A 57,377-nucleotide genomic window follows, 5' to 3' on the forward strand; every position below is an offset into this window, starting at 1 on the left:
TGAGATCCGTCGCGCAACCAGACCATCCGTCGGCGTGCATCAGTAAGAAGCTTTCCGAGCTTCGCCAACGTCGGCTTCCCTCCGGTACGTTGCTGGTGGACCGCCTCGTTCCAGATGAATCGGCAACGGTGCCACTCGGTTTCGAGTACACGCACGGCACTCGCGCCTGGGCGCAGCCGGTATGTGTAGCGCATCGTCTCGACCACACGTTCGAACATAGCATTCCGCTATCTCAGGCGTCACCGTGGACGTGGGCCTCTACGACGGCAATGCTGTCGGCGGGGTCGTCGAGTGCTGTGCCGAGTTCCTACGTGGCCCGGGCCCTGCATGCCGCACCCGGGTCACACCTGACGACGAAGAATTCTGCGGAGTCGATTCGATGAAGATTTTGATGGTGTCGTGGGAGTACCCGCCGGTCGTAGTCGGCGGGCTCGGCCGGCACGTCCATCACCTGGCCGTCGAGCTGGCCGCGGCCGGTCACGAGGTCGTGGTGCTGGCGCGCAGGCCGACGGGCACCGACTCGATCACCCATCCCACGCACTCCTACATCGCCGACGGCGTGCTCGTCGTCGCGGTGGCCGAGGACCCGCCGTGTTTCGACTTCGGCGAGGACATGCTCGCCTGGACCCTGGCGATGGGGCACGCGATGGTCCGCGCCGGTGTGGCGCTCGGCAAGCCCGGCGTCGGCGAGGGCTGGACACCGGATGTGGTGCACGCGCACGACTGGCTCGTCGCGCACCCGTCGATCGCTCTGGCCGAGTACTACGACGTGCCGCTCGTCGCCACCATCCACGCCACCGAGGCCGGCCGCCACAGCGGCTGGGTATCGGGGCGGGTCAACAAGCAGGTGCACTCGGTCGAGTGGTGGCTGACCAACGAGGCCGATCAGCTCATCACCTGCTCGACGTCCATGCAGGACGAGGTGGAGCGGCTCTACGGGCCCGAGCTCTCGCCGATCTCGGTGATCCGCAACGGCATCGACGTCGGCGCGTGGACCTTCCGTCCGCGCGCACCGCGCTCCGGCCCGCCGAAGCTGCTGTATGTGGGCAGGCTCGAATACGAGAAGGGCGTGCAGGACGCGATCGCGGCGCTCCCCCGCATCCGCCGCGCGCACCCCGGCACCACCTTGACCGTCGCCGGTGTCGGCACCCAGTTCGACTGGCTGCGTGAACGCGCCCGCGTGCATCGCGTCGCGCGGGCCGTGCATTTCGTCGGTAGCCTCGGACACGAGGAACTGCTCGGCTGGCTGCACGGCGCGGACGCGATCGTGCTGCCGAGCCGGTACGAGCCGTTCGGCATCGTGGCCCTGGAAGCCGCCGCCGCCGGTGTCCCGCTGATCGCCTCCACCGCGGGCGGGCTCGGCGAGGCCGTCATCGACGGTGTCACCGGCGCCTCCTTCGAACCGGCCGACGTGGACGGCATCGTCGACGCGGCCCGCGCCGTCCTCGACGACCCGGCGACCGCCCAGGACCGCGCCTACAACGCCCGCGAACGCCTCACCGCCGACTTCGCCTGGGACGTGGTCGCCGCGGAGACCGCCCAGGTCTACTCGGCCGCCAAACGTCGCGTGCGTACCTCGCTCGGCCGCCCCGACATCGTGGAACGGCCGCTGCCGGAGCGCGATCCGAAGTAGTGGACGCCTCTCGACGCGCGACCTCCGACAGGTCGCGCGCCGAGCTCGACTTCACCCACAACGCATGACGCCGAGGCGACCACCCGGCTCTACTGTCGCCCCATGCCCTTGCAGCAGATCCCCCACCTGCCCGCCGCGACCATCGGCCTGCGCGCCTCCGGAACCGTCACCGCCGAGGACTACACCACGGTCCTCGACCCGGCGATCGACGCGGCCCTCGAACACCAGCAGCCGGTCAACCTCGTCTACGTCCTCGGCCCCGACTTCGACCGCTATTCCCTCGACGCGATGTGGCAGGACCTGAAACTCGTCCGCGTCCCCCGCAGCGCCTGGGGCCGCTTCGCCCTGGTCACCGACCACAAGGCACTGGGCGAAGCGGTCCACCTGTTCGGCTTCCTCATCCCCGCGGAGGTGCGCGTCTTCCCCGTCGCGAACGAGAGCGACGCCATCGCCTGGGTGGCGTGATAGCACCTGGCGCCGGCGCCGCGGGTAGAGCACTTGTCGAGGGGCTGAGGGATTTCAACCCTAGGGACGATGGATAGCTACGGATGCTGCGAGCAGAATTTTGGGTGTCGATCCTGCGGGAACCATCGACTCGAGCGGGTTCCCGGCCCTGTGCACCGAAGGAACTGCTGCCATGAACAAGAACAGAATTCGCGCAGCCGCAGCGGCTGCGGCGCTCACACCGATTTTCGTCCTTGGTACCGGCTTCGCCGCCGCGACTCCCGCCGACTCGGTCATCCCGGTCGCACCCGAGCCCGATCAAGTCGAGCCCACAGCCCTGAATCGTCTGGGCGACCCCCTGTGCATATTTCTAGGCACTCTCCCGGGCATCGGGGGGTTCGCCGCGTTCGTTTGCGCCGTGTGATCGGTTCCTGACCCGGCAGCGACGGGTGAGGTCGTGGCAGCACCGGTGACACCATCGCGTGGGTACGCTGAGCCCGCGTCAGGTGGTGGGTTTCTTCAGGCGGGGTGGATGCCGCCGCTGTGGTAGCGGGTCGCGGCGTTCCAGAGGAAGAAGCTGTCGATGCCCGCGTCTCGGGTGGCGTCGATCTGGGCGCGCAACTCGGCGTCGCCGTAGGTCACACCGAGGCTGAAGTCCTGGAGCCACGGGATCACTGTGGCGCCGGTGCCCGTCGTGCTCTTCTGGAAGTCCTGCAGCGAGCGAAGGATGATGTCGTAGGGCTGGGCGTTGGGGTTGGCGACGCCGTACTCGCCGGAGTTCCAGTGGGAGGGGTAGAGCATGGGGGCGACGAAGTCGACGTTGCGGGCCATGCGGGGGATGTCCTGGGCGATCTCGTCCGGGCGAGTGGAGGCGATGCCGTAGACGGCGGCGCTCAGGTGGGCGCCGGCGAGGTGGACCGGGTAGCGGCTCTCGGCGAGGAATCCGGCGACCGCGTCGGTGGGGGTGCCGGTAAGTCCGGCGAAATGCATGCTGGTCAGGCTGCCGTCGGGGCGGCGGACGTAGTCGTACATGATGCCGTCGAAGCCGAGCTGGGCGGCCTCCACCGCGAGGTCGATGTTGTATCGGCGCACGTCGGGATGGGCGACATTGGTGAAGGCGATCGGGCCGTAGTGACTGGAATAGGGCTGCCCGGACGGATTCTGGACAACCCAATCGGGTCGGCCGTTGTGCCAGGCCCAGGCGGCCACGGTCGGATCGCGGAACGCGACAATGCGGCCGACCACCTGCAGGCCGAGGTCGTGCAATTGCCGCAGGGCGGCGGGCGCATCGTAAATCGAAGCGACAGCACCGGATTCGCGGGCGAGGGCAACCTGGGAGTCGTAGCCGACGACGCCGTCCTCGTCCTTGATGTCGAGCTGCACGGTATCGATGCGGCCTTCGCGAGCGAGATCGAGCACGGCTTCGCGCAGGCCCTCGTGCGACCAGGCGTGCGCGGTGACGTGCACCGCCCGCATCCGCGGCAGCGTGCGCGCCGTGACGACGGTGCTGCTGCTCTGATTGCCCGCGGCGTCCGCCGCCACGACCTCGACGGCGGGAGCCCACGGCACGGAGATCTCGAAGGCCCCGTCCGGACCGGGAGTCACCGATTCCTCGCCGATGGACACGCGCACGGCGTCGATGGCGTTGCCGCGCAGCACGACCGGCGCGCGATAGGAGCGCACCGGATCGGGTGGTGTCACCTGCAGGGTCGGCGCGACGGTGTCCGCGGCCGCAAGTCCCGCGGATCTGCTCAACGCGAATCCGGCCAGCAGCGCGACTACCACCAACGCGAGGACAGCAACTGCGGCGATCATCGCCAAACGCCGCCGATCAATCGACTGGATCCACAATCCCAACGCCCACACCACCTTCCGCTACCGTTGTCAGGCCCACTATTTCGCAGGTCCGATGCAAACTGCCGGGGTATCGAAAGAACACGGGAAAAGCTTTGCCGCCGCGTTACATTATCGCGATGGGAGGCAGATCGAACCCGGTATTCCACCGCGTGTCCACGCTCTTGCTGGCCGCGGCACTCACCGCCTGCACGGCAGAGGGCGCACCGGCTCCGGCCGGACAACCGGCCGGGCCCGCGACGACAGCGGAATCGTCACCGCCGAATCCGGCCGAGATCGCCGCCAACGAACTGGGATTCGTCCCGGTCCTGATGTATCACCAGCTCGCAGCGAACCCGGCCGGCGAATACGACCAGACCCCGGCGGAGTTCCGGGACGAACTGGAACGTCTTTACCGCGAGGGCTACCGCCCGGTGACCGCCGCGCAGTACATCGCCGGCGACCTCGACCTGCCGGCGGGCACCCATCCGGTGGTACTCACCTTCGACGATTCCACCGGGAGCCAGCTCGCCTTCACCGACGCCGGCGCCGTGGCCCCGGACAGCGCAGCGGGCATCCTCGCCGAGTTCGGCGCCCGCTACCCCGATTTCCGGCCGGTGGCCACCTTCTACGTCAACAACGAGCCCTTCGGGAACGACCCTCGCGCGCTGCCCTGGCTGGCGGCCAACGGCCACGAGGTCGGTGCGCACACCGCCGATCACGCGAATCTCGCGAGCCTGGACGCCGACGGCGTGCAACGGGAACTGGTGCAGAACGTGCGTGCGGTGACAACGGCCGCGCCGGGAATCACCGTGCGCACCATGGCATTGCCGCTGGGCGTCTATCCCCGCGATCGCAGCCTGGCCGCGACCGGCAGCTGGGACGGCACCGCCTACCGCTTCGACGCTGTGATGCTGGTTGGCTCGAATCCCGCCCCCGCACCGTACGGCGCGATCGACCCCGGTGGCGTGCCGCGCATCAGGTCCGGGCGCGGCGCGGTCCCGTTCGACTCCGGCTACTGGCTGGACTGGCTGGCCGCCCACCCGGACCAGCGCTACACCGCCGACGGCGACCCGGCGCGCATCGCCTTCCCCCGGCAACGCGCCGCGGAGGTCGACGCGCGCTGGGCGGACCGGGCCAACCCGTACTGACGCCCGGTCAGGCGTCGGGGGTGAAGGCGAAGATCTCGCCGAGGCGGGTGGCGACGACGACTTCACCTTCCGGCCCGACGGAGGTGCCGGTGGTGGTGCCGGTGGCGGCGGGCAGGACGTCGGAGTCGACGGTGTTGCCCGTGGTGGTGTCGAAGGTGATCAGGCTCAGGCCCGCGCCGATGGCGGCGACGGTGTAGCCGATGCCGCCCGCGGTCTGGGCGGGGGTGCCGCGCAGGGCGAGGTCTTTGCGTTCCCAGGCGAGCTCGGCGCGGTCACCGCGGTCGTGCAGGGCCATCAGGTAGCCGTCGTCGCCCGCGGGGATGATCAGGTCGTCGACCAGGGAGATGCCGCGGCTGGGGGTCCAGCCGAGGGCGTGGGTCCAGCGGGTGCTGCCGTCCTCGGCGTTCACGGCGATCAGGCGGCCGCTGTTGTCGCCGACGTACACGGTGGCGCCGTCGCCGGACAGGGTCGGGCTGGTGGCGCTGCCGCCGGTCAGCATGTCGGCGCTCCACTCCTGGGCGACCTTGCCGTCGGCGTAGCGCATCCCGCGCAACGAGGCGACGGACTTGCCGGGCTCCCACACGGTGACGAAGAACCGGCCCGATTCGGGGTCGACGGCGGTGGTGTTGGCGACCGCGCAGCGCGGGCCGCCGATCCGGCAGTCGTCGAGACCGTCGCCGGAGGCCGGGCGGGTCAGGCCGGGCAGTTTCAGGAAGTCGGGCTCGCCGAGCAGCTGCAGCGTCGGCACCTCGCGACCGCCGGTCTGCCGGCTCAGGACGTCGACCTGGCCGGACTGGGTCACCGTGAGCAGTTTGCCGTCAGCGGTGAACTGGATCGCCACCGGCACGCCCGCCACCGGCGTGCGCCAGCGCGGCTGACCGAGGTAGTTGAAGGAGTTCACCGCGCCGTCGTCACCGACGTAGACGTTGCTGACGCTGTCGACCACGGTCGGCGACTCGATCGTCGACGGGCCGAGCGGGTTGCAGAAGCGCTTGCGTCCGGTGCGCATCTGGTAGGAGAAGATCGCGCAGTTGCCCGTGCTCGTCGTCACGAACATCTGGCCCTCGGAGCCGATCGTCAACGGCTGGGCGATCGGGCCGCCCACCGGGCGCGACCAGCTCAGCGACATCGACTCCGCGCCGGTCACCGGGCTCGCACCACCGTTGCGTCCGTCGTGATGGGCTGCGGGCCAACCCTTTCCGCTGCCGACCGTGATGTCGTCCACGTCGGTGCCGCAGCCTGCCAACGCCACCACACCGGCGGCAGCGAGCGAGGCCGCGACGCGAGTCCGAGTTCGCACCTGCTGATCTCCCTGTTTTATCGAGCCGATGATCGGGGTACCGCACGGTATACGTGCGCTCCGAAAGTACTCTGTGTTATCGATGACCGAATCCCCGGGGCTGGCCCGGTGCGATCACGACGGGAGAGTAGTTCGTGACGAGCATGTGGGGCGCGCCGCTGAGCGCGCGCTGGCGTGGTTCACGCCGCCGCGATCCGCAGCAGGCGCGTTTTCTGACCAGGGACTCGCTGCGCTGGGTGCTCGCCAACCGCGCCTACACCCCCTGGTACCTGGTGCGGTACTACCGGCTGGCCAAGTTCCGGCTGGCCAACCCGCACATCGTGCTGCGTGGCATGGTGTTCCTCGGCCGCAATGTGGAGATCCACGCGACCCCGGAATTCGCCCGCATGGAGATCGGCCGCTGGGTGCACATCGGTGACGGCAACGCCATCCGCTGCCACGAGGGCTCGCTGCGCATCGGCGACAAGGTGGTCTTCGGCAAGGACAACGTCGTCAACACCTACCTCGACATCGAGATCGGCGAATCCACGCTGGTCGCCGACTGGTGCTACATCTGCGACTTCGACCACAAGATGGACGACATCACCCTGCCCATCAAGGACCAGGGCATCGTGAAGAGCCCCGTCCGGATCGGCCCCGACACCTGGATCGCCGCCAAGGTGACCGTGCTGCGCGACACCCGCGTCGGGCGTGGGTGTGTGCTGGGCGCGCACGCGGTGGTGCGTGGGGACATCCCCGACTACAGCATCGCCGTCGGCGCGCCGGCCAAGGTCGTCAAGAACCGCAAGGTCGCCTGGGACGCCACCGCCGAGGAGCGGGCCGCCTACATGGCCGCGCTGGCCGATATCGAGCGGAAGAAGAACGCCGCGGCAAAGGCGTAATCGCCGAGCGGCTGCGCAGCCGAGGGCTGAGGGATTTCAACCCCGGGGATGATGGTTTTCCACTTGTACCACTAGAACAATTATTGGTGTCGATCTTGCGGGATCCTCCGTTCGCGTGGTTCCCGTATTCCTCACCGAAGGAACCATCATGACCAAGAATAGAATTCGCGCAGCCGCAGCAGCTGTGGCGCTCACACCGATGATTGCCCTCGGGTCAGGTATTGCTACTGCGGCCCCCTCCGAATCCCCTACCCCTGTCGCGGTCTCCGAGCTGGCCCCTGTGCAGGTCGAGCCTGCCGTGCTACTGGCGCCATTTACACTCGGGCTCAGCCTACTCGCGTTCCCGATCTGCTTTGTGCCGCCGATCCTGCCCCTGCTTACAGCCCCCTGCGTCTTCGCTGTATGACCCGCTGAACAAGTCCCGCCCCGCAGCAGCCGACCCGTTCTCGACCGGTATGGAGGGCTGTCGGGTGGTCGGTACTGGCTGCGCGGTCGAGGGATGAGGGATTTCAACCCCGGGGGTGAGTGGTTTCAGCCCCGGGGATGATGGTTTTCCACTCGTGCGACGAGAACAATTGTCGGTGTCGATCTTGCGGGATTCTCCGCTTCGTGCGGATTCCCGACATTTTCCCACTGAAGGAACCATCATGACCAAGAACACAATTCGCGCAGCCGCAGCAGCTGCGGCCCTCGCACCGATGATCGCGCTGGGTTCCGGATTCGCCACCGCGGCGCCTGCCGATTCCGTCGCTCCGGTCCAGGCACCGACGCCCGTCCAAGTCGAGCCCGCATCGTTTTGGGACCCTGGCTGGCCTTTCGCCTGCATGGGTATGGCGCCCGTCTGGCCATTGGTGATTTGTCTTGTGTAAATCACGAACGAGCACGCCGATCTGATGCTGTTCGACGCCTGCCGCGGTCGGGTGGTTGTTGCGGCTATCCCGAGCCGTTCTGGACGGCAGGCTGCGCGCGCTATGGTCGGGGAAGATCTCTCGACTTGCCCGCTGCATTACCAGCCCAGATAGCGTGGGATCACCCGGCGGCACCGGGGCAGATCGGTGCGGGAGTTCGGCTCGGTTCCCGGTCCATGCGATGTCACAATGGTTGACCTCCGTCCAAGATAGAGCCCGCCCTGACCCGCTCGCTCCACATGCCAGGGGGCTGACGGCCTCGCCCGCCATGGCGGGTTGTCCGGGGTGATCGGTACGGTCGCACCGTGGACAGTTATGCGGCGCTGCTGCGCGGGATCATGCCGACCAACCCGAACATGCGCAACGAGAAGTTGCGTGGGGTGTTCGAAGGTCTGGGCTTCGACAAGGTCGCCTCGGTACTGACCAGCGGCAATGTCGTCTTTCGCACCGCCGATGACCGGGCCGACCTGGAAGAGCGCATCCAGCAGGCCCTGGCCACCGAGCTGGGCATCCCCGGCGGGACCATCATCCGGAGTCACTCCGAACTGCGTGAACTACTGGACCGCGACCCCTTCGAAGGCCTCCCCCACGAACGTGGTTCCTACCTCACTGTCACATTCTTCAAAGACGCGATGCGCGAAGCGGACACGAAGGCCTTCGACGACGACCCCCTCACGCGCGTCATCGGTTATGACCGCGAGGCCCGTGCCTTCCTCACCGTCATCGACAACAGCACCGGCAAAACCCCCGACTTCATGGCCCGCCTGGACAAGACCTACGGCAAGGACATCACCACCCGCACCTGGCTCACGATTCAGCGGGTGGTGAAGAAGATGGAAAGTTAGCTACTGGTACAGGCTCTCACCGTGCTGGGTGTCGAAGTACTCGCGTACCTCGGAGATCTTGCCGTCGGTGACGACGAAGTTCGCGATGTAGGCGTTGTCGTACTCGTGGCCCGAGGTCGTGGTCGCCCTCGATCGCCACTCGACGACGGCGTTCGAGTCGCCGATGGTCAGGCTGAGCAGGTCCGTGGTGAACGAGCCCGGCCGCATCCGGCCCATCGCGATCGGGAAGAACTCGTCGACGATAGCGTCCGGTCCGTGCCAGGTTCCCGAGTTGGGCAGCCGACCTGGTGCGATCCAGCGCGCGTCATCGGTGAAGCACTCCTTCAACAGCGCCGGGGTGCCGGACTGGAGTGCGGCGAAGTAGCGATGGATGGCGGCCTCGGCGGGGTTCTCGTTGGTCACCGGCACAGCATAGCCGCCGAGGGGAACATGTGTTCGATCGCGGCGTCGCAGCAGCCTTACCCGGCCGCCTGGGCCGTGCACAGGAAAACCGTTGCGTTGCGGCCGATTCGGGTGATCACCAAGGTGTAGGGCTGGGTGCCGCGCTGCTTGAGCTTCTTGCGGAGGGCGTCCGGGTCGATGTCGACGCCTCGGATGAGGATCTCCAGCGGGCCGCAGTCGCGGCGGGACAGTTCCTGGCGCAGTGTCTTCTCGCGGAGTTCGAAGCGGTCCTCGATGCGGAAGCCGCGCATGCCTGAGGGGACGGTGTCGCCGGTGAGGTAGGCGATGTGCGGATCCAGTTGCCAGAGGCCGTGTTCGGCGGCGTAGTGGCGGACCAGGCCCGCGCGCACGATCGCGCCGTCGGGGTCGACGATCCACTCGCCGGGGGGCTGCTCGGGGATGTCGTCGGGGTCGGCGTCGGTGAGTGTGGTCGCGCCGCCGCGGGAATCGAGGACGGTGGCGCGGCGGGTGACGCCGGATTCGGTCAGCCCGGGCGACCACAGGCAGGCTTCGCGGACCGCGCCGTCGAGGGAGACCACCTCGATCTCGCCGTTCCAGCCGAGGCGGTCGAAATCCAGTCCGGGAGCGGACTTCACGGCGATGTCACGGCCCGCGTAGGCGGCCAGCAGGTCGGGCAGTGGGGGTTGGAGTTTCGCGGGGTCATAGGTGCGGCGACCGTCGGCTCGACGGGCGGGATCGGCGATGATCACCGTGTCCCGGGACGTGGGGGTGAGGGCATCGGCCTTGGCCAGCACTATGTTTCGTCCGCGAATCGACGAAACCGCCTCCTGCGGCGCTCCGCCGGCGCGAGTAGCGGCCTGCGTGACGGAGAGGAGGTGTGGCTCCTGCTGTCCATCGACGGCTGTGCCGAGACCGGTCGCCGACAGCGGCGCGACACCGAGGTTGTGGGCGGCCATCGCCAACCGCACCTCGTCGAGGTCACTACCGATGACTGCCGGGCACACCGCGGCCAGCTCGGCCAGTTCCGCCCCGATCGAGCAGGTGACATCGTGCACCGCCCGGCCGGCCAGCCGCGCGGCCCGGTGCCGGGCGACGAGCGCGGGCGTTGCCTGCTGCAGGGCGTCGTCGGTGAACAACCATTCGGCCGCCGCGGGCAGCTTCACCGCGGCCTTACGCCGCAACCGCACCGTCTCGATCAGCGCGGCGGCGTGCGCGTCGTGCGAACGACGCACCTGCTCGATATCGCGCAGGTGCGTCGCCGGGGTGAGCTCCAGCCGGTCGACGTCGGCGAGCGCGGCGGATCCCGCCGCGCTGCCCAGATAGGCGACGTCGTCGCGGCCGAAGCGGTACCCCACCTACTTCTGCGCCGCGCCCGGCTTCACGCCGGTGATCATCGCGTTGTAGAAGAACTCGCGCGGGACGACCTTGCGCAGGACGTTCTCGTCGAGCCAGCTCAGGCCCAGCCAGGCGCGGTACTGCGCCATGCGGTAGCCGATGGTCAGTTTCTCGTCGGGGACGGCGGCCTCGAACGTGCGCACCGGCCAGCCCCACAGGGCGGCGGCGAACTCCTCGGTGGTGGCCTTCACGTCGACGGCACCGGCCGACTTGGCCATCTTCTCGAGATCGCTCGGGTCGAAGGTGTGCAGGTCGACGACGGCCTCGAGCGCGGCGGCGCGGGAGGACTCGTCCAGCTCGGTCTGCGGGCGGCGCCAGCCGGACAGGAACGGCAGCTTGGTGATCTCGGTGGTCACCTTCCAGGTGGCCTGACCGAGCTTGCGGGCGTAGAGGTTGCCGATGGTGGTCGGCTCACCGGCGAAGACGAAACGTCCGCCCGGCTTGAGCACCCGCAGGCACTCCTTGAGCGCCAGCTCCACGTCCGGGATGTGGTGCAGCACGGCGTGGCCGCACACGAGGTCGAAGGTGTCGTCGTCGTACGGGATGGTCTCGGCGTCGGCGACACGGCCGTCGACGTCCAGGCCCAGGTGCTCGGCGTTGCGCAGCGCGACCTTGACCATGCCGGGCGAGAGGTCGGTGACCGAGCCCTTCTTCGCGATGCCGCCCTGCATCAGGTTCAGCAGGAAGAACCCCGTGCCGCAGCCGAGCTCGAGCGCCCGTTCGTAGGGGAGCGGGGCGGGGCCGACCGCGAGGTCGAACCGGCCGCGGGCATACGCGATACAGCGTTCGTCATAGGAGATCGACCACTTGTCGTCGTATGTCTCCGCTTCCCAGTCGTGATACAGGACCTGGGCGAGCTTGGTGTCCTTCAGCGCTGCTTCGACCTCGGCCTCGGTGGCGTGCGGGTTCGGCGCCGGGTCATCGGGGTGGACCGTCATAACCGCCAAGAGTAATAGGAGACCCTTGGCACGCAATGGGCGGTCTTGTTTCCGGCGGTTCCACTTGGTCGATCGACCGGTCTCAGCTCACCGGCCGGTGAAAACAGCGCTGTTCGGGCCCTCCGCGGCGAAGGTGCGGGTGCCGGTGCGGGCGTCGTCGGTGGCGAACAGCGCCGACCATTCGGTGACGGCGGTGGAGTGACCGTGCGGGCCCGCTTCGAAGACCGCCTTGGCGGCCGCCAGGGCGCGCGGCGCGGCCGTCACGAACTGCTCGGCCCAGCGGCGGGCGGCGGTGAGGACGTCGTCGGGGGCGACGACCTCGTCGACCAGACCGAGCTTCGCGGCTTCCTCGGCGTCGACGAATCGACCGGTGTAGACAAGGTCCTTGGCGCGGCTCGCGCCGATCAGCAGCGACAGCCTGCGGATCCCCGACAGCGGGATCAGTCCCGCCTTGATCTGCGGCAGCCCGAGTTTGACGTTGTCGCCGATGATCCGGTGGTCGGCGCCGAGTGCCAGCTCCAGACCGGCGCCGAGGCAGTAGCCGGTGATCGCGGCGACCGTCGGCTGCGGCACCCGGGTGAGGCAGCCGAGGGCGGCTTGCAGGTCGGCGGCCATGGCGGCCGCCTGCTCGGCGTCGAGCTCGGCGAGCTCGGTCATCTCGTCGCCCGCGCTGAACACCCGCTCGTCGCCGTAGACGATGAGCGCGGCCACCCCGGGGTGCCTGCCCACGGTCTCGGCCGCCGCGGCGACCTCACGGGCAAGCTGGGCGTCGACGAGGTTCAGCGGCGGACGATCGATGCGCAGCAGCGCGACGCCGCGAGCGGTCGGCTCGGCGGGCAGCTCGAGGGTGACGAATTCGGCCATGCGGCCAACCTACCGGCCGCCCAGTGCACCCAGCTGCGGCAGCTCCGCGAAATACCGGCCGTTGTCCGGGAAGTCGGTCAGCGGCGGGCCCTCGGCGTTGGGCGTGCAGTGCGGCATGATCGGGGTGATCGCCCGGTCGGCGGCCAGCACGGCCGCGGTATCGGCGAAACCGCACAGGCCGTCGAGCTGCGACCACGTCGGCGGCAGCAGGACGTGCTCGCCCGCCCGCCAGCTCGCCAGGGCGTCCTGCGGAGTCGCCCAGAGGACCTGGGCGGCCTCGGAGGTCGCGCCGTCGGCGATCTGGCCCTGCGGCAGCACGGCGACGAAGAACCGGGTGTTGTAGCGGCGCGGTTCGGCTTCGGGAGTGATCCAGTTCGACCACGGACGCAGCAGATCGGCACGCAGCACCAGACCCTCGGCCGCGAGGAAGGCCGCGAGCGACAGCTCACGGCGCTCGAGCTTGCCGCGGGCCTCGCGGTAAACCGCGGAGTCGTCGACGACGGTATCGGCGGTAGGCCCGGCCAGCAGCACGCCGCATTCCTCGAAGGTCTCCCGGACCGCGGCCGCGACCAGCGCCTGGGCCGCCTGCTCGGTCGTCGCGAAACGCTCGGCCCACCACGCCGGTGCGGGTCCTGCCCAGGCGATGTCGGCGGTGCCGTCGGCGGCGTCGACGCCACCGCCGGGGAAGACGGTCATCCCGCCCGCGAACGCCATTCCGCTGACGCGCCGCTGCAGGAACACCTCGATGCCCGACCCACCGTCGCGCACCAGCATCACCGTCGACGCGTCGCGCGCGGCTACCCCGGACTCACTCATACCCGTTCCTCTCCACCGCCGGGCGCGGCCCGGCGACCGACTCCGACCGGCCCCATCGCCTGCCGGAGCACCGGGCAGGCCGCGCGTGTGACGCGCGGCCGCGACTCCGGCCTCCACTGCACCCTAACGCCTGCTTGGTTAGCGGTGGAAACAGTTCAGCCGGGCGGGTGCTGTCCCGCCCTCCCGGTTCCCACTGAGTGGACGTCAGGCGCGGCGGTGCTGCCCCGCCCGGCGCGCCCTGCGGGCGAACCAGCGCCCGTCGACCCGGTCCAGCGCGATGGACTGGCTGAACGCGGCGCTGAGGTTCTCGGCGGTGAGCACGTCCTCGAGCAGACCCTGCCCGACGACCTCGCCCTCCCTGAGCAGCATGGCGTGGGTGAAGCCCGGCGGGATCTCCTCCACGTGGTGGGTCACCAGGACCATCGCGGGCGCGTCGGGGTCGGCGGCCAGATAGCCGAGCCGCTCCACGAGTTCCTCTCGCCCACCCAGGTCGAGGCCGGCGGCGGGTTCGTCGAGCAGCAGCAGTTCCGGATCGGTCATCAGGGCGCGTGCGATCAGCACCCGCTTGCGTTCGCCCTCGGACAGGGTGCCGTAGGTGCGGTCGGAAAGGTGTTCGGCGCCCAGGGTTTCCAGCATGTCGACGGCGCGTTCGGTGTCGATGTCGTCGTAGCGTTCGCGCCACCGGCCGAGCACCGCGTAGCCTGCCGACACCACCAGATCGCTGACCTTCTCGTCGACGGGAATGCGGCTGGCCACCGCCGCCGAGGACAACCCGATGCGCGGGCGCAGCTCGGTGACGTCGACGCGACCGAGGGTCTCCCCCAACAGGTTCGCGTCACCGGAGGTCGGATGGACCTCGGCGGCGGCCATTCTCAGCAGCGAGGTCTTGCCTGCCCCGTTGGGGCCTAACACCACCCAGCGTTCGTCGAGCTCGACCTGCCAGCTGACCGGGCCGACGAGCGTTCGGCCCGAGCGGCGGATGGTCACGTCGGAGAAGTCGATGAGCAGATCGGGATCGGGTTGCGACACGCGCTCCATCTTGGACCACGCGGGCCCTCAGCGGAACGACCGGCCCGAGTGGGATTCGTCGTTGCTGGTCGGCGCGGAATCGCGGTGCCCGCCCTGCTCGCCGCGCAGCATCCTGGCGGCGAGAAACGAGATCGGCACCGAGAGCACCACCCACACGATCAGGATCACCACAATCGTCGTCACCATCGCGGAACCTCCCTACGCCTGGCTGCCTGGACCGTCGGTTTCATATACCCCCACGATCCCCCAGATACACCCCGCCGTGACGGCGAGTCGCGAAAACCGGCACCAACCGGCAGGATTCGGCCGCGCGTGCCGGTGGGTCAGGCCTGGGCGGGCACCGCGATCACCGTCATCGAGCCGGGCGCCACCTCGGTGAAGCCCGCGTCGCGCACGGCGACAGCGCGACCGGCGGCCACCTCGGCCACCAATCCAGCCCACCGCTGGTCGTCGGCATCGCGGACCGCGCACCGGAAGTCGTGCTCGGCCCAGGCCGCCGCGGCCGTCACCGGCATGGCCCCCGCCAGCAGCATGCTCGCGTGCCCGACCTGGGCGGCCGCCTTGCCGACCGACATCTCGAGCGCCGCGTTGACCCACAGCACCGGCAGCCGCGGGTCCGGCGGGCCCGGCTCGTCGTGCTCGAGATCGGTGCCGCCGATCTGCAGCTTGCGGATCCGCTGGTCGATCGCGCCCACCGGGCCGGGAACGAACGCACGCGCCTGCGCGCCGTCGACCTCGATCGTGACACCGTCGACCGCACCCGCGGACACCCACTGCGAGCCGCGAGCCCGCCGGGCCACCTTCCTGATCCTGGACCGCTTCCACGCCAGATACCGCGGCTCCCACTCTCCGCCCGGCCCGGAGCGCGGGTCGAGACAGACGGCGACGGCAGCGGCCGCCGCGGCTTCCAGGAGCGCGCTGCGGGCGGGCGGATGGGTCTTCGGGATGTGCAGCACCATCTGCATCGCCTGGACCATGGCCGGGTCGTCCGGGTCGCCGTTGCCGCCGTAGCCCCGCGCCAATTCGGCGTGCCGCACAGCGAATTCGGCCGCGGTGTCCCTGACCTCCGCCTCGGTCTCCACGCTGCTCAGTTCCGCGCTGCCCATGCCACAACACCCGATTCGATCGACGCCACCAGTCCGGCCCAGCCTAGCGAGCCGACCGGACGGTCTCCGTCGCCACTACGCGACCTGCACGGACAGGATGAACTGCGGCCCCGGCTCGATCGGTGGCTGACTGGCCGGGCCGAAGACGAATTGGATGGTCGCCATGCCGGGCCCGATACCACGGAACGGCCACACCGTGCTGTCGCCCTCCGACTGGGGTGGCTCCGCGGACAGGACACCCTCCTCGATGTTCACCGGTATCCACTGCTCGGTGTCGTCCGGCTTCTGCGGTAGCCGGACCAGCAGGAGCTGACCCAGCTCCACGCCGACCGTCCCGCCGTTGAAGGTCTGGTCGACCTCGACCGGGCTCACCGCGGCCGCCGGTGCGGTGGTCGGCAGCTCGATTGTCGTCGAGGTGCCGGACGAGTCGTCGCCACATCCGGCGAGCAGGCCCGCGAGGGTGGCCAGGACGAGCAAGCCTCGCGGAACCGAGCGACCAGCGCCCGTAGCGTCCGCTCGAGCCGCGAGCAGGACTTTCCGCACGGAACTCTCCCAACGCCGAAGGACACCCTGCGCTGGAGGCTAACGCCGTGCCGGGCCCGTCCGGCCGCGACGCGCCAGTGACTACCGCCCGAGCAGCGGAACCCGGCGCACCCCGCCGTCGCGGGCGTCGGCCGCCTCGACCTCGTCGCGGGTGACGCCGAGGATGAACAGCACCGCGTCCAGATACGGATGCGACAGCGCCGTGTCGGCCACCTCGCGCAGCGCGGGCTTGGCGTTGAACGCCACGCCGAGCCCGGCCGCGTTGAGCATGTCGATGTCGTTGGCGCCGTCGCCGACCGCCACGGTCTGCTCCATCGGCACACCCGCGTCGGCGGCGAACTTGCGCAGCGCGGTCGCCTTGAAGGCCCGGTCGACGATCTCGCCGATCACCCGGCCGGTGAGCTTCCCGTCGACGATCTCGAGGGTGTTGGCCTGCACGAAGTCGAGTTCCAGCTCATGCGCGAGCGGCTCGATGACCTGCCGGAACCCACCGGAGACCACGCCGCAGCGGAACCCGAGCCGACGCAGCGTGCGGATGGTGGTGCGGGCGCCGGGGGTGAGCTCGATCCGGTCGGCGACCTCCTCGATCACCGACTCGTCGAGACCTTCCAGGGTCGCGACCCGCTGGCGCAGCGATTCGGCGAAGTCGAGCTCGCCACGCATCGCGGCCTCGGTGACCTCGCGGACCTGCTCCTCGACACCGGCGTGCGCGGCCAGCATCTCGATGACCTCACCCTGGATCAGGGTGGAGTCCACGTCGAAGACGATGAGCCGCTTGGCGCGACGGGCCAGCCCGGCCCGTTCCACGGCGATGTCGACCTGCTCGGCGACGGCGACGTCGGCCAGCGCGGTGCGCAGCCGGGAATCGGTGTCGGCGCCGGTGTCGGTCGCGGTGACCATCAGTTCCATGCCGGTCACCGGATAGTCGGCGATGCCGCGAATGGTGTCGATATTGGCGCCGAGGGCGGCGAGCATCCGCGAGATCGCGCTGAACGCGTGCGCGGTGACGGGGGCGCCGAGCACCACCACGGCATGCGTCGACATCGGCGGCTTGCCGATCTGCGCGTCGACGGACACGTCGACCTGCATGCCGACGGTGTTCATCGCCTCTTCGAGCTCGTCCTGCAGCGCCTCGGGGTCGTTGGGGCACGACACCAGCACACCGAGGGTGAGCCTGCCCCTGATGACGACCTGCTCCACGTCGAGCAGGCTCACCTGATGCCGCGATAGCGCTGTCAGCAGCACAGAAGTGACGCCAGGTCGGTCGGGGCCGGTGACGGTCACGAGAACTGTGGTGTCTGCCAAGTCGATCTGCTCCATATCCGGGCCCTTCCCTGGGGTGAGCCGTAAATGCGCAACTTAGTCTAGAAATAGCGCGTGCACCTGCTGGTCACCCAGCAGGTGCACACCCTCGGTCTTCCGGTGTTTTCTACTTCTTCGCCAGCGTGCCTTCGGCAACGTGCGTGGCGTGCTTGGCCGAGCCCCAGCCGACGTGCGCCTCGGCCTTCATGCGCTCGACCATGTGCGGGTAGTGCAGCTCGAACGCCGGACGCTCGGAGCGGATGCGCGGCAGCTCGTAGAAGTTGTGCCGCGGCGGCGGGCAGGTGGTGGCCCACTCCAGGGAGTTGCCGTAGCCCCACGGGTCGTCCACCGTGACGACCTCGCCGTAGCGGTAGCTCTTGAAGGTGTTCCACACGAACGGCAGCATCGACGAGCCGAGGATGAAGGCACCGATGGTGGAGATCGTGTTCAGCGTGGTGAAGCCGTCGCTGGGCAGGTAGTCGGCGTAGCGACGCGGCATGCCCTCGGCACCCAGCCAGTGCTGCACCAGGAAGGTGGTGTGGAAGCCGACGAAGGTGGTCCAGAAGTGCCACTTCGCCAGGCGCTCGTCCATCATGCGGCCGGTGATCTTCGGGAACCAGAAGTAGATACCCGCGAAGGTGGCGAACACGATGGTGCCGAAGAGCACGTAGTGGAAGTGCGCGACGACGAAGTACGAGTCGGTGACGTGGAAGTCCAGCGGCGGCGAGGCCAGGATGACGCCCGACAGACCACCGAAGAGGAAGGTCACCAGGAAGCCGATCGACCACAGCATCGGTGATTCGAACGTCAGCTGACCGCGCCACATCGTGCCGATCCAGTTGAAGAACTTCACACCGGTCGGGACCGCGATGAGGAAGGTCATGAAGGAGAAGTACGGCAGCAGCACGGCGCCGGTGGCGTACATGTGGTGCGCCCACACCGCGATCGACAGCGCCGCGATACCGAGGGTCGCGTAGACCAGCGTGGTGTAACCGAAGATCGGCTTACGGCTGAAGACCGGGAAGATCTCGGACACGATGCCGAAGAACGGCAGCGCGATGATGTAGACCTCGGGGTGGCCGAAGAACCAGAACAGGTGCTGGTAGAGCAGGATGCCGCCGGTGGCCGGGTCGTAGATGTGGCCGCCCAGGTGGCGGTCGTAGGCCAGGCCGAACAGCGCCGCGGTCAGCAGCGGGAACGCGAGCAGCACCAGGACCGAGGTCACCGCGATGTTCCAGGTGAAGATCGGCATGCGGAACATGGTCATACCGGGCGCGCGCAGGCAGACCACGGTGGTGAGCATGTTGACGCCACCGAGGATGGTGCCGAGACCGGAGACGGCCAGACCCAGGATCCACAGGTCGGTGCCGACACCGGGCGAGTGCAGGATGTCGGTCAGCGGCACGTACGCCGTCCAGCCGAAGTCCGCGGCGCCACCGGGGGTCACGAAGCCCGCGGTCGCCATGGAGCCACCGAACAGGTACAGCCAGTAGCTGAACGCGTTCAGTCGCGGGAAGGCGACGTCTGGGGCGCCGATCTGCAGCGGGAGGATGATGTTGGCGAAGCCGAACACGATCGCCGTCGCGTAGAACAGCAGCATGATCGTGCCGTGCATGGTGAACAGCTGGTTGAACTGCTCGGGCGAGAGGAACTGCAGACCCGGGCGGGCCAGCTCGGCGCGCATGAGCAGCGCCATGAGACCGCCGACCAGGAAGAAGCTGATCGCCGTCACCAGGTACATGGTGCCGAGCACCTTGGGGTCGGTGGTGGTGACCGCCTTGTACAGGAACGAGCCCTTGGGCCCGGTCCGAGCGGGATACGGTCGAGTCGCTTCCAACTGAGGGACTGGCCTGGGCTCTACCGCAGTCACTGATCCTCCTGAAGATGCCTGTACGTCACTCGCAGGCCCTCCGTCCTCCGGTCAGAGGCAGACGACGGTCAGCATGCGTTGGAGTGAATCGTAAACCGTGCTGCCGCAGCATCACGAGCGGGTCCTACTCTGTGTCGTATTCAGCGCGCCGTAGACGAACGACGGCGTATCCGACCGACACCGTTCTCGATCTTCCTCCGCAGGTCGCGCGGGTGCAACGGTTGCCTGCGATGACTTTTCGGGTGCCGCGACGTCATGATCTATGACGGTGGGCACGTTCCGCCACCGTCTCTGTCGAGCTATTCCCCCGCAGCCGAGGAGTCGTCATGTCCGTCAGCATCCAGCCCGGCGATCCCACCTGGGTCGATCTCTACACCGCCGATCTCGACCGCGCCATCGCCTTCTACGGCGAACTGTTCGGCTGGACCGCCGAACGCGGCGGCGAGGAGTTCGGTGGCTACACCACCCTGCGCAAGGACGGCAAGGCCGTCGCGGGCGCGATGAACCGCGTCCCCGACGACGGCGATCCGTTCCCCGACCGCTGGACCGTCTACCTGGCCGCCGACGACGCCGCGGCGACCACGGCGAAGGCGAGCGCCGCAGGCGCCAACGTGTTCGTCGAGCCGATGGCGGTGGGCGAGCTGGGCACCATGGCCGTGCTTGCCGATGTCGGCGGCGTCGGTGTCGGCGTGTGGCAGGCGGGCGAGTTCCCCGGCTTCGAGGCGATCGGCGACGTCGCCGACGGTGTCTGGAGCAACCACGACGGTGTGCCGTCCTGGTTCGAGCTGATGACCCGCGCCTACGAGCCGTCGCTGACCTTCTACCGCGAGGTCTTCGGCTGGCGTGACCCGTTCACCGTGGCCGACTCCCCCGAGTTCCGCTACACCACCCTCCACGCGACCTCCCCGATGCGCGGCGGCGTCATGGACGCCACCGGCCACCTCCCCGAGGGCATCCCCGGCGCGTGGACGACCTACTTCGGCGCCGACGACGTCGACAAGACCGCCGCCACGGCCGTCGCCCTCGGCGGCGCCGTGGTGTTCGACCCCATGGACACCCCCTACGGCCGCCTGGCCGGTCTCACCGACCCGACCGGCGCCCACTTCAGCATCGGCGGCAACGCGCGCTGAGCGGGGTGGCGACGCGTCGTCCGCGTCGCCACCACGGGTTCAACCACCTTGGGGTGGGAAACGCACCCCCCGGGGGGTCACCCCCCAACGCTGGGGTCGCTGTCGGAGTCCCCGCCCGGCGACGACAGTAGAGGCATACGAAAAGCACCTCCTACCAGCGCCAAGGGGACACCACGATGAGCACGATGACCACCGCGATCGCCGACAACGTCATCCAGCTGCCCCGTCGGCAGTCCACCCCGATCGCCACCGATGGCCATCTCGCCGATGCCGATCTGGATCGCTGGGCCAACCGGCTGGCGCGACTGCTGCTGAGCCGCGGCGCCACCGCGGGCGCCCGGATCGCGCTGGCGGTCGGCGCCGCGACCGAGGCGATCGTCGCCGAGGCGGCGGTGCGCAAGATCGGCGCCGTGCCCGTCTCCGCCGCCGACGACGAGTTCGTCTTCGGCGCCTACCTCGGCATCACCACCCGGGCCGACCGGCCCGAGCTGACCGATGTCGTCGACTGGCTGGTCCTCGACGATCGCTCGACACTTCAGCGTTATCTGGTCAGCTCGGACGCGCCGCTGTCCACCAGGGATCTGGCCGCGGTCTCGTAGAACCCATTCCGGTCCGGTCCGCACAGGTTCAGAATGGACCTGGATCGCGGAACGCAGCGGGTCGCCGGACCCATGGTGAATACCGAGCTCGAGACATGAGAACGCAGGTCTGCTCATGACCCAGTCTTCCCTGCAGGGACCGGGCACCGCCGCACGCGACGGCGCCTTCCCCTTGTCCGCCGCCCAGCGTGGGATCTGGTTCGCCCAGCACATCGCGGGTGACACCCCCATCTCCATCGCCCAGTACGTCGAACTGTCCGGCCCGATCGACCTCGAGCTGCTGACCGAGGCCGTCCGGCGCACCGGCCGCGAGTTCGGCACCGGCTACCTGCGGCTGATCGACATCGACGGTCAGCCGCATCAGCTCGTCGACCTGAGCCTCGACGCCGACATCCTCGAGCTCGATTTCCGGTCCGAGCCCGACCCGGAGCATGCCGCGCACGCCTGGATGCGCGCCGAGTACACCGCACCGCTGGATGTGATGCGTGACCGGCTCATCCGCCTGGCGATGCTGCGGGTCGGCGAGGATCGCTGGTTCTGGTACGTGCGGATGCATCACATCGTGCTGGACGGCATGGGCGCGCTGGCCCTGGTCCAGCGGGCGGGCGAGCTCTACAACGCCGCCTTCGACGGCAGGGAGCCGCCGCCGGGCAAGGCCGAACCGCTGCAGAAGATCGTGGAGGCCGATCTGGCCTACCGGACCTCGGCCCGTTTCGACGCCGATCGCCAGTACTGGCGCGAGCACCTGGCCGGCATGGCCGACCCGGTGAATCTCGCCGGCCGCGACGCCGAGGTCGACGCCCACCCCAACCGCGTCGCGGGCGCACTGCCCGCGGAGACGACCGCGCTGCTCGATTCCGTCGCCGCGGCGGTGAACTCCGGTGCCGCGCCGACGGTGGTCGCCGCGTTCGGCGCCTATCTCGCCGCGATGACCGGCGCCTCGGAGGTCGTGCTGAGCCTGCCGGTGTCGGCGCGGACCTCCGCGACGCTGCGCCGTTCGGGCGGCATGCTCGCCAATGTCGTCCCGTTGCGCGTCACCCTGACACCCCAGACCACGGTGGGCGCCGCGATCCTCGCCGTGCAGGGTGAGCTGACCGGCGCGCTGCGCCGCCAGCGCTACCGGCAGGAGGACATCGTCCGCGATCTCGGCTGGGCGATGGACGAGGCGGCGTCGTTCGGTCCCGCCGTGAATCTGATGATGGTGGACACCAGGATCGCGCTCGGCCCGGTCGTCGGGCGGCTGCACGTGCTCACCTCCGGCCTGATCGACGATCTGTTCGTCAATGTGTATCCCGGAGTGGGCGGTGAGAGCACCCACATCGACCTCCAGGGCAACGGAAACCTCTACAGCGAAGCCGATCTGACGGCGCACCACGAGCGGTTCCTGCTGTTCCTGCACCGGTTCCTCCTCGCGGGTCCAGATGCGCCGCTGTCGACGGTGCCTGTCCTTTCCGCCGCCGAGCAGGCCGTGTCGGTGCCGGCACGTGGACCGGCGAGTGTCGGATCCCGCACGCTGCCAGAGATTCTCGCCGCGGGCGCCGCCATCGACCGGAATGCGGTGGCTCTGTGCTGGGGCACGGGCGAGACACTCACCTATCGCGAGGTAGACGAGTACTCGAACCGTCTCGCCCGCGTGCTGATCGCAGCCGGCGCAGGCCCTGAACACGGTGTCGCGCTGTCGATTCCGCGATCGGCCGAATCGGTGCTCGCGACCATCGCGGTGGCCAAGACCGGCGCGCCGTTCGTGCCGATCGATCCGACCTATCCCGCCGACCGGATCGAGCACATGGTGGGCGACAGCGGCGTGGTCACCGGCCTGACCGTCACCGAGGCACGCAAGTCGTTGCCGGACAGTGTCGATTGGCGCTCGATCGACGACGAGGCGACCGCCCTGCTCATCGCCGCCCAGGACGCCGGTCCGATCACCGACGCCGAACGGCGGGCCCCGATCCATCCGGATCAGGTCGCCTACGTCATCTATACCTCCGGGTCGACCGGCCTGCCCAAGGGCGTGCTCGTGCCGCACCGCGGTCTGGCGAATCTCGTCGCCAGCTCAGGGGCAGGATTCGGGGTCGATGCGGAATCGGTGGTCGCCCATGCGGTGTCACCGAGTTTCGACATCTCCGTCGAGGAGATCCTGGTGACGCTGGCGACGGGCGCCACCCTCGCAGTGGTGCCGCCCGCGGCATACGCGGGCGAGGAGATGGCGCAGGTGCTGCGCGCGCATCGCGTCACCCATCTCAATGTCACGCCCGCCGTTGTCGGCTCGCTCGATCCGGAAACGCTCCCCGACCTGCGCACCATTGTCGTCGGCGGTGACGCGTGCCCGCCGGAGCTGGTGTCGAAGTGGTCCGGCCGGGCACTGATCAACGGCTACGGTCCCACCGAGACCACCATCACGACGACACTGACAAAGCCGCTGATCCCGGGCGCACCGGTAACGATCGGCAGCCTGGCCCGCGGTGTCACCGGCCTGGTGCTGGACCCCTGGTTGCGTCCCGTCCCCGCGGGCACCGTGGGTGAGCTGTACCTCGCGGGCCCCGGCGTGGCGCGGGGCTATCACCGGCGCAGCGGACTGACCGCGAGCCGATTCGTCGCCGATCCCCACGCGCCCGGTCAGCGGATGTATCGCACCGGCGATCTGGTGCGGTGGACCGACGACGACGGCCGGTTCACGCTGGCCTACCAGGGCCGCAGCGACTTCCAGGTGAAGGTACGCGGCTACCGGATCGAACTCGGCGAGATCGACGCCGCCCTGGAACGCCTGCCCGCCATCGATTTCGCGCTCACCCTCGGTGTCGACACCGCCTCGGGCGCGACCGCGCTGGTCTCCTATGTGACGACGGAACCCGGCGTCGATGTGCATCCCGAAGCGGTGAAAGCCGCTGTCGGCGAACAGCTCCCGGCCTACATGGTGCCGTCGGTCGTCATGGTGCTCGACCGTGTCCCGCTCACGCCGCTGGGCAAGGTCGACCGCAAGGCACTGCCCGCACCGGACTTCGGCGCCCGCACGGTCACCAGCCGGGCACCGTCCACGCCGCGCGAGGAAGCACTCGCCGCACTGTTCGCCGAGGTCCTCGGACTCGACACGGTCGGGGTCGACGACAGCTTCTTCGCGCTCGGCGGCGACAGCATCGTCTCCATTCAGCTGGTCTCCCGCGCGAAAGCCGCCGGGATCGCGTTCAGCGCCAGGGATGTCTTCGAGCGCAAGACGGTCGCCGCCTTGGCGGCCGTGGCGGGCGAGACCGAGGTCCACGTGGTGCACGAGCTGCCCGGTGGCGGTATCGGCCCCGTAGAACTCACCCCGATCGTGCACGCCATGCTCGAACACGGTGACACGTGGGGCCGGTACAGCCAGGCGGTCTTGATCGGCCTGCCCACGGGCACCACGCGAGCATCGCTGGCCGCCGCACTCCAGGTACTGATCGACCACCACGATCTCCTGCGCTCCACCCTGCGCGCCAGTGACGGTGGCTGGGAATGGCTTGTCGCCGAACCTGATTCGGTCGACGCCGATGCCCTGATCGAGGTGGTGCAGGCCGGTTCCGATCTCGACGACACGATCGAGAGCGCCGTGCAGCACGCCGCCGATCTGCTCGATCCAGGCGCCGGTGTCGTCGCCCGCTTCGTGCTGATCGACCGCGCGGACGCCCCGCCGCTGTGCTGGCTGGTCCTGCACCACCTGGTCACCGACGGTGTCTCCTGGCGAATCCTGCTGCCGGACTTGGCGACCGCGGCCTTCGGCGGCACCCTCGAGCCGGTCGGCACCTCGTTCCGGCGCTGGGCGCACGGCCAGCTGGAGCAGGCTGCCGCACGGATCGACGAATTACCGGTGTGGCAGCGCATTCTGGCGACACCCGACCCGGCACTCGGCACCGGCACCTTCGATCCGGCTCTCGATGTCGTCGACACGATGGCGCAGTGGCAGTCGACGGTCCCGTCGGATGTCGCCCACACCATCCTCACCACCCTGCCCGAGCACTTCCACTGTGGCGCGGACGATGTCCTGCTCGCCGCGCTGACGATGGCGGTCTGCCGGTGGCGTGACCGCACCGGCGCGCTGATGCTTCTGGAAGGCCATGGACGCAGCGAGTCCCTGCTGCCCGGCGCCGATGTCGCGCGCACGGTCGGCTGGTTCACCAGCGTGTATCCGGTGGCCGTCGACCTGGCCGGACTCGACCTCGACGACGCGTTCGGCGGTGGCCGCGCGGCGGGATCGGCGATCAAGGCGACCAAGGAGCAGCTGCGCGCGCTGCCCGATCGTGGTGTCGGCTTCGGCCTGCTGCGCTACCTGAACAGCGAGACGGCCGCGACGCTGGCCGACGCGCCGACTCCCCAGCTGAGCTTCAACTATCTGGGCAGGGCGGTGACCGGTGGCCACGACGCCTGGGTACCGCAACGCTTCGCGGCGACCGACGACGACCGCGCACCGCTGGCCGCCGTCGTCGACCTCAATGCCGTCCTCACCGACGCCGGCCTGGACGTCACCTGGGCGTACGCGGGCAGACTGCTCGACGAGACCGCCGTGCGCGAGCTGGCCGACCTGTGGTCGGCGGCGCTGGACGCCCTCGCCGCCCATGCGCGCAGCGGCGTCTCGGGTGGCCGGACCCCCTCGGACTTCGCACTCGTCACGGTCGACCAGCCGCAGATCGAGACCTGGGAACGGACCTACCCGAACCTCGCCGACGTGTGGCCACTGTCGCCGTTGCAGTACGGCCTGCTCTTCCACGCGCTCTACGACTCCGACACCGCCGACGGCTACACGGTCCAATCGCTGCTCACCCTGGCAGGAACCGTCGACGCCGCCCGCCTGCGCGGCGCCGCGCAGGCACTGATCGATCGGCACGAGAATCTGCGGGTCGCCTTCGTGGAGACCGACGACGGCCCGCGTCAACTGGTGCTCACGGATGCCGAAATCCACTGGGAGGACGTCGATCTCACCGGAATCGCCGACGTCGAGGAGCGGGCGCGCGAACTCGACCGGATCATCGCCCTCGACGCGCTGACCCGCTTCGCGCTCACCCGGCCCCCGTTGGTCCGCTTCACCCTGATCCGCACGGCACCAGGGGAATTCCGGCTCATCATGACCAATCACCATCTGGTGCTGGATGGTTGGTCGACACCGCTGCTGGTCCGGGAACTGCTCACGCTGTATGTCACCTCGGGTGACCCGTCGGTCCTGCCGCCCGCCCGCTCGTACCGGGAGTTCCTGTCCTGGCTGGGTGAACAGGACGCCGAGGCTTCGATCGCCGCCTGGCAGCAGGCGCTGGCCGGTATCGACACCCCGACCCGCGCCGTCCCCTCCCTGGCCGGGATCGAGTCGACCGAGACCGCGATGATCTCGCACGACCTGTCCGCCGAGACCGTCGCCGTGCTCGAAGCCGCGGCGCGCGAGGCGGGCGCGACCGTGAACACCCTGGTCCAGGCGGCGTGGTCGATGCTGCTCGCCATGCTGACCGGCCGCACCGATGTGGTGTTCGGCAGCACGGTCTCCGGCAGGCCGCCGGAGCTGCCCGGCGTCGAGGACATGGTCGGGCTGTTCATCAACACCGTCCCGGTGCGGGTGACACTGGACCCCGCGGAGAAGGTCAGCGACCTGCTGGCCCGCGTGCAGGCCGAGCAGGCGCGGCTGATGGACCACCAGCACGTCGGCCTTGCCGCGATCCACCGCGCCGTCGGTCTCGCCGAACTGTTCGACACTTTGACCGTCTTCGAGTCCTATCCCATCGACCGTGAAGCGCTGTCGCAGGCCCTGGACATCGCGGGCATGCGCGTGCTCGACGTGGAAGGCACCGACGCGACGCCGTATCCGCTCAATCTCATGGTCATTCCGCTGCGCGGCACGGCCGGAGCGGGCGACTCCCTGCGGATCACCGTGAAGTTCATGGCCGATCAGCTCGAACACGCTGCCGCGCAGTCATTCCTGGATCGGTTCGCCCGGCTGCTCGGACAGCTCGCCGAGAATCCGCACGTCCTCGTCTCGCAGCTCCAGTACTGCGACGACACCGAATTGGGGACGCTGGCGCCGGTGCGCGGCCCGCGGCCGCTGCCGATGCGGTCGCTGCCGGAGATCCTGGCGGCGGGCGCGCGCATCGATCCCGACGCGATCGCGGTCACCGCGGGCGAGCTGTCGATGAGCTACGGCGAACTCGATGCCTGGTCGAACCGGTTCGCCCGGGTCCTGCTGACTCGCGGCGTCGGGCCCGAGGTCTTCGTCGTTCTCGCGCTGACCCGGTCGCTGGAGTCGGTGGTCGCGGTGTGGGCGCTGGTCAAGTCGGGCGCGGCTTTCGTGCCGCTGGATCCGAGCTATCCGGTGGAGCGGATCGAGCACATGCTCACCGATTCCAAGGCGCCGATCGGCGTCACCGTGACGGCGACCGGTGAGACACTGCCCGGCACCATCGACTGGCTGCTCCTCGACGACCTGAACACCATGCGCCGCGCCATGCTGGTCTCCGACGCGCCGATCACCGACGACGAACGCGGCGGCCCCATCGACCTCGACCACACCGCCTACCTCATCTACACCTCCGGTTCCACCGGCAAACCGAAGGCCGTGCTGCTGAGCCATCGCGGAGTCGCCAATCTCACAGCCGCCCAACGGGAAACCCTCGCGCTGGATCCGTCCGCGAGCGCATTGCAGGTCGCCTCCCCCAGTTTCGACGCCTCGGTCTTCGAGATGCTCACCGCGCACGCGGCGGGCGGACGGCTGGTCGTGTCACCACCGGAGGTCTACGGCGGCAGCGAGCTCGAAACGCTGCTGCGTACCGAGCGGGTCACCCACGCTGTGATCACGCCGTCGGCGCTGGCGACGATGGAACCCACCGAGCTGACCGCGCTGCGGGTGCTCTCGGTAGCCGGCGAGGCGGCCACCCCGGAGCTCATCGAGAAGTGGGCGGCGGGCAGGCGGATGGTGAACCTGTACGGCCCCACCGAGTTCAGCATCTGGGCCACCGGACCCGCCGAACTCGTCGCGGGCGAGCCGATCACCATCGGCGGGCCGATTCGCGGCGCGGAGGTGGTGGTGCTGGACGGCTGGTTGCGGCCGGTTCCGGTCGGCATCCAGGGCGAGCTGTATCTGGCCGGTCCCGCCCTGGCGCGCGGCTATTTCAACCGGTTCGAGATGACCGCGAGCCGGTTCGTCGCCAACCCGTACGGCGCCGCCGGTGAACGCATGTACCGGACCGGCGACATGGTGCGCTGGGTCGAGCACGACGACGAGCTCGCACTGGAATACCTGGGCCGCAGCGACTTCCAGGTCAAGATCCGCGGCCTGCGGATCGAGCTCGGCGAGATCGACGCGGTGCTCTCCCGCGACGACGAGGTCGACTACGCGGTCACCATCGGACGCGCGGGCCCGGCGGGCGCGACCGTCCTGGTGTCCTACGTCCTGCCCGTACCGGGCGTCGACCTCGACACCGAGCGGCTGCGGGCCTGGGTGGCCTCGGAACTGCCCGGCTATATGGTGCCCGCCTATGTCGTCGTGCTGGACGACATCCCTCTCACCCCGGTCGGCAAACTGGACCGCAAAGCCCTTCCGGTGCCGGACTTCTCGGCCGCGCAACGGCCGTACCTCGCGCCGCGCACGCCGACCGAGCAGGCCGTCGCCGAGGTGCTCGCCGAGGTGCTCGGCACCGACCGGGTGAGCGTCGACCAGTCCTTCTTCGAACTCGGCGGCAACTCGCTGAGCGCGACCAAGGTTGTCGCCCGGGTCAATTCGGCGCTCGGCGCCACCATCGCGCTGCGCGACCTGTTCGACGCACCGACCGCCGCCCAGCTGTCGTCCCGGGTCGTCCCCGCGGGCGACGGCGGCCCCGGCCGCCCGGCCCTCGCTGCGCGCCTGCGCCCCGACCGCATCCCCCTGTCCCCCGCGCAACAGCGCATGTGGGTGCTCAACCAGCTGGATCCGGGTTCTGCCGCCTACAACATCGCCATCGCACTGCGCCTCACCGGCAACCTGGACGTGGCGGCCATGCGCGGCGCGCTCGCCGATGTGGTGCGACGCCAGGAGAGCCTGCGCACCCGATACCCCGCCGATGCCGAAGGACCACGTCAGGTGGTTGTCGGCATGGACACGGCTACACCCGCCCTGCCCGTGATCGACACCGAAGACGGTGCGCCGCTGCGTGATCGGATCAACGAGCTGGCTGGCACCGGATTCGATCTCGCCAGACAAGCCCCACTGCGCGTCGGGTTGTTCCGGCTCACCGCCCCGGCGGCCGGTTCCCAGAACGGCGTCCCCGTCCACGTCATCGTTCTCGTGGTGCACCACATCAGCGCCGACGGCGCCTCGATGGCGCCCCTGGCCGCCGATCTGGTGACCGCCTATTCCGCGCGCGCGGCGGGCGACGCACCTGCCTGGCCGCCACTCGCCGTGCAGTACGCCGACTTCGCCCTGTGGCACCGCGAGCTGCTCGGCAGCCCCTCGGACGCGGAATCCGTAGCAGCACAGCAGATCCGGTACTGGAGCGAGACCCTCGCCGACACACCCGACGCACTGGAACTGCCGACCGATCGCCCCCGGCCCGCGGTGCAGTCCCTGCGCAGCGACGATGTCGACTTCACCATCGACGACCAGATGCACCGCGCCCTCGTCGATTTCGCCGCCGCCAACAATGTCAGCGTCTTCATGGTGGTGCACGCCGCGCTCGCGGTCCTGCTCGCCCGGCTGGGCGGCACCGACGACGTCGTCATCGGCACCCCGGTCGCAGGCCGCGGTGAAGCGGCGCTCGACGACCTCGTCGGCATGTTCGTCAACACCCTGGCCCTGCGCACACCCGTCGACCCCGGCACCGGATTCCGCCAGCTGCTCGCCGCGGTCCGCACCGCCGACCTCGACGCGTTCGCCCATGCCGACGTGCCCTTCGAGCAACTGGTGCAGGTGCTCGACCCCACCCGCTCGACCGCGCACCACCCGATCTTCCAGGTCTCGCTGTCGCTGCAGAACTATGTCGAACCGGTGCTCGAACTGCCCGGACTGCGTTTCGAGGTAGAGGATTTCGACCGCAGGTCCTCGGCGTTCGATCTCACCCTCGACCTGCGCGAGCGGTTCTCCGAGTCCGGCCCCGCGGGCTTCGACGGCGTCCTGACCTACGCGACCGACCTCTTCGACGCCGCGACGGTCCGCGCGTTCGCGACACGGTGGCGGCGGGTCCTCGCGGCCGTGCTCGCCGATATCGACGTCCGCCTCGCCGACATCGACCTGCTCGACGAATCCGAACGCGCGGAACTGATCCCGGTCCGCGGCCCCGCCACCTCGGGCACCACGACGCTGCCGCGCCTGCTCACGGACACCGCAACGGCCTTCCCCGAGCGACCCGCCCTGGTGTCGGCGGCGACCACCACCTACCGCGAACTCGACGCCCGTTCGAACCAGCTGGCCCGGCTGCTGATCGAAGCCGGTGCGAGCACGGAAACCGTAGTCGCACTGGGTCTCCCCCGCTGCGCCGAACTGCACACCGGCATCTGGGCGGCCGCGAAGGTGGGCGCGGCCTTCCTGCCGGTCGACCCGAAACACCCGGCGGACCGGATCGAGCACATGCTCACCGATTCGGGCGCTCAGGTCGGCCTGACCCTGGCCGCGTTCCGGCCGAAGCTCCCCGACACCACCCGCTGGCTGGTCCTCGACGACCCGGACTTCGCCGCACACCTGCGCACAGCCGACGACGCCGCGCTCACCGCCGCCGAACTCCCGATCCCGATCCGCGTCGACAACCCCGCCTGGATGATCTACACCTCCGGCTCCACCGGAACACCGAAGGGCGTCACCGTCACCCACCGCGGCCTGGCGGACCTGGTGGCGGCCCAGCGCACCGACCTCGGCCTGGACGAGCACTCCCGCGTCTTGCAGGTCGCCTCACCGAGTTTCGACGCGTCCGTCTTCGAAGCCCTGATGGCATTCGGCTGCGGCGCCGCCTCGGTGATCTCACCACCGGATGTCTTCGGCGGCGCCCCACTCGCGGACCTGATCGACGCCGAGTCGGTCACCCACATGGTGATCACCCCGTCGGCGCTGGCCACCATCGATCCGGCCGAGGTGTCGAGCGTGCGGGTGCTCGCGGTGGCAGGCGAGGCGGTCGGCCCCGACCTGGTCGCCCGCTGGTGTGGCGGTCCGGCCGGCCGGACGATGGTCAACCTGTACGGCCCGACCGAGTACACCATCTGGGCGACCGGGTCCGCGCCGCTGTCGGCGGACGAACCGGTCACCATCGGCACGCCGATCCGCGGTGCGGCCGTCCTCGTCCTCGACGACCGGTTGCGCCCGGTACCTGTCGGCGTCGCGGGCGAGCTCTATCTCACCGGCACCGCCTTGGCGCGGTGCTATCACGCCCGGCCGAGCCTGACCGCCGCGCGATTCGTCGCCAACCCCTACGGCGCCCCCGGCGAACTCCTGTATCGCACCGGCGATCTCGTGCGCTGGACCCGAAGCACAGGCCGCCTCACCGTGGAATACCTCGGCCGCACCGACTTCCAGGTGAAGGTGCGCGGCCAGCGCATCGAACTCGGCGAGATCGACGCGGTCCTCGGCCGCCTCGACGGTGTCGATGTCGCGGTGACACTGGGTGTTCCCGGCCCCACCGGCGCGACCGCGCTCGCGGCCTACCTGGTGCGCGCACCCGGCGCCGACCTCGACATCGCGCGGGTCCGCGCCGAGGCTGCCGACATCCTGCCCGCCTACATGGTCCCCGCCGCTTTCGTCGTCCTGGACGCCATCCCCATCAACGCCGTCGGCAAGCTCGATCGAAAAGCCCTGCCGGAACCCGTATTCGTGGTCGAGGAGACACCGTACCGAGCGCCGGAGACACCGACCGAACACGTCCTCGCACAGATCTACGCCGAGCTGCTCGGCCGGGAGAAGGTCGGCATCGACGATTCGTTCTTCGCGCTCGGCGGCGACAGTATCCTGGCGATCCAGCTGGTGACCCAGGCGAAACTGGCCGGTGTGCACTGCACTCCGCTGCAGGTGTTCGAGCACCGTACGGTGGCCGCGCTCGGCGCCGCCGTCGACGCCGCGGGCACGGTGGAGGCGCTCGCGGAGCTGCCCGGCGGCGGCATCGGCGCGCTGCCGCTGACCCCGATCGTGCGCTACATGATCGAGCGCGGCGGCGATTTCGACCGCTTCGCCCAGACCGCCGTCCTCGAGCTACCCGTCGGTATCGAGCGCGCGCGGCTCGTCGAGACCCTCACCGCCGTGATCGACCGGCACGACATGCTGCGTGCGCGCCTGTGGCAGGCCGAGGACGGCTGGCAGCTGCGGGTGGCCGACCCGGGCTCGGTCGACGTGGATTCCCTCGTGCACCGCACCGAATACGACGCCGCCGACCCGGTCGAACTGCGCGAATACGCCCAGATCGAGCTCGACTCCGCCCTGCACCGCCTGGATCCGGCCGACGGCATCGTGCTGCAGTTCGTCTGGCTCGACCCGGTCGGTGACGCGGGGTCGCGCACCAGGCCGGGCCGCCTGATCGTCGTCGCGCACCACCTCGTCATCGACAGCGTCTCGTGGCGAATCCTGGTGCAGGACTTGATCGGTGCGTGGGCGCAGGTGTCGGTCGGCAACACCCCGGTCCTCGCCGACGTCGGCACCTCCCTGCGCCGCTGGTCGCACGCGCTGGCCGAACAGGCGCGCGGCGAGCAGCGCCGGGCCGAGCTCGGGTACTGGCAGCGGGTTGTCGGCGGTCCCGACCCGCTGCTCGGCGACCGGCCCCTCGATCCGGCGATCGATCGGGCCGACACCGTGCGCCGTTTCGACATCGAGGTCGACGAGGACGTCACCACCGCCCTGCTCACCACCTTGCCCAGGCTGTTCCACGGCAGCGTCACCGACGCGCTGCTCGCCACCATGGCACTGGCGCTCGTGCGCTGGCGGGCGCGCCGCGGCGTGGACGAGAATTCGGCGCTGCTGCGGCTGGAAGGCCATGGCAGGCAGGAGGAAGTCGTGCCCGGCGCCGATCTGTCGCGGACCATCGGCTGGTTCACCTCGCTGTATCCGGTGCGCCTCGACCTCACCGGTATCGACGTCGAGGACGCGCTCGCCGGCGGCCCCGCCATGGGCGCGGCGATCCGCGCGGTCAAACACCAGCTGCTGGCGGTGCCCGACAAGGGCATCGGCTTCGGCATGCTGCGCTACCTCGATCCAGAGACTGCCGCCCAGCTCCCGCAACGGCTCCCCGGGCAGATCCTCGTGAACTATCTCGGCAGGCATACGACGGCCGAGGTCCCCGCCGGGCTGGAAGGTCTCGGCTGGCTGCCCACCGACGATCTCGGCGAGCTGCGCGCGGACGAGCATCCCGAGATCCCGATCATGCAGGCGATCGACGTGAACGCCCTGGTGGTCGGCAACCGGCTGCGCGCCGACTTCGGCTACCCGCAACACCTGCTCGCCCGCGGCGATGTCGCCGAACTCGCCCAGCTGTGGGTCGAAGCCCTCGGCGCGGCCGCGCACTTCGCGGCCACCCCGGCCGCTCAGACGGCCGCGGCCGAGGAAACCGCCGCCCTCGCCGCGCAGACGGCGGCGGCAGCGGAACCGGCCACTGCCGGACAAGCCGGCCTCGGTCTCGATGTGCTGCTGCCGATCCGGCTCGGCGGCGATCGACCCGCACTGTTCTGCGTCCACTCGTCCTCCGGAATGTCCTGGAGCTACCTGGGTTTCGCCGAACAGCTCGCACCGGATCGGCCGATCTACGGGCTCCAAGCGCCCGACCTCAGCGGCCGCGAGCCCTCGGCCCGCTCCATCGAGGAGTTCGCGCGGCGGTATGTGCGCGAGATCCGCGCGGTGCAACCGAGCGGCCCCTATCACCTGCTCGGCTGGTCGTTCGGCGGACTGATCGCCCAGGCCATGGCGGTCGAACTGGCGGCGGCGGGCGAGCGCGTCGGGGTGGTGGCGCTGCTGGACACCGATACCGCCGATATCGACGGCGACACCATCGAGCGCTTGTCACCGGGCGCCTTCATCAACACCTTCGGCTCGATCTTCGGCATCGACAATGTCCCCGCCGACGCCACCGCCGCGGAAGCGGCCGACCTCATCACGGCGAAACTCGGGGGCGTCGAACTCATCGATGCCGCCACCATCGAGCGCATGGCGGGCTCCTACAACGCCTCCGCGGGGACGCGGACCGGCTATCAGCGCCCGGTCTACCACGGCGACATCCTCTATTTCAGCGCCACCGTCGACCCATCCCCCTGGATGGGCCCGGACGGCTGGCGGCCCTACGTGACCGGCGACATCGTCACCTGCGATGTCGACGTGACCCACGACGAGATGACCAATCCCCACGCACTGTCGGTCATCTCGCCGGTACTCGACGAGCACATGGAAGCAGGAGACCGGATATGAGCGTCGAACGCACTGTCATCCAGAGCCCGACAGCCACCTCCGGCGGCGTGGTCGTCGAAGGGATCGAGAAATCCTTCGGCGATGTGCACGCGCTGCGCGGCGTCGACTTCGTGGCGGCGCCCGGTGAGGTGCTCGGCATCCTCGGCCCCAACGGCGCGGGCAAGACGACCATGGTGAACGTCCTCTCGACGCTCATCACGCCCGATCGCGGCCGCGCGGTGGTCGCCGGGCACGATGTCGTCGCCGACCCGGCGGCGGTCCGTCGATGCATCATGCTGACCGGGCAATACGCCGCCCTCGACGACATGCTCAGCGGCTACGAGAACCTGGTCATGTTCGGCAGGCTCATGGGGATGCGCAAACCCGCCGCCCAAGCCCGCGCCAAAGAACTGATCAGCGAATTCGATCTCGACAAAGCGGCGAATCGGCGGGTCGGCACCTACTCGGGCGGTATGCGGCGACGTATCGACATCGCCTGCGGACTGGTGGTGCGCCCGGACGTGGTCTTTCTCGACGAGCCGACGACCGGCCTGGATCCCCGCAGCAGGCAGGGGGTCTGGGATCTGGTGCGCAGCTTCAAGAGCGCGGGCATCACGACCCTGCTCACCAGCCAATACCTGGAGGAAGCCGATGCGCTCAGCGATCAGATCATCGTGATCGACCACGGCGTGGTGATCGCCGCCGGCACAGCGGACGAACTGAAACAGCGTATCGGCGGCAGCTACTGCGAGATCGTCCCGCTCGATCTCGAGGAGCTGCCCGCCATCGCCGCCGCGCTCGGCTCGTTGCTGCCCCCGGAGACCCTGGCGGCGATGACACCGGAATCGGATCGCATCACCATTCCCGCGCCGGATGGCGCCAAGACGCTCGCCGAGGCGCTGCGGCGGCTGGACAACGCGGCGATCGAACTCGTCGACATCGCCCTGCGGCGCCCGTCGCTCGATGACGTGTTCCTGCAACTCACCGGCCATCTGGCCTCGGCCGAGAGCGAATCGGAGGCCGTCTCATGACGGCCACCCTGTGGCACACCCACGTTCGCGCCGCGCCGGACACGGTGCAGCAGTGGTGGGTACTGACCACACGGCTGATCGTGCCCTCGGTCAAGTCCGGGGAGGTCTTGATGTCGATAGTGGCGCCGTTGGCGTTCGCCGCCAGCTTCTACATCCCGCTCAATACCGTGATGATGTTCTCCGGCAACGGTTTCAGCAGCTACGCCCAGTACATGATGCCGCTGGTGGTGTTGCAGTCCGCCTCGTTCACCGCCATCTCGGCGGCCTTCCGGTCGGCCAGCGATGCCGTGGCCGGACTCAATCGCCGCTTCGGCTCGATGCCGCTGCGCCCGCTCGTTCCCGTCGCGGCGCGGATGTCGGCCAACATACTCCGGGCGTCGATCGCGCTGGCCGGGGCGGTCGTCGCGGGCTATGTCATCGGCTTCCGCTTCCGGCTCGACGCGTGGCATACCCTCGGGTTCCTGGCGTTCTCGCTGGTCATCGGCATCGTGTTCACCCTCGGCGCCGATGTCATCGGCACCGCGTCCAAGAGTCCGGAGGCGACATCGCAGCTACTCGTGCTGCCGCCGTTGATCTTGGGCATGCTCTCGACCGGTCTCGCACCGGCGAGCCAGTTCCCCAGCTGGATCCAGTGGTTCGTCCGCAACCAGCCCGTCTCGCAATACGCGATCGCGCTGCGCGCGCTGGCCGGTGACACCGCGGGCAACGCGGGGACGGTGAGCTGGTCGCTGATGGGGCCACCGTTGCTGTGGGCCGCGGGCACCCTGCTGCTCTGCCTGCCACTGGCCATCCGGCTCGGTTCGAGGAGGGCGTGATGCTGGAGCGCTCGGAGACCTCGCCGGTTTCGCTGATCCGGCACACGCTGATCCAGACGCAGCGCCTGCTGGTGCGCTGGGCACGCAGTCCGATCACCGTGCTGGAGACGCTGCTGATCCCGTGTCTGCTGCTGATCATGCTGGACATCGTCGTCGGCGGTCAGATCGAGAAGTTCACCGGTGACGACGCCCTCTATGGTTCGGTCCCGATGGTCGCCGTCGTCGGCGCCCTCTCGGGCGCCGTCGCGAGCGGCGTCCTGCTCGGCCGCGAACGAGAAGCCGGTCTGCTTGCCCGGTTCTGGGTGCTGCCGGTGCACCGGGCCTCCGGTCTCGTCTCACGTATCCTCGCCGAGGGCTGCCGCATCGTGCTCGGCACCGTGGCCGTGCTGATCGTCGGCTTCCTGCTCGGCTTCCGCTTCCACCAGGGCCCCTGGGCGACACTCGCTTTCCTGCTGGTGCCGGTGATCTTCGGGCTCTCGTTCGCCACGATCGTGACCGCCGTCGCCGTCTTCACCGCGAAAACCTCACTGGTCGAGACCATTACCCTGGTCACCTCGCTGATGATGTTCTTCAGCACCGGCTTCGTCCCGCTGGTCGCCTTTCCGACATGGATTCAGCCGATCGTGCGCAACCAGCCGATGTCGGTCGCCGTCGACGCCATGCGCGGGCTCGCCGACGAAGGCCCGATCGCGCGCCCCCTGATCCTCACCCTGCTCTGGTCGTTCGGCGCCCTCGTGCTGTTCGCCGTGCCTGCCACCATCGGCTTCCGGCGCGCGAGCAGGCAGTGAGATCGGGCCGCGGCGCCCACGTCAGCGGCCACGCAGTACCCTCGTGCGCATGCCGGTGATCGCCCGAGAAGGCACCCGATTCCGTCGCACCGCGAAGCAGGGCCGCCGCGCCCGCTCACGCGGCATCGTCGCTGTCGCCGCGCTGCTGTGCGCGGCCGTGGTCACCGCGGGTTGCGCGGACAAGCACGACGACGCGAGCACGATCATCCGCACCACGACCAATATCGCCGGTGCGGGCGTGGTCGGCGCGGCCAGGGACACCGCGACCGCCTGCCCGCTGCCGAGCGCACCCGATCCCGCCGCGGGCGCGACCCGCACGGTCACCCATGCCGGTGGGGTCTCCGAGGTCCCCGCCGACCCGCAGCGCATCGTCGTGCTCACCAGTTCGGCGCTCGACGCGGCCTGCGCGGTCGGCCTGTGGGAGCGGGTCGCCGGCGCGGTCACCCTCGACGGCGAGCGCCCGCAGCCGATGTACCTGGGTTACGGCGTGCTGAAGGTACCCAGCGTCGGCCCGATCGGGCAGCCCGATCCCGCGCGCATCGCGGAACTGAAGCCCGACCTGATCCTCGGCGATGTCGCCCCGGCGGGTGGTTACGAGGCGCTGAGCGCGATCGCCCCGACCGTGCTGGTCGGCGCCGGTGGTAGCTGGCAGTCCGATTTCGCGGCCTACGCCTCAGGCATGGGCCGCCGCGGCGCCGCCGACACCGCCCTGCAGACCTACCTGACCGAGGCCCGTGACCTCGGCAAAACGCTGAACGCGAGCCAGTCGCAAGCCTCGGTGCTGCGCTTCACCGCCGACACCACCCAGGTCCAGGGCAGCGAGACCTTCGCGGCCCAGGTCCTGTCCGACGTCGGCGTCCAGCGCCCCACCGCCCAGCGCGGCACCTCCTTCGACATCGGCGCCGCCGACCTGGCCACCAAGGCCGAGGGCGACCTCATCTACGTGATGTTCGCGGGCAAGGCCGGCGAGGACCACGGCAAACAGGTCCTGCGCTCGGACCAGTTCACCGAACTCAGCGCCTCCACCGACCGCCGCGTCTTCGCCGTCGACGACAGCATCTGGCACACCACCGGCCTCACCGCCGCCCGCGCCGTCCTCACCGACCTGCGCAACAGCCTCAACGGCTACGTCACCGACTGACCGGGAGCGTCGGTCGCACCGACCCACCGTCACGGCCCCGGTGATACCGTGGATATCCAAGGCTGGAACATCGGATATCCGACGAGGTGAGTGCAGTGGGAACATCCAAGACTCCGATCGAGATCGACCAGGAAGCACTGGCGACCGCCGCCGAGGTTCTCGGCACCAAGACCAAGAAGGACACTGTCAACGCGGCTCTGCGCGAGGTCGGCCAGCGTCTCGTACGGATGCGCGCTCTCGCCGCTCTGGGCGAGATGGCCGACCGCGGTGACTTCGACGAGTACCTCGGCAACAAGTCCGCCTACCGCCGGTGACGCCGGCCATCTACCTCGTCGACACGTCAGGGTTGTTCCGCATCGCTACGGAGCCGTACCGGAAGTCATGGGCAGACCAGCTGACCGCGGGTGTGGTCGCGATCTGCCCGATCGTCGAGCTGGAGTTTCTCTACTCGGCCCGATCGCTGGCAGACCGGCTGGAGCGGCAACGACATCTTCGCGACCTTTTCGGCTGGGTCACCATGCCGGACCGCGTCGTCGAACGCGCCGCCGAAGTACAGCAACTGATGACCGAACAGGGTCTGCATCGGTCAGCAGGGCCTGTCGACCTGCTCATCGCCGCTACCGCCGAGCATCACCGATTGACGATCCTCTGCGACGACAAGGATTTCACGGCCGTGGCCCGCGTCACCGGACAACCGGTCACGTTTGTCACGCCTTGTGACGCCCCGTGAATTCGCCGAAGCCGGGGTCCCAGCCCCGCCGGGCTCCCAGCGAACCCCCAGGGTGTTCCCAGCTCCGGCGCAGTGCCCGCGCCTACCGTCGTCGACGACACGGTATGAGCGAAGGAGCAGCATGGACGACCACGACCTCGGACTCGGGCACGATCTGCGGGTGATGTCGCGCCGTCGGGTGCTCGGCATGATCGGCGCCGCGGGCGTGGCGGCCGCGGCGGCGGGCTGCGCGGCGGCGACGGACTCGGGTGTCGCCACGGACACCGCGGCGGACTCGGCGATCCCGGCAGCGGCGCCTCAGGAAACAGCGGGCCCCTACCCTGGTGACGGGTCCAACGGCCCCAATGTCCTGATCGAGTCGGGCGTTGTCCGCTCCGACATCACCAGCAGTTTCGGATCGTATTCCGGTGTCGCCCAGGGTGTTCCGATGACTCTCACCCTGAACCTGCGTGACCTCACCAAGAATGCCGCCGGCGCGGGCATGGCGGTCTATGTCTGGCATTGCGATCGCGAAGGCCGCTATTCCCTCTACAGCGAAGGCGTCACCGACCAGAACTACCTGCGCGGCGTCCAGGTAGCCGACGACAACGGCACCGTGCGCTTCACCTCGATCTTCCCCGCCTGCTACGCGGGCCGCTGGCCCCACATCCACTTCGAGGTCTACGACTCCCTCGCCACCGCGGTAGCGGGCGACAACGCCCGCCTCACCTCCCAGATCGCCCTCCCCCAGGACGCCTGCGAGTCCGTCTTCGCCGCCGACTCCGGCTACTCGGCCAGCATCGAGAACATATCCGGCGTGAGCTTGTCCTCGGACAATGTCTTCGGCGACGGCTGGGACGCCGAACTGGCCACCGTCACCGGAACTCCGGCCACCACCATGGCCGTCTCCCTGACCGTCGGTGTCGCCGAGAAGTCACAGAACGCCCAGTCCGGCAACGGTTCTCCCGGATCCCCTCCGGGTGGCGGAGCCCCGGGGTCGATGCCCGGCGGCGGCCCCGACGGTTCACCACCGCCCGGCGGCCCCGCGCGACGCTGACAGCGCGCTAGACCGGGGCCGTCGGCCACCACTGCTCGTAGAGTTCGCGGCCGGTGGTCAGGCCATAGGCCTGGAGCTCACAGAAGTCGCGGTCGGGGCTGTCGAAGCGGACCTCGATGTTCCCGACCTGTGTTCGGTACTGGTCGGGGTTCGTCCGGAATACCGCGGTTCCCGAACTCGCTGTTCGCGTCCAGGTTTCGAGTTCATCCCGGCTTGCTTGCGTGGCCGCCCGCCCGAGCGGTGACCGGTCGGTGCGGCATTTCACCATGAGCCACCAGACTGTCTCGTTGTCGCCGATGCAGACGATCGCCGGCTGCTGCGCGTCGTCGACCGATGCGCAGGTCAGGCCGAGGTAGCCGGGCGCAGACGGCGCGGACGGCAGCAACTCGGGAAACGCGGCGACAATGAAATCCGAACTGCCCCAAGGAGACACGGGAAGCTGTGTGGTGGACTGCACGGCCGCCGTCGTCGCGGGTACGCCGCCGGGGGAACCGACGGCGACGAGCGTTGCCGTCACCGCGAGCACGGCGACTGCCGCGACAGCGGCCTGCCGAATCCGGCGCACCCGGCGAAAGGACGTGCCGCCGAGCGTGTCCCGCGCCGCCTCGGCCAATTCGCCACAGCTCGCGTACCGTTGCGCCGGATCTTTGGCCAGCGCCCGCGCGATCACCGCGTCCAGCGCGACCGGCAGCGCGGGCGCGGCTCGGCTGGGGCGTGGCGGCCGTGCGGACAGCTGGGCGTGCAGCATCGCGGCGGTCGTCTCGCGCGGATAGGGCACCTGCCCGGTCACCAGGTGATACAGCGTCGCACCGAGACCGTAGACATCGGCGCGGCGATCCAGCGGGCCGCCGGTGATCTGTTCGGGAGCAGCATACGCGGGCGTCGCGGCCACGGTGCCGGTCGCCGTGGTGTCGCCAACTTCCTTCGCGATCCCGAAATCGGCGACAAGCACCCGATCGTCCCGGGTCACCAGAATGTTGGCGGGCTTCACATCGCGGTGCAGCAGACCGGCCGCGTGCGCCGCGTCCAGACCACGCGCCGCGGCGGCCACGATCGCGATCGCCCGCTCCGCGGGCAGTCCGCCTTCCCGGACCAGCTCGGCGGCATCGCGTCCGTCGACGCATTGCATGGCGATCCAGAGCAGATCGCCGTCCTCCCCGCTGTCGTAGATCGCCACCACATTGGGGTGGTCGAGCCGGGAAGCCAGCCTGGCCTCCCGCCGGAATCGATCCCGGAACCCGCCGACGGCACTGCGCGGTCCCGCCATGATCTTGAGCGCGTCGTGGCGGGGCAAGCGTGGATGCCGGGCCAGATACACCGCGCCGGTGCCACCGGCCCCGAGCCGTCGCTCGATCCGATATCCGGCGACGACCGTGCCGGACGGTAGCTCTCGCATCGCCCTACCGACTGTTGACCAACAGGACGTACTGGGCAGCGGCCCGGCGGCGCACGAACGTCTCGTCCGGACCGATCACCGTCGCCACATATTCGCCATCGAGCAGGTAGCAACGGTGGTAAGGATCGGCGCCATGGAATTCGATGCGGTAACAGTGCGCGTCCGGGACAGCGGCGGGCGCGGTGATCACCGTGCGATCGCCGTCACCGGATTCGGCGATCGACCGCACGATCATGTCGTAATAGCGCCGCGCGCTGTTCGCGTCCCGGAGCCGGTAGAGGGTCTCGACACCGGCCACCGCCTCCCGCTCGATCCCGTACTCGCGTTGCTCGCCGCGCGCTTCGTGATCGACGGCGCCGGGACCGAGGACGACACCGCCGATCATCCGAAGCCCGATGGCGACGGTGACTTCGTCGAAGTAGTTCTCGCGGCGGCTCAGGGACGGGTAGATCCACTGTCCCGAGCGCAGAGGAAGCATGCGGCGCAGCATCGCATCCGGATCCAGCGGCAGGGCGCTCAGCTGTTCGGCGCGGGTCGGCACAAACTGGTCCAGTCTCGGCAACTGGGCGTCGAGGGCGGTCGCCGCCACCGTCGCCAAGGCGGTCGCGTCGGGCTCGGGTAGCCGGATGTAGAGCGCCACCAGGAAGGAACCGTGCGCGGCGTACACGCCGAGCGTCGGCACGCCGGGACGCCAATGACTGTGCACTCCTTCATATCCGGGGATCTCGACGGCTTGATTGCCGGGCCCCGCCGCGAAATCGGCGGCGCCGACCTCCCGCGCGGCCGATGCCGCCGCGGCGGCGTCGGGAAAGCTGAGCACGGTCACCCGCGTCAGCGTCGACCGTGCGGCGAGCGTCGTTCGTTCGCCACCGGTGTCGGCCGCGGTCACCGAATACCCTGCCACCATGCCGTGTTCGGCGAGGACAGGCCGGGCGGCGGCCGCGAGGATACCGACCGAGGCCAGCGGGGTCGGCACCAACGCCGTCACCGAGTACAGGAGGGTGGAATCGAGGTCGACCGGGTGGATCACCGCCTCGGCGATCCGTACCGACTCGAGAATTCGACCGTAGGCGGCGTTGCCGTTGTCCGGCACCGCGAGCGGGCTCGTATTCCAGTGTCCGACATCGAGTCCCGCGAAATCCGGGGTGGCGGGTCGCGGTGTCCCCGGCAGCGTCTCGCCACAGCCCGCGAGCAGACCCGCGACGAGGATCGGCGGCAGCCACCGCAGCAGTCGGCTAGAGCGGCGCATCGATCCACCACTTCTCGAACAGGTCGCGACCGGCGATCTCGTTGTAGCCGAACGAGTAGAGGTAGCAGAAGTTCCGGTCGGGGCTGTCGAAGGTGACCATCATCCCGTAGATGTATCCGTTCGTGGTCGTGCCGTCACCCCACACCGCCGTGCCGGATTCGGCACCTTTGGTCCAGCGTTGTTCGCCGCGCTGGGTGCCGAAGACGAAGTTGGGTTTCGGTCGTGGCGTGCGCTGTGTCGTGCAGGTGACGGCCACCATTTCGAGTGGATCGCCGTCGCCGTCACAGCGCAGGGTGGCCAGCTCGCCGGGTGCGCGATTGAGCGCGACGCTGGTGGTCGCGTCCTTGGAATCCACTGCCCGGCAGAATGTTCCCCGATAGCCGAGCGCAAGCGGGAACGACGGCAGCAGATTCGGGAACTGGGCCGCCACGAAGCTGTAGACACCCCAGGGCCCGGAGTCGTCGGCGATCGGAGCCGGGGCAGGCGAGCTCGACGGCGCGGCGACCGTCGACGGCGCCGACGACGGCCACACCGTCAGCCCGAGGACCACCGCGACGACGAGGGCGGTCACCGCACCCGCCACCAGGACTCGCTGCCTGCGACGCGGATTCGGCAGCTCCGGCTCCGGTTCGCCGCGCAACGCTGCGTTCGCCGCCTCGGCCAGCGCGCCACAACTGGGGTAGCGGTCGCGCGGCTCCTTGGCCATGGCCCGGGCGATGACCGCGTCGAACCGCGGGGACAGCGCCGGTTTCACCGCACTCGGGCGGGGTGGCGGCGCGGTCAGATGCGCGTACATCATCGTGACCGGATCGTCGCGCAGAAACGGGACCGTCCCGGTCAGCAGGTGGAACAGGGTGGCGCCGAGGGCGTACACGTCGGCGCGGTGATCGATCGCGCCGCCCTCGAGTTGTTCGGGGGCCGCGTAGGCGAAGGTGGCCAGGATGGTGCCTTCGGCGGTGAGCGCGGTGGATTGTTCGACCGCGCGCGCGATCCCGAAATCGGTGACCAGCACCCGGTCCGGCTCCCCGTCTCGCGCGGAGACCAGGATGTTGGCCGGCTTCACATCGCGATGCAGCAGTCCGGCCGCATGCGCGGCGTCCAAACCCCTGGCCGCTTCGGAGACGATGTGCACTGCGCGCTCCGCGGACAGACCACGGCGGGCGACCTCGGACGCGTCGCTACCGGACACGAACTGCATCGCGATCCACAGCTGCCCGTCGGACACCCCGCGGTCGATGACCGAGACGACATTCGGATGCTGCAGGCGCGCAGCCAATTCGGCCTCGCGCAGAAACCGCGCCCGGCTCTCGGCGTCGTCCTCGCCCGTGAGCACCTTCAGTGCGACAGACCGAGCCAACTGCGGCTGGCGAGCCAGATACACCGCACCCATGCCACCCGCGCCGAGCTGCCGCACAATGCGATACCCAGCGAATTCCTCACCCGGCCGCAACACCGCGACCGTCACCCCGCGCAGCCGTCAGCTCAGCACGGCCCAGAATTCGGCGCGCCACCATTCCCCCCGAGCTCCGATCAGCGAATCACCCTCTCGGCGAACGCGTTCCGAAGATTAACACGCCCCTACCCCGAATTCGCGCCGGCAAACCTCGACTTCGCTCAGTCCGTCGAGCGGGCAGCCGCAGCCGCCAATCCCAGATGGACGATGTCGGTGAACGTGGTGAGATCCCTGATCAGGGTGTCGATCTCGCCGGTGGAGCCCGCGTCGGTCCGATGCAACCAGTCGGCGACGGTGTCGAAGAGGCCGCCGATGGTGGAGACCGCGAGGGCGTGCAGGTCGATGCCGATGCCGCCGTCCGGAACGAAACCGTATTCGCGCCAGAGGGTTTCGAGGAATTGGGCGGCCCAGCGGCGGTTGATGCGGCGCTGCTGTTCCACCTTGGCCGAGATGCCACTGGCTTCGCCGAAGGTCACCTGGGCGACGCGGGGGTCGTCGACGAGGGCGTGAGCGAAGGCGGCGACGACGGTGGAGATCACCTCGTGGCGGTCGCCGGTGCATTCGGCCAGTGCGGTGGCGACCTCGGTTTGCGCGCGTTCGCTGAGCTGCTGGAGCAGGGCCAGGTAGCAGGACTCCTTGCTGTCGAACAGTTCGTAGAAGGCTTTGTTGCCGACGAAGGCGGTCTGGCAGATCTGCTCGATCGCGGTGTTGACGTACCCCTCGGCGGCGATCAGTTCGAACGCGGCCGCCAGGATCTGCTCGCGCCTGCGCGCGCGGCGTTGCTCGGCGTCCAGACCCTGGATGCGCCGGGAGCGAGGCTGAGTCTTCTCGGTCGACGTCACGCAGCTCAGCCTACCGATCACGCAATAAGAACAAGAACTCTTGTTCTAAACAAGGGAACCTGCTGTAATCGGGATCACCTAGTGAAGGAGATGCCATGCAGCGCAGCACGGCCACCTACCGATCCCGGCGCCTCGGCGCCACCGCCCTGCTCGGCGTCGCGGTGCTGGCACTGGCCGCGGGCCCCGCCGTCGGCGAGGACTTCGAACTGCCGCCGTTGCCGAACGAGGCACAGGTGTATCCGGCGGTCGTGCCGCTACCGACACCGCAGAACGACCCCTGGTACGACGATCCGGCCGACTTCGGCGGCTACGCCAACGGCGATGTCATCCGCAGCCGCGTCGTGCAGACCTACACGCTCGGCATCCCCGTCCCGGTGCACACCACCCAGCTGCTGTTGCGCAGTACCGATGCCCAGGACAACCCGCTCGCGACCGCGACCACCGTGCTCGTGCCCGGCATTCCGTGGCTGGGTCCCGGTGCGCGCCCGCTGATTTCGTATCAGGAGGCGATCGACAGCCTCGGTCAGCAGTGCAATCCCTCGTACACGCTGCGGGCGGGAATCCAGAAGGAAGTCGCGCTGATCGCGCAGTTCCTGGCCGCGGGCGCCGCGGTGGTCGTCACCGATTTCGACGGCAAGCGGAACACGATCATGTCCCCGGCCGAGGGCCGGATGGTGCTCGACGGTATCCGCGCGGCGCAGCGCGGCGGCCTCGGTCTCGCAGCGTCGCCGGTGGGCCTGTGGGGCTATTCCGGCGGCGGCAATTCCTCGGCGTCGGCGGCCGAACAGCGCCGCCACTACGCCCCTGAGCTCGACATCCGGGGCAGCGCCCAGGGCGGCATCCCGGGTGACAAGGTCGCGATCGCGCCGTTCGCCATCTCGGGTCAGCAGCCGCAGGCCAACTTCACCGGCTGGCTCGCCATCCTCGGCCTGGCCCGCGAATACCCCGAGTTCGATCAGGCGTTGCAGCGGTACCTCACTCCGGAGGGACACCAGGTCGCCCGCGATCTGGAGAACCGCTGCCTTTACACCGCCGTCGCCTCCACTCTGCTGCGCCCGGTCGTCGACTATCTGACCGATCCGCAGGCGGCGCTGGCCGCGGCGCACGAAGCGCTGTCGGCGGCGAGCTTCGGCCGCCCCGAGAACACCCCCGACATTCCCCTGCTCATGTGGCATTCGACCACCGATCAGCTGCTGCCCGCCGAACTGGCCATCGACGACATCGCCGCCGCCTACTGTGCGCGCGGGGTGAATCTGCGCATGTTCTGGGTGCCGATGTCGGAGCACATCAGTGCCGAGATCGTTCCCGAGATCGGGACCGTCGCCTGGCTGCTCGCGGTAACCGCGGGCGCGGACCCGGGGCCGCGGGTATGTTGAGCCGTTCTCGCGCGGCTACCTGGGCACGTGCCGCGAGCACAGCGGCACGACAGCTCCGTGTCATGCAGCGGGCCGGACTCGTCGACCTGCGGCGTCCCGATCAGCTCGTCCGTACCGCCCGTGCGATGCGCGTTTTCGGCCCGATCGCCGGCGGCATCCGCACCTCGGCGCGGCGCACACCGCATCGGGTCGCGCTGGTCGACGGTGCTCGGCGGATCAGCTATCGCGAACTCGATCAGCGCAGTGACGCGATCGCGGCCCGCTGGCATGCGGACGGCCTGACCGCGCGGGACACCATCGGGGTGCTGTGCCCAGACGGGCTGCCGCTGGTCGAAACCATGGCCGCCGCAGGGAAACTCGGTGCGCGGCTGGTGCTGCTCAACACCGGTTTCGGTGCGGCGCAACTGCGTGATGTGCTCGCCAGGGAACAGGTCGGGGCCCTCGTGCTCGACCAGAGCCTGTCCGCTCTCGGCGGTGAGCTGGCCGACGGCATCACTCTGCTCGATACCGCGGGTGCCGATCCGGGAACCCGGGCGCCCGTCCCGGCCGAGCAGGGCGGTTTCGTCCTGCTCACCGGCGGTACCACCGGAACGCCGAAGGGTGCGCCGCGACGGGTCGAATCGCCCTTGGCCGGTGCGCAATTCGTCGATCGGGTGCCGTTGCGTCGCGGGCAGACCATGCTGTTGTGCGCGCCGCTGTTCCACGGCACGGCGCTGTCGCAGTTCATTCTGGCGCTGAATCTGGGCTCGACCATCGTGGTGCACGGCCGGTTCGATGCCCACCGGGCGCTCACCCAGATCGGCGAGCATCGTGCCGACATGGTGGTGCTGGTACCGACGATGCTGCGCCGCATTCTCGATCTCGGCCCAGAAGTGTTGTCCGCCACCGACACCAGCTCGCTGCGAATCGTGTTCACGGCGGGCGCCGCGCTGCCCTCGTCGCTGGGCACCAGGGCGATCGAGACGTTCGGCCCGGTCATCTACAACTTCTACGGCTGCACCGAGACCGGCACCGCCACCATCGCCACCCCCGAGGACTGGATCGCCGCTCCCGGCACGGTGGGTAGACCGCCGGTCGGCATCACCGTGGCGCTCTACGACGGTGACACCAGGGTCAGCGAGCCGGGAATCGTCGGCACCGTCCATGTCGGCAACTCGATCGCCTTCCACGGCTACTCCGGCGGCGGCTCCAAACAGCTCAGGGGCGGCCTGATGAGCACCGGCGATCTCGGCCATTTCGACGCCGCCGGAAGGCTTTTCATCGACGGCAGGGACGACGACATGATCGTCTCCGGCGGCGAGAACGTCTTTCCCGGCGAGGTCGAGGACCTGCTCTACCGGCATCCGGACGTCACCGAGGCCGCGGTGATCGGCGTCCCCGACGAGGAGTTCGGGCAGCGCCTCGCCGCCTTCGTCGTCCGTGCGGGTGACCTCGACGCCGACGCGGTCCGCGCGTATGTGAAATCCCATCTGGCCCGGTTCAAAGCTCCCCGTGACGTGGTGTTCGTCGACGAACTCCCGCGCACGCCGACCGGGAAGATCGACCGTCGCGGCCTGGCGGCGCTGCACTGACCCGGTGGTGGCGACGAGGGGCCGCCACCACCGTCAGCTCGCGGCGCGCTGTGCCGTCGCCCACCCCTCGAGCGCGGCGGCCAGCACGGGCCCGATCGTTCGCAGCGCGGCCGCGCCGGTGATGTCCCAGTGGGTGGCGTCGACGGCGACATCGCGGATGTTCCCGGCGATGTGGTCCCGCCACGCCCCGGCTGCTCTGCCCTCGCCGCGGTCGTCGCGGTCCGCGGTGAAGAACAGCAGGTCACCGTGGAAGACACGGGGGCGATGCGCCGCACCGATCACCTGGGCGTGCAGGATGCCCGCGAAGAGCCGGTGCACCCGTTCCTCGGTCAGCTCGTCGAACGGGCCGGGCAGGTTCGACACCAGTGCCACGGCGTCCTCCGGCGTGAAATCGGTGACGGGCGTGGCGAGTTCGTGTTCGGTGCCGAACTGTCCGAGCAGGTCGCCGACGGTCACCGGCGCCTCGCTGCGGTAGCCGACGTCGCCGACGAAGGAGTCCAGCATCGCCAGCACGTCGACCTGCTCCCCCAGATCCTGCAATCGCACGGCCATGGCGTGCGCGATCACGCCGCCGACGCACCAGCCGAGCAGCCGGTACGGTCCGTGCGGCTGGACGGCGCGAATTCTGGTCACGTAGTCGGCGGCGAGCGCGTCGATCGACTCGGGCGGCGGCGCGTCCTCGACGATCGCCGGGGATTGCACGCCGTACAGCGGGCAGTCCAGCTCGGTGGACAGACCGGCGAAACTCCAGGACAGGCCGACCACCGGATGGACGCAGAACAGCGGTGCGCCGCTACCACGCGCGCGGAGGGCGAGCACCGGCGCCAGCGCCGATTCCTCGCCGGTGTCCTCGGCGATCCGGCGTGCCAGGCCGGCCGGGGACGGATCACTGAACAGCCAGGCCAGGGCGACCTCGGCCGGCAATTCGGAGCGCAGCCGCGCTACCAACCGGGTCGCGACCATCGAGTTGCCGCCGAGGTCGAAGAAGGAATCGTCGGCGCCGACCCGATCGCGACCGAGCAACTCGGCGAACACCGCCGCGATCCGCTGCTCTACCGGGCCCCGGGGTGCGCGGTAGGCACGATCGGAGCTGAACGCGGGGCTCGGCAACCGGCCGAGATCGAGTTTGCCGTTCGCGGTGAGGGGCAGCGCGTCGATGACGACGACCGCCGCGGGGACCTGATGCTCGGGCAGCCGATCACGCAGCTGCGCGCGGACCCCGCTACCTGTGAGCGGTGTGTACCCGCCCCCGGTGATCGCGCTGTTCCCGCCATCGGTGACCGCGGAGTTCCCGGCATCGATGATCGCGCCGTTGCCACCGCCGGTGATCGCACCTTTCCTGCCACCCGGTACGACATAGCCGACCAGCTGGGGACCGGTCGCCGGATCGTCGCGCACCACCACGGCGGCGGCGCCGACACCGGGGCAATCCAGCAGTGCCACTTCGACTTCGGCGGGCTCGATGCGGAAACCGCGAATCTTCACCTGCCGATCCGCGCGCCCGAAGTGTTCGAGTGTGCCCTCGCGTGTCCACCGGCCGAGGTCACCCGAGCGGTACAGGACACCGCCCACGGAACCGGGATTCGCGACGAACCGGGTCGCGGTCAGACCGGGCCGGCGCAGGTAGCCGCGCGTCACCTGCGCACCGGCGACGTAGATCTCGCCGACGACACCCGTCGGCACCGGCCGCAACCGGTCGTCGAGAATCTGCACGGTGAATCCGTCGAGCGGCCGGCCGACCGGGCTGCCCGCCCGGGTGTGAGCACCGGTGGCAATCCTCGTGTGCGTGACGTGCACCGTGGTCTCGGTGATGCCGAACATGTTGACCAGTGCGGGACCTGAGGCGCCGTGCCGACCGATCCAAGCGGAGAGCCGTCGCGGATCGAGGGCCTCACCACCGAAGACGATGCTGCGCAACGCAAGTCGAGCACCGGTGGCACGAGCATCGGCGTCGTCCAGCCCGGCGAAGGCGGATGGGGTCTGACCGAGCACCGAAACCCGCTCGCGGACAAGGAGCTCCCGCAGCTGCTCCGGTGAGCGCGCGGTGTCCTTGTCGATGACGACGAGCGTCGCACCGGTCGTGAGCGCACCCCACAGTTCCCACACCGAGAAGTCGAACGCGACCGAATGGAACAGCGCCCACACATCGGTGGACCGGGTCGACAGGACGCGCCGGGTCCGCTCGAGCAGCGCGACGACCTGACGATGCTCGACCGCCACCCCTTTCGGTGCCCCCGTCGAGCCGGAGGTGTAGATCACGTAGGCAACGTTCTCCGCGCGGGCACTGCGGACCGGTTCGGTTCGGGCCACCGATCCCTGCCCCGGCTCGTCGACCCCGTGGACGGTCAAGCCCGAAGCGATCACACATACCGGTCGTGCGTCGGCCAACAGGTAGTCGATCCGGTCGGGCGGATAGTCGGGATCGACGGGAACATATGCCGCGCCGCTGCGCACCACGCCGACGATCGCCACGACCAGGTCGGCCGAGCGGGGTATGCGGACGGCGACCCGGCGCTCCGGGCCCGCACCGGCCGCCACCAATTCCCGGGCGAGGGCGGCGCTGCGGTCGTCGAGTTCCCCGTAGGTCACGGTGGTTTCGCCTGCCCGGATCGCGACGGCATTCCGATGACGGTGCGCGGCGAGGTCGAACAGGTCGCCCAGGGTGCGCTGGTCGGGGCGGTGCGACGCGGGGGCCCGTACCGCCACCGGGCCGGTCTCGTCGATCAGGTCGATGTCGCCGACCGCGGCCGACGGGTTCGCGGTGACCGCGCGGGTGATCCGCTCCACGGTGTGGACCAGCTGGTCGATCGTGTCGCGGTCGAACAGGTCGGTCGCGTAGGTGATCGCCACGCCGATGGTGGCCGCGGCAGGGTCCGACATCGTCAGCTGGAGGTCGAATTTCGCCGGGGATTCGACCGGGTCGACGGGTTCGACTGTCAGTCCGCCCAGGTCGGTTCCGACCGTGCCCGCATCGGTCGCGGCGGTGAGCACCACCTGGAACAGCGGGTGGTGTGCGCGGGTGCGGGGCGGGTCCAGAGCCTCGACGACCCGTTCGAACGGGATGTCGGCGTTGGCCAGGGCGCCGAGGTCGATGTCGCGGGCGCGGGTGAGCAACGCTGTGAAGGGGTCGGCCGGGTCGACCGTCATGCGCAGCACGACCATGTTGACGAACATGCCTACGAGATCGTCGAGTTCTGGTCCGGCGCGCCCGGCCACCGGTGTGCCGATGGCGATATCCGCGCCGCCACCGGAGCGGGCCAGTGCCACCGCGAGTATCGCGTGCAGCACCATGAACTGGGTCGCGCCGTGCGCCACCGCGATCCGGCGGATCCGGGCGGTGAGCTCGGCGTCGAATTCGAAGGTGCTCACCGCACCGCGCCCGGACGCGACCGGCGGATGCGGGCGGTCGACCGGCAGTTCCAGTCGCGGAGCCAGTCCGGCGAGCCTGGCCCGCCAATACCGCAGCTGCCCGTCAAGCATCGCCGCACCGTTGTCGTGCGTGATCCAGTCCCACTGCGCCAGTGCGTAATCGACGTACGAGACGGGCAGCGGCGCAAGCGCGCGTGCGAGCGGCCCACTTTCCCCTCGGGCCCAATCCGCCTCGGGCGCCGGATCTGCCTCGGCCGCCGGATCTGCCGCGAGCACCCGACCTGCCCCGGGCACCGAATCCGCTGCGAGCACCCGTCGTGCCTCGGGTGCCGAACCCGCCCCAGGCACCCGATCTGCCTCAGGCACCACACCCGCCGCGAGTGCCGGATCGGCGGAGGTGCCAGCTGTCGGGAAACTCGCTCGGCGACACCCGGTCTGACGTAGGTGCGCCGTGTACGCGCCGAGCAGATCCCGCAGCAGTGGACCGAGCGACCAGCCGTCGGCGCTGATGTGGTGGACGACAACGGCCAGCACATGATCGTCCTCGCCCAGGGCGAAAAGACGTGTCCGCAGCGGCAATTCGGTGGTGAGATCGAAACCGTCCGTTCCGAACTCGGCCAGCGCGGCAGTGAGCTCGGCCGCCTGGAGTGGAACCGTGGCGAGAGCGGTACGCGCGCGATCGATCGGCAGAATGTGCTGGCTGCCGACGCCGTCCTCGTCGAGGTAGAGCGTGCGCAGCGGTTCGTGCCGTTCGACCACATCATCGAATGCGGCTCCCAGCGCGGCGACCGAGAGCGGCCCGCGCAGCCGCACCGCCAGCGCGATGTTGTCCGCCGGTGACCGGTGGTCGAGCCGGTTCAGGACCCACAAGCGTTGCTGGGCAGGAGCAAGGGGCAGCGATGCGGGCCGACCGCGGCGGGTCACCGGGGGCCGCGGCGCGGTCTTCGACAGGTGCCGTACCGCCACCGCGAGCCGCGCCACCGTCGGCGCGTCGAACACGGTGCGCACCGGGACGTGCTTGCCGGTCGCCGCCGCCAATCGCGCGCCGAGCTGGGCGGCGAGCAGGGAGTTGCCGCCCAGGGCGAAGAAGTCGTCGTCGACACCGACGGATTCCACGCCGAGCAGACCGGCGATGACGGTGCCGACCAGCCGTTCGACCGAATCCGTCGGCGCCGGACCACCGTTCGACGCGAACACCGGGGCGGGCAACGCGGCCCGGTCGACCTTGCCGACAGGGGTCAGCGGTAGCTCGTCGAGGACAACCACCGCCGCGGGCACCGCGTGCGCGGCGAGCCGTTCCCGCGCGAACGTCAGAAGCGCGCCGGTATCGACGGCGCGCCCCGGCTCCGGCGTCACATAGCTCACCGGAACCAGCGCACCCGCTGGGGTCCGCCACCCGGTCGTGACAGCGGAGCGGACGGCCTCATGTCCGGTGAGCACCGCGTCGATCTCGCCCGGCTCGAGCCGGATGCCGAGCACCTTGAGCTGAAAATCCGTGCGGCCGAGGAATTCCAGTGTCATGCCGTCGTCGGCACGCACCCGGACCAGATCGCCGGTGCGATACATTCGCGCGCCCGCCGGATCGAAAGGATCGGCCACGAAGCGCGTCGCGGTCGCACCCGGCCTGCGCCGGTAGCCGCGCGCGACACCAGGCCCGGACAGGTACAGCTCACCGGGCTCGCCGGGCGGCACCGGACGTAACCGCTCGTCGAGGATCCGCGCCGACCAGCCGTCGAACACCGGACCGAGCACGACCGGCCCGCCCGCCACCAGCGGCGCTGCGGTGACGACCACGGTCGTCTCGGTCGGGCCGTAGCTGTTCACGTAAGTCCGGCCGGGCGCCCAGCGGGCGACCAGCGCCGGATCGGAGACATCACCGCCCACCACCAGTCCACGCAGCGTCACGTGCCGGTTCGGGTCGAGGGTCGCCAGCACGCCCGGCGTGAGCACCGCGTGGGTGACGCGCTGCCCCGCGATCAGCTCGTCGAGCTCACCGCCACCGGTGATCTCCGGTGGCACGATGATCGCGGTCGCGCCATGGGTGAAGGTCAGGACGAGTTCGTGCACGAAGATGTCGAAACCCGGTGAGGCGGACTGTAATACGCGCGCGTTCCGCAGGGAGCCGAGCCGTGCAGACACCTCGGCGACCAGCGGCGCCAGACCGCGATGGGTCACCGCGACGGATTTCGGCGCACCGGTCGACCCGGAGGTGTAGAGGACGTAGGCGAGCTGATCGAGGTGTGTCGGCCGGACGCGGTCGGCGTCGGTGAGCGGAGCCGGATCGCGGTCGGCGCAGCGCCGCACGAGGTCCGGGTCGTCGAGCACCAGCCAGGTGATCCACGCGGGCAGGTCGGCGAGCATCGCCCGGGTGGTGATGCCGATCGTGGCGGCGGAGTCGGCCAGCAGATAGCGGCGCCGGGCCTGCGGCTGGCGCAGGTCCATCGGCAGAATCGCGGCGCCGGTCGCCGCGACCGCGCACACCGCCCGCACCAGCTCCGCCGAGCGCGGCAGCGCCAGCACCACTACGGTTTCCGGGCCGACCGCGTGCGCGATCAGCTCCCTGGCGAGCCGATTCGCCGAGTCGGCCATGGCGGCGTAGGTCCAGGTACGGCCACCGTCGACGACGGCGATCCGGTCGCCGGTGCCGCCGCGACCGAGGATCGCACCGAGGGTGGCCTGCTGTCCGATCGCGGTCATCTCCCGATTAGATCCGCAACCACGCAGCTCGGAAAAGCCCGAATTCCATGGGCAAACCGCAGGTAGCAGCGTGATTGCTATCATGGCGGACAGTGATCCATGACGTCGCGCCGTCCCGGTGCCGTTGCTCCGTCGCCGCCGTACGAGGAGGAAACATGGTTGCGCACTCCGAGGGCGATGTCCCGCCCACCTCCGACAATGCCGCCGACCTGGATCTCCCGTGGGCGCCGCGTGACCACGAATGGAACGGTCACCGCGCCGAGCACGACGCGCTCGAATGGGCCAAGGGCGATCCGCGCAAGCTGGCCGGCATCTATCTGTACCGGCAGCCCGGCGGGAACCCGGCCACCGAGGCCGACTACAAGTTCCCGGTCGCCGACATCATCGACGGACAGCCCACCCGGGTCTTCCACGCCGTCACCAACGCCGCGGCCCGGCTCGATCAAGCCGACATCTCCGAAGCGGACCGCGACCGGGTGAAGCACCGGATCTCCGCGCTCTACCTGGACGCGGCGAAAGCCTTCGACGACCCGGATCTGCGGGCACCGTGGGATCGCTGAGTCAGCGCAGACCCCGGAAGAACGCGCGGATATCCCCGACCAGCAGGTCCGGCGCCTCCATCGCCGCGAAATGCCCGCCACGGTCGAACTCCGACCAGTGCACGATGTCGGCATTGCCCTCGGCGTAACGGCGGATCGCGACGTCCTCGGCGAAGACGGCGACACCGGTCGGCGTCGTCAGCGGCGAGGTGGGCCAGGAGCGGGTGTGCATCGCCTCGTAGTAGAGGGCGGCCGAGGAGCCCGCGGTGCCGGTCAGCCAGTAGAGCATCACATTGGTGAGCAGGCGATCACGGTCCACCGCCGCCTCGGGGAGGCCGTCGGCCGGGAACGTCCACTCCTTGAACTTCTCGACGATCCAGGCGAGCTGGCCGATCGGTGAATCGTGCAGGCCGTAGGCCAGCGTCTGCGGACGGGTCGACTGGATGCGGAAGTAGCCGCTGCCCTCGCTCTTGAACAGCGCGAGCCGGTCCAGCCGGGCGAGCTCGGCCTCGGTCATCGTCGCCTTCTCCGCATCGGAGACCGGACCGAACGGGATGAACCCGAACGTCGCGGCATTGACGTGGATGCCGATCACCCGGTCACCGCCCGCGCGCCCGACCTCCGGGGTGATGAACGCGCCCCAGTCGCCACCCTGGGCCCCATACCGCTCGTAGCCGAGCCTGCTCATCAATTCGAGCCACGCCGCGGCGATCCTGGGCGCGTTCCAGCCGGGTTCGGTTACCGGACCGGAGAATCCGTACCCGGGCAGGGAGGGGATCACCAGGTGGAAGGCGTCGGCGGGGTCGCCGCCGTGGGCGCCGGGGTCGGTGAGCGGGCCGATCACGTCGAGGAATTCGACGATCGACCCCGGCCAACCGTGCGTGAGGAGCAACGGCGTCGCCTCCGGCCGCGCGGAGCGCACATGCAGGAAATGGATCCGCTGGCCGTCGATTTCGGTGACGAACTGCGGATACGTGTTCAGCTCCGCCTCGGCGGCCCGCCAGTCGTAGGTGGTGCGCCAATACTCGGCCAGTTCCCGCAGATACTCCACCGGCACACCGCGACTCCATTCCGCGCCTGGCTGCTGGTCGGGCCAGCGCGCCTCGGTCAACCTGCGGTGCAGGTCATCCAGGTCCGACTGGGCGGTGTCGATGTGGAATGGGACGATCTCGCTACTCATACCGACGACGCTACGGACCGCAGCGGAGGACTTCGGCCCCATCGCCGCGGACAGCGGAACGGCGGCGGATCGCTCCGCCGCCGTTTCCGGCGTCTCAGTCCGCGATGTCGCGCGCCGCCGTCTCGATCAGGTCGGTCACCGGCCCCGGCTGCGAGGCCAGCGACGCGTGGCTCGCGGCGAGTTCGATGGTCTTGCGCGGGTTCATCCGCGCGGCCATCCGGCGCTCGTTGTCCGGATGGATCATCCGGTCTTCCGTGGACACCTGATACCAGCTGGGCTTCGCCTTCCACGCGGGCGCTGTCACCGTGTCACCGAAGGTCGAGGCGAGCGGTGCCTTCTGTGTCACCGCCATCACCAGCGCCTCGTCGGAAGTCAGGTCCTGACAGAAGCTTTCGCGGAACTTGTCCTGCGCGATCCACAGGTAGCCGTCCGAATCCGGCGCGATATCGGCGAACGCGGCGGGCGGCTGCTCCTGACTGATCGCACCGGGGCTCTCCCCCGCATCGGGCGCGAAGGCCGCGACATAGACCAAGCCCGCGACATTGGGCAGGTCACCGGCCTCGGTGATCACCGCACCACCGTAGGAGTGCCCGACCAGGAGCACCGGGCCGTCGACCTGGGCGACCATCTTCCTGGTCCGCTCGGCGTCCTCGGCCAGCGAGGTGAGCGGGTTCTCGACCGCGTGCTGCGCCGAATAGCCACGCCGGTTCAACTCCACGATCACCTTCGCCCAATGCGCGGCACCACCCCAGAAACCATGAACCAGAACGATTGTCGGCTTGGCGGCCATGTCATTCCTCTCTGCCGGTCGGGTTCGCGCCGATTGACGCGACGAGCAAGATCCACGATATTTGGATGATGAGGCAAATACCATGACTGTTAGGCCGGGAAATTTTGCCGATCAACCGACCACTGGCAGTCCCCTCGCACCCGATACCGAGCTGGACGCCCTGTCGGACATCCTGCACACCGTCCGGCTGCGCGGCGATCGGCTCGTCCGGTGCGCGCCCCCGGCACCGTTCGCGATAGCGATTCCGAGTGGTATTCGCCTGCTGCACATCGCCGAGCGAGGCGACCTCGAGCTCCACGTCGACGGACAGTCGTTCACCCTGCGCGAGGGCGATATGGCATTGCTCGCCCGAGGGGATCGCCACGTGCTCAGCGCCGGATCGCCCGCTCCCGCCGAGCGCGATCTCACCGCCGCCGACAGTTTCCGCCGCGTGCAGGACCTGACGGATCCGGCGACGCCGCGCTGGGTCACCGGCACTTTCGGGGTCGAGGAAACGATCGCCGATCCGTTGCTGTCGGTACTGCCCGCCGCGGTACTGATCCGCGCCGGCGCCGATCGCGACTGGCTGACCCTGAGTCTGCAACTACTCGTCGTCGAGGTCACCGACGCCAGACCCGGTGCCGGCGTGATGATCTCGCGCATCCTGGACCTGCTGTTCATCCACGCGCTGCGTGCCTGGTCCGCCGACGGCGCCGCCCCCGGCTGGCTGACCGCGGCGCTGGATCCCGCCTTCGGCCCGGTCCTCACCACGATCCACAACAACCCCGACCGCCAGTGGCAGGTCGCCGAACTCGCGGCACTGGCCAGCCTGTCCCGCTCCACCTTCACCGAACGATTCACCCGGCTACTCGGCCGATCCCCCGGCGCCTACGTCACCGACCGGCGTCTCGAACACGCCGCCCATCTGCTCGCTTCGACCACCGAACCGGTCGGCCGCGTCGCGGGCGCCGTCGGCTATCACTCCGAGGCCGCCTTCAACCGCGCCTTCCACCGCCGCTACGGCATGCCGCCCCTGCGCTGGCGCAAGCGCGCACAATGACCGACGGCGGCGCACCCGAGCAGGTGCG

At 69.5% G+C, this 57,377-nt stretch carries 40 protein-coding genes (1 of these 40 only partly in view); 19 read left to right on the plus strand and 21 right to left on the minus strand.

What is annotated here, in order from left to right; genetic code table 11:
* Positions 1 to 218, minus strand: partial view of an RNA-guided endonuclease InsQ/TnpB family protein gene (locus ACFWF2_RS06535; protein WP_379305266.1) — the 5' portion only. Its footprint begins 949 nt before the window's first position; only the first 218 of its 1,167 coding nucleotides appear in the window; the start codon lies at positions 216 to 218; its stop codon lies off the left edge, out of view.
* Between the two features lie 161 nt (positions 219 to 379).
* Between ACFWF2_RS06535 and ACFWF2_RS06540 the strand changes: the two genes are divergently transcribed.
* Entirely contained in the window at positions 380 to 1,633 is a 1,254-nt protein-coding gene (locus tag ACFWF2_RS06540) for a glycosyltransferase family 4 protein (RefSeq protein ID WP_379305268.1), read from the plus strand.
* A 102-nt stretch (positions 1,634 to 1,735) separates the two neighbouring features.
* Positions 1,736 to 2,098: an STAS/SEC14 domain-containing protein gene (locus ACFWF2_RS06545; protein ID WP_379305270.1), complete on the plus strand. Its 363-nt coding sequence runs from the start codon at positions 1,736 to 1,738 to the stop codon at positions 2,096 to 2,098.
* A gap of 498 nt (positions 2,099 to 2,596) precedes the next feature.
* On the opposite strand, the gene ACFWF2_RS06550 is transcribed toward ACFWF2_RS06545, so the two are convergent.
* Positions 2,597 to 3,892, minus strand: coding sequence for a putative glycoside hydrolase (locus ACFWF2_RS06550; protein ID WP_379305272.1), 1,296 nt, complete (start codon positions 3,890 to 3,892; stop codon positions 2,597 to 2,599).
* A gap of 158 nt (positions 3,893 to 4,050) precedes the next feature.
* Between ACFWF2_RS06550 and ACFWF2_RS06555 the strand changes: the two genes are divergently transcribed.
* A complete protein-coding gene (locus ACFWF2_RS06555; protein WP_379305274.1) occupies positions 4,051 to 5,061 on the plus strand; it encodes a polysaccharide deacetylase family protein in 1,011 nt (336 codons plus the stop codon).
* 7 nt (positions 5,062 to 5,068) lie between these two features.
* Here the strand turns inward: ACFWF2_RS06555 and ACFWF2_RS06560 are convergent, their stop codons facing one another.
* Positions 5,069 to 6,361, minus strand: coding sequence for a PQQ-binding-like beta-propeller repeat protein (locus ACFWF2_RS06560; protein ID WP_379305276.1), 1,293 nt, complete (start codon positions 6,359 to 6,361; stop codon positions 5,069 to 5,071).
* 143 nt (positions 6,362 to 6,504) lie between these two features.
* On the opposite strand from ACFWF2_RS06560, the gene ACFWF2_RS06565 reads away from it, so the two are divergent.
* On the plus strand, positions 6,505 to 7,242 hold the full coding sequence (locus tag ACFWF2_RS06565; RefSeq protein ID WP_379305340.1) for an acyltransferase: 738 nt from the start codon (positions 6,505 to 6,507) through the stop codon (positions 7,240 to 7,242).
* A gap of 1,213 nt (positions 7,243 to 8,455) precedes the next feature.
* Positions 8,456 to 8,995, plus strand: coding sequence for a DUF1697 domain-containing protein (locus ACFWF2_RS06570; RefSeq protein WP_379305278.1), 540 nt, complete (start codon positions 8,456 to 8,458; stop codon positions 8,993 to 8,995).
* On the opposite strand, the gene ACFWF2_RS06575 is transcribed toward ACFWF2_RS06570, so the two are convergent.
* The 11 genes from ACFWF2_RS06575 to ctaD all read right to left on the minus strand — a co-directional run bounded on the left by ACFWF2_RS06575 (position 8,996) and on the right by ctaD (position 19,260).
* Positions 8,996 to 9,397, minus strand: coding sequence for a nuclear transport factor 2 family protein (locus ACFWF2_RS06575; RefSeq protein ID WP_379305280.1), 402 nt, complete (start codon positions 9,395 to 9,397; stop codon positions 8,996 to 8,998).
* A gap of 56 nt (positions 9,398 to 9,453) precedes the next feature.
* Positions 9,454 to 10,752: a class I SAM-dependent methyltransferase gene (locus tag ACFWF2_RS06580; protein ID WP_379305282.1), complete on the minus strand. Its 1,299-nt coding sequence runs from the start codon at positions 10,750 to 10,752 to the stop codon at positions 9,454 to 9,456.
* On the minus strand, positions 10,753 to 11,730 hold the full coding sequence (locus tag ACFWF2_RS06585) for a class I SAM-dependent methyltransferase (RefSeq protein ID WP_189027215.1): 978 nt from the start codon (positions 11,728 to 11,730) through the stop codon (positions 10,753 to 10,755).
* 87 nt (positions 11,731 to 11,817) lie between these two features.
* The gene (locus ACFWF2_RS06590; protein ID WP_379305284.1) at positions 11,818 to 12,594 is read right to left on the minus strand and encodes an enoyl-CoA hydratase-related protein; all 777 of its coding nucleotides are present in this window, start codon (positions 12,592 to 12,594) and stop codon (positions 11,818 to 11,820) included.
* A 9-nt stretch (positions 12,595 to 12,603) separates the two neighbouring features.
* On the minus strand, positions 12,604 to 13,410 hold the full coding sequence (locus tag ACFWF2_RS06595; protein ID WP_379305286.1) for an NUDIX hydrolase: 807 nt from the start codon (positions 13,408 to 13,410) through the stop codon (positions 12,604 to 12,606).
* A 204-nt stretch (positions 13,411 to 13,614) separates the two neighbouring features.
* Positions 13,615 to 14,448: an ABC transporter ATP-binding protein gene (locus ACFWF2_RS06600; protein WP_189027208.1), complete on the minus strand. Its 834-nt coding sequence runs from the start codon at positions 14,446 to 14,448 to the stop codon at positions 13,615 to 13,617.
* 18 nt (positions 14,449 to 14,466) lie between these two features.
* Positions 14,467 to 14,625 (minus strand): hypothetical protein, encoded by a 159-nt coding sequence (locus tag ACFWF2_RS06605; protein WP_379305288.1) that lies wholly within the window; start codon positions 14,623 to 14,625, stop codon positions 14,467 to 14,469.
* Between the two features lie 137 nt (positions 14,626 to 14,762).
* Complete coding sequence (locus ACFWF2_RS06610; protein WP_379305290.1) at positions 14,763 to 15,545, minus strand: peptidyl-tRNA hydrolase; 783 nt, start codon at positions 15,543 to 15,545, stop codon at positions 14,763 to 14,765.
* 75 nt (positions 15,546 to 15,620) lie between these two features.
* Positions 15,621 to 16,088 (minus strand): hypothetical protein, encoded by a 468-nt coding sequence (locus ACFWF2_RS06615; protein ID WP_379305292.1) that lies wholly within the window; start codon positions 16,086 to 16,088, stop codon positions 15,621 to 15,623.
* Positions 16,089 to 16,169: 81 nt separating this feature from the next.
* A complete protein-coding gene (gene serB, locus ACFWF2_RS06620) occupies positions 16,170 to 17,408 on the minus strand; it encodes a phosphoserine phosphatase SerB (RefSeq protein WP_379305294.1) in 1,239 nt (412 codons plus the stop codon).
* A 109-nt stretch (positions 17,409 to 17,517) separates the two neighbouring features.
* The gene (ctaD, locus tag ACFWF2_RS06625) at positions 17,518 to 19,260 is read right to left on the minus strand and encodes a cytochrome c oxidase subunit I (protein WP_189027200.1); all 1,743 of its coding nucleotides are present in this window, start codon (positions 19,258 to 19,260) and stop codon (positions 17,518 to 17,520) included.
* A 326-nt stretch (positions 19,261 to 19,586) separates the two neighbouring features.
* Here ctaD and ACFWF2_RS06630 point away from each other — a divergent pair, with 326 nt between their 5' ends.
* The 10 genes from ACFWF2_RS06630 to ACFWF2_RS06675 all read left to right on the plus strand — a co-directional run bounded on the left by ACFWF2_RS06630 (position 19,587) and on the right by ACFWF2_RS06675 (position 39,848).
* The gene (locus ACFWF2_RS06630; protein ID WP_379305296.1) at positions 19,587 to 20,390 is read left to right on the plus strand and encodes a VOC family protein; all 804 of its coding nucleotides are present in this window, start codon (positions 19,587 to 19,589) and stop codon (positions 20,388 to 20,390) included.
* Between the two features lie 176 nt (positions 20,391 to 20,566).
* Positions 20,567 to 20,989, plus strand: a complete 423-nt coding sequence (locus tag ACFWF2_RS06635) for a hypothetical protein (RefSeq protein ID WP_379305298.1) — start codon at positions 20,567 to 20,569, stop codon at positions 20,987 to 20,989.
* Between the two features lie 115 nt (positions 20,990 to 21,104).
* The gene (locus ACFWF2_RS06640; RefSeq protein WP_379305300.1) at positions 21,105 to 34,328 is read left to right on the plus strand and encodes an amino acid adenylation domain-containing protein; all 13,224 of its coding nucleotides are present in this window, start codon (positions 21,105 to 21,107) and stop codon (positions 34,326 to 34,328) included.
* Complete coding sequence (locus ACFWF2_RS06645) at positions 34,325 to 35,338, plus strand: ATP-binding cassette domain-containing protein (RefSeq protein WP_379305302.1); 1,014 nt, start codon at positions 34,325 to 34,327, stop codon at positions 35,336 to 35,338. The genes ACFWF2_RS06640 and ACFWF2_RS06645 overlap by 4 nt, the downstream gene beginning before the upstream one ends.
* Positions 35,335 to 36,153 carry an ABC transporter permease gene (locus tag ACFWF2_RS06650; RefSeq protein ID WP_379305304.1) on the plus strand — a complete coding sequence of 273 codons (819 nt, stop codon included), beginning with the start codon at positions 35,335 to 35,337 and terminating at the stop codon, positions 36,151 to 36,153. Before ACFWF2_RS06645 ends, ACFWF2_RS06650 begins: the two co-directional genes overlap by 4 nt.
* Positions 36,153 to 36,941 carry an ABC transporter permease gene (locus ACFWF2_RS06655; protein ID WP_379305306.1) on the plus strand — a complete coding sequence of 263 codons (789 nt, stop codon included), beginning with the start codon at positions 36,153 to 36,155 and terminating at the stop codon, positions 36,939 to 36,941. The genes ACFWF2_RS06650 and ACFWF2_RS06655 overlap by 1 nt, the downstream gene beginning before the upstream one ends.
* Positions 36,942 to 36,990: 49 nt before the next feature.
* Positions 36,991 to 38,082: an ABC transporter substrate-binding protein gene (locus ACFWF2_RS06660; protein ID WP_379305308.1), complete on the plus strand. Its 1,092-nt coding sequence runs from the start codon at positions 36,991 to 36,993 to the stop codon at positions 38,080 to 38,082.
* Between the two features lie 95 nt (positions 38,083 to 38,177).
* Complete coding sequence (locus tag ACFWF2_RS06665; RefSeq protein WP_378853253.1) at positions 38,178 to 38,396, plus strand: type II toxin-antitoxin system VapB family antitoxin; 219 nt, start codon at positions 38,178 to 38,180, stop codon at positions 38,394 to 38,396.
* A complete protein-coding gene (locus tag ACFWF2_RS06670; protein ID WP_379305311.1) occupies positions 38,393 to 38,812 on the plus strand; it encodes a PIN domain nuclease in 420 nt (139 codons plus the stop codon). Before ACFWF2_RS06665 ends, ACFWF2_RS06670 begins: the two co-directional genes overlap by 4 nt.
* Before the next feature lie 121 nt (positions 38,813 to 38,933).
* A complete protein-coding gene (locus tag ACFWF2_RS06675; RefSeq protein ID WP_379305313.1) occupies positions 38,934 to 39,848 on the plus strand; it encodes a dioxygenase in 915 nt (304 codons plus the stop codon).
* A gap of 7 nt (positions 39,849 to 39,855) precedes the next feature.
* Here ACFWF2_RS06675 and ACFWF2_RS06680 read toward each other — a convergent pair whose 3' ends face one another.
* The 4 genes from ACFWF2_RS06680 to ACFWF2_RS06695 all read right to left on the minus strand — a co-directional run bounded on the left by ACFWF2_RS06680 (position 39,856) and on the right by ACFWF2_RS06695 (position 44,788).
* The gene (locus tag ACFWF2_RS06680) at positions 39,856 to 41,244 is read right to left on the minus strand and encodes a serine/threonine-protein kinase (protein ID WP_379305315.1); all 1,389 of its coding nucleotides are present in this window, start codon (positions 41,242 to 41,244) and stop codon (positions 39,856 to 39,858) included.
* 4 nt (positions 41,245 to 41,248) lie between these two features.
* A complete protein-coding gene (locus ACFWF2_RS06685) occupies positions 41,249 to 42,493 on the minus strand; it encodes a hypothetical protein (RefSeq protein ID WP_379305317.1) in 1,245 nt (414 codons plus the stop codon).
* Positions 42,480 to 43,958 (minus strand): serine/threonine-protein kinase, encoded by a 1,479-nt coding sequence (locus ACFWF2_RS06690; protein ID WP_379305318.1) that lies wholly within the window; start codon positions 43,956 to 43,958, stop codon positions 42,480 to 42,482. The genes ACFWF2_RS06685 and ACFWF2_RS06690 overlap by 14 nt, the downstream gene beginning before the upstream one ends.
* Before the next feature lie 149 nt (positions 43,959 to 44,107).
* The gene (locus ACFWF2_RS06695) at positions 44,108 to 44,788 is read right to left on the minus strand and encodes a TetR/AcrR family transcriptional regulator (RefSeq protein WP_379305320.1); all 681 of its coding nucleotides are present in this window, start codon (positions 44,786 to 44,788) and stop codon (positions 44,108 to 44,110) included.
* Between the two features lie 95 nt (positions 44,789 to 44,883).
* Between ACFWF2_RS06695 and ACFWF2_RS06700 the strand changes: the two genes are divergently transcribed.
* Together ACFWF2_RS06700 and ACFWF2_RS06705 are read left to right on the plus strand one after the other, a co-directional pair.
* On the plus strand, positions 44,884 to 46,164 hold the full coding sequence (locus tag ACFWF2_RS06700) for a lipase family protein (RefSeq protein WP_379305322.1): 1,281 nt from the start codon (positions 44,884 to 44,886) through the stop codon (positions 46,162 to 46,164).
* Between the two features lie 62 nt (positions 46,165 to 46,226).
* Positions 46,227 to 47,735: an AMP-binding protein gene (locus ACFWF2_RS06705; protein WP_379305324.1), complete on the plus strand. Its 1,509-nt coding sequence runs from the start codon at positions 46,227 to 46,229 to the stop codon at positions 47,733 to 47,735.
* Positions 47,736 to 47,768: 33 nt separating this feature from the next.
* On the opposite strand, the gene ACFWF2_RS06710 is transcribed toward ACFWF2_RS06705, so the two are convergent.
* Complete coding sequence (locus ACFWF2_RS06710; RefSeq protein WP_379305326.1) at positions 47,769 to 53,801, minus strand: amino acid adenylation domain-containing protein; 6,033 nt, start codon at positions 53,799 to 53,801, stop codon at positions 47,769 to 47,771.
* A 155-nt stretch (positions 53,802 to 53,956) separates the two neighbouring features.
* Between ACFWF2_RS06710 and ACFWF2_RS06715 the strand changes: the two genes are divergently transcribed.
* On the plus strand, positions 53,957 to 54,361 hold the full coding sequence (locus ACFWF2_RS06715; protein WP_379305328.1) for a hypothetical protein: 405 nt from the start codon (positions 53,957 to 53,959) through the stop codon (positions 54,359 to 54,361).
* Position 54,362: 1 nt separating this feature from the next.
* Here the strand turns inward: ACFWF2_RS06715 and ACFWF2_RS06720 are convergent, their stop codons facing one another.
* Together ACFWF2_RS06720 and ACFWF2_RS06725 are read right to left on the minus strand one after the other, a co-directional pair.
* Positions 54,363 to 55,520: an epoxide hydrolase family protein gene (locus tag ACFWF2_RS06720; protein ID WP_379305330.1), complete on the minus strand. Its 1,158-nt coding sequence runs from the start codon at positions 55,518 to 55,520 to the stop codon at positions 54,363 to 54,365.
* A 94-nt stretch (positions 55,521 to 55,614) separates the two neighbouring features.
* Complete coding sequence (locus ACFWF2_RS06725) at positions 55,615 to 56,310, minus strand: alpha/beta hydrolase (RefSeq protein WP_379305332.1); 696 nt, start codon at positions 56,308 to 56,310, stop codon at positions 55,615 to 55,617.
* A gap of 82 nt (positions 56,311 to 56,392) precedes the next feature.
* On the opposite strand from ACFWF2_RS06725, the gene ACFWF2_RS06730 reads away from it, so the two are divergent.
* A complete protein-coding gene (locus ACFWF2_RS06730) occupies positions 56,393 to 57,349 on the plus strand; it encodes a cupin domain-containing protein (RefSeq protein WP_379305334.1) in 957 nt (318 codons plus the stop codon).
* The last annotated feature ends 28 nt before the right edge of the window (positions 57,350 to 57,377 follow it).

The sequence above is a fragment of the Nocardia sp. NPDC060259 genome (genome assembly GCF_042728775.1).
GTDB lineage: Bacteria > Actinomycetota > Actinomycetes > Mycobacteriales > Mycobacteriaceae > Nocardia.

Coding starts and splice junctions, on each gene's coding strand:
- ACFWF2_RS06540 (WP_379305268.1), top strand. CDS start 380: ATGAAGATTTTGATGGTGTCGTGGGAGTACCCGCCGGTCGTAGTCGGC.
- ACFWF2_RS06545 (WP_379305270.1), top strand. CDS start 1,736: ATGCCCTTGCAGCAGATCCCCCACCTGCCCGCCGCGACCATCGGCCTG.
- ACFWF2_RS06550 (WP_379305272.1), bottom strand. CDS start 3,892: ATGATCGCCGCAGTTGCTGTCCTCGCGTTGGTGGTAGTCGCGCTGCTG.
- ACFWF2_RS06555 (WP_379305274.1), top strand. CDS start 4,051: ATGGGAGGCAGATCGAACCCGGTATTCCACCGCGTGTCCACGCTCTTG.
- ACFWF2_RS06565 (WP_379305340.1), top strand. CDS start 6,505: ATGTGGGGCGCGCCGCTGAGCGCGCGCTGGCGTGGTTCACGCCGCCGC.
- ACFWF2_RS06585 (WP_189027215.1), bottom strand. CDS start 11,730: ATGACGGTCCACCCCGATGACCCGGCGCCGAACCCGCACGCCACCGAG.
- ACFWF2_RS06590 (WP_379305284.1), bottom strand. CDS start 12,594: ATGGCCGAATTCGTCACCCTCGAGCTGCCCGCCGAGCCGACCGCTCGC.
- ACFWF2_RS06595 (WP_379305286.1), bottom strand. CDS start 13,410: ATGAGTGAGTCCGGGGTAGCCGCGCGCGACGCGTCGACGGTGATGCTG.
- ACFWF2_RS06600 (WP_189027208.1), bottom strand. CDS start 14,448: ATGGAGCGCGTGTCGCAACCCGATCCCGATCTGCTCATCGACTTCTCC.
- ACFWF2_RS06605 (WP_379305288.1), bottom strand. CDS start 14,625: ATGGTGACGACGATTGTGGTGATCCTGATCGTGTGGGTGGTGCTCTCG.
- ACFWF2_RS06610 (WP_379305290.1), bottom strand. CDS start 15,545: ATGGGCAGCGCGGAACTGAGCAGCGTGGAGACCGAGGCGGAGGTCAGG.
- serB (WP_379305294.1), bottom strand. CDS start 17,408: ATGGAGCAGATCGACTTGGCAGACACCACAGTTCTCGTGACCGTCACC.
- ACFWF2_RS06630 (WP_379305296.1), top strand. CDS start 19,587: ATGTCCGTCAGCATCCAGCCCGGCGATCCCACCTGGGTCGATCTCTAC.
- ACFWF2_RS06635 (WP_379305298.1), top strand. CDS start 20,567: ATGAGCACGATGACCACCGCGATCGCCGACAACGTCATCCAGCTGCCC.
- ACFWF2_RS06640 (WP_379305300.1), top strand. CDS start 21,105: ATGACCCAGTCTTCCCTGCAGGGACCGGGCACCGCCGCACGCGACGGC.
- ACFWF2_RS06645 (WP_379305302.1), top strand. CDS start 34,325: ATGAGCGTCGAACGCACTGTCATCCAGAGCCCGACAGCCACCTCCGGC.
- ACFWF2_RS06650 (WP_379305304.1), top strand. CDS start 35,335: ATGACGGCCACCCTGTGGCACACCCACGTTCGCGCCGCGCCGGACACG.
- ACFWF2_RS06655 (WP_379305306.1), top strand. CDS start 36,153: ATGCTGGAGCGCTCGGAGACCTCGCCGGTTTCGCTGATCCGGCACACG.
- ACFWF2_RS06660 (WP_379305308.1), top strand. CDS start 36,991: ATGCCGGTGATCGCCCGAGAAGGCACCCGATTCCGTCGCACCGCGAAG.
- ACFWF2_RS06675 (WP_379305313.1), top strand. CDS start 38,934: ATGGACGACCACGACCTCGGACTCGGGCACGATCTGCGGGTGATGTCG.
- ACFWF2_RS06680 (WP_379305315.1), bottom strand. CDS start 41,244: ATGCGAGAGCTACCGTCCGGCACGGTCGTCGCCGGATATCGGATCGAG.
- ACFWF2_RS06685 (WP_379305317.1), bottom strand. CDS start 42,493: ATGCGCCGCTCTAGCCGACTGCTGCGGTGGCTGCCGCCGATCCTCGTC.
- ACFWF2_RS06700 (WP_379305322.1), top strand. CDS start 44,884: ATGCAGCGCAGCACGGCCACCTACCGATCCCGGCGCCTCGGCGCCACC.
- ACFWF2_RS06705 (WP_379305324.1), top strand. CDS start 46,227: ATGCAGCGGGCCGGACTCGTCGACCTGCGGCGTCCCGATCAGCTCGTC.
- ACFWF2_RS06710 (WP_379305326.1), bottom strand. CDS start 53,801: ATGACCGCGATCGGACAGCAGGCCACCCTCGGTGCGATCCTCGGTCGC.
- ACFWF2_RS06715 (WP_379305328.1), top strand. CDS start 53,957: ATGGTTGCGCACTCCGAGGGCGATGTCCCGCCCACCTCCGACAATGCC.
- ACFWF2_RS06720 (WP_379305330.1), bottom strand. CDS start 55,520: ATGAGTAGCGAGATCGTCCCATTCCACATCGACACCGCCCAGTCGGAC.
- ACFWF2_RS06725 (WP_379305332.1), bottom strand. CDS start 56,310: ATGGCCGCCAAGCCGACAATCGTTCTGGTTCATGGTTTCTGGGGTGGT.
- ACFWF2_RS06730 (WP_379305334.1), top strand. CDS start 56,393: ATGACTGTTAGGCCGGGAAATTTTGCCGATCAACCGACCACTGGCAGT.